The 57,671-nt window shown below is 39.6% G+C and carries 58 protein-coding genes and 5 pseudogenes (2 of these 63 running past the window's edge); 28 read left to right on the forward strand and 35 right to left on the reverse strand.

Annotated features, from left to right (window positions below; all coding sequences use genetic code 11):
* The 6 genes from OO773_RS06940 to uvrA form a co-directional block, all read right to left on the reverse strand.
* Positions 1-480, reverse strand: the 5' portion of a protein-coding gene (locus OO773_RS06940) for an outer membrane family protein (protein WP_264828501.1). Its footprint begins 879 nt before the window's first position; 480 of the gene's 1,359 nt are visible here — the first part of the coding sequence; it begins with the start codon at positions 478-480; the stop codon falls past the left edge of the window.
* 14 nt (positions 481-494) lie between these two features.
* Positions 495-2,009, reverse strand: coding sequence for an outer membrane family protein (locus OO773_RS06945; RefSeq protein ID WP_034376975.1), 1,515 nt, complete (start codon positions 2,007-2,009; stop codon positions 495-497).
* Positions 2,010-2,853: 844 nt separating this feature from the next.
* Positions 2,854-3,081: a hypothetical protein gene (locus OO773_RS06950; RefSeq protein ID WP_050780141.1), complete on the reverse strand. Its 228-nt coding sequence runs from the start codon at positions 3,079-3,081 to the stop codon at positions 2,854-2,856.
* A complete protein-coding gene (locus OO773_RS09860; protein ID WP_269472114.1) occupies positions 3,035-3,835 on the reverse strand; it encodes a methyl-accepting chemotaxis protein in 801 nt (266 codons plus the stop codon). The genes OO773_RS06950 and OO773_RS09860 overlap by 47 nt, the downstream gene beginning before the upstream one ends.
* A 223-nt stretch (positions 3,836-4,058) precedes the next feature.
* The gene (locus tag OO773_RS06960) at positions 4,059-5,012 is read right to left on the reverse strand and encodes a PDC sensor domain-containing protein (RefSeq protein WP_073115391.1); all 954 of its coding nucleotides are present in this window, start codon (positions 5,010-5,012) and stop codon (positions 4,059-4,061) included.
* A gap of 143 nt (positions 5,013-5,155) precedes the next feature.
* On the reverse strand, positions 5,156-7,957 hold the full coding sequence (uvrA, locus tag OO773_RS06965; protein WP_006563811.1) for an excinuclease ABC subunit UvrA: 2,802 nt from the start codon (positions 7,955-7,957) through the stop codon (positions 5,156-5,158).
* A 157-nt stretch (positions 7,958-8,114) separates the two neighbouring features.
* Here uvrA and OO773_RS06970 point away from each other — a divergent pair, with 157 nt between their 5' ends.
* Positions 8,115-8,867, forward strand: a complete 753-nt coding sequence (locus OO773_RS06970; RefSeq protein ID WP_034376551.1) for an outer membrane protein — start codon at positions 8,115-8,117, stop codon at positions 8,865-8,867.
* Between the two features lie 16 nt (positions 8,868-8,883).
* Here OO773_RS06970 and OO773_RS06975 read toward each other — a convergent pair whose 3' ends face one another.
* Together OO773_RS06975 and OO773_RS06980 are read right to left on the reverse strand one after the other, a co-directional pair.
* On the reverse strand, positions 8,884-10,035 hold the full coding sequence (locus OO773_RS06975) for a cation:proton antiporter (protein ID WP_176485140.1): 1,152 nt from the start codon (positions 10,033-10,035) through the stop codon (positions 8,884-8,886).
* Complete coding sequence (locus OO773_RS06980) at positions 10,032-10,628, reverse strand: formyltransferase family protein (protein WP_034376555.1); 597 nt, start codon at positions 10,626-10,628, stop codon at positions 10,032-10,034. The genes OO773_RS06975 and OO773_RS06980 overlap by 4 nt, the downstream gene beginning before the upstream one ends.
* A gap of 85 nt (positions 10,629-10,713) precedes the next feature.
* Between OO773_RS06980 and htpG the strand changes: the two genes are divergently transcribed.
* Genes htpG through thiE form a run of 4 tightly spaced genes read left to right on the forward strand, consistent with a single transcriptional unit; the run spans position 10,714 to position 15,333 of the window.
* Positions 10,714-12,576 (forward strand): molecular chaperone HtpG, encoded by a 1,863-nt coding sequence (gene htpG, locus OO773_RS06985; protein ID WP_006563814.1) that lies wholly within the window; start codon positions 10,714-10,716, stop codon positions 12,574-12,576.
* Positions 12,577-12,587: 11 nt separating this feature from the next.
* Positions 12,588-13,181 carry a hypothetical protein gene (locus OO773_RS06990; RefSeq protein ID WP_232048841.1) on the forward strand — a complete coding sequence of 198 codons (594 nt, stop codon included), beginning with the start codon at positions 12,588-12,590 and terminating at the stop codon, positions 13,179-13,181.
* Entirely contained in the window at positions 13,181-14,719 is a 1,539-nt protein-coding gene (guaA, locus tag OO773_RS06995; RefSeq protein WP_006563815.1) for a glutamine-hydrolyzing GMP synthase, read from the forward strand. The genes OO773_RS06990 and guaA overlap by 1 nt, the downstream gene beginning before the upstream one ends.
* Positions 14,710-15,333: a thiamine phosphate synthase gene (gene thiE / locus OO773_RS07000; protein WP_006563816.1), complete on the forward strand. Its 624-nt coding sequence runs from the start codon at positions 14,710-14,712 to the stop codon at positions 15,331-15,333. Before guaA ends, thiE begins: the two co-directional genes overlap by 10 nt.
* Positions 15,334-15,770: 437 nt before the next feature.
* Here the strand turns inward: thiE and tmk are convergent, their stop codons facing one another.
* From tmk to OO773_RS07085, 16 genes and pseudogenes are all read right to left on the reverse strand, one after another.
* Complete coding sequence (tmk, locus tag OO773_RS07005) at positions 15,771-16,370, reverse strand: dTMP kinase (protein WP_034377067.1); 600 nt, start codon at positions 16,368-16,370, stop codon at positions 15,771-15,773.
* Entirely contained in the window at positions 16,370-16,849 is a 480-nt protein-coding gene (gene coaD, locus OO773_RS07010; RefSeq protein WP_034377068.1) for a pantetheine-phosphate adenylyltransferase, read from the reverse strand. Before coaD ends, tmk begins: the two co-directional genes overlap by 1 nt.
* A 263-nt stretch (positions 16,850-17,112) precedes the next feature.
* The gene (locus OO773_RS07015) at positions 17,113-17,679 is read right to left on the reverse strand and encodes a UbiX family flavin prenyltransferase (RefSeq protein ID WP_006563819.1); all 567 of its coding nucleotides are present in this window, start codon (positions 17,677-17,679) and stop codon (positions 17,113-17,115) included.
* The gene (locus OO773_RS07025; RefSeq protein ID WP_406600076.1) at positions 17,676-18,341 is read right to left on the reverse strand and encodes a UvrD-helicase domain-containing protein; all 666 of its coding nucleotides are present in this window, start codon (positions 18,339-18,341) and stop codon (positions 17,676-17,678) included. The genes OO773_RS07015 and OO773_RS07025 overlap by 4 nt, the downstream gene beginning before the upstream one ends.
* Positions 18,341-19,669 carry an ATP-dependent helicase gene (locus OO773_RS07030; protein ID WP_406600085.1) on the reverse strand — a complete coding sequence of 443 codons (1,329 nt, stop codon included), beginning with the start codon at positions 19,667-19,669 and terminating at the stop codon, positions 18,341-18,343. Before OO773_RS07030 ends, OO773_RS07025 begins: the two co-directional genes overlap by 1 nt.
* Positions 19,652-20,395: pseudogene (locus OO773_RS07035) on the reverse strand (UvrD-helicase domain-containing protein); the annotation flags it as partial. The gene OO773_RS07030 and the pseudogene OO773_RS07035, both read right to left, overlap by 18 nt.
* The gene (locus OO773_RS07040; RefSeq protein ID WP_264828504.1) at positions 20,392-20,847 is read right to left on the reverse strand and encodes a tetratricopeptide repeat protein; all 456 of its coding nucleotides are present in this window, start codon (positions 20,845-20,847) and stop codon (positions 20,392-20,394) included. The gene OO773_RS07040 and the pseudogene OO773_RS07035, both read right to left, overlap by 4 nt.
* Before the next feature lie 3 nt (positions 20,848-20,850).
* On the reverse strand, positions 20,851-21,132 hold the full coding sequence (locus OO773_RS07045) for a hypothetical protein (RefSeq protein WP_264828505.1): 282 nt from the start codon (positions 21,130-21,132) through the stop codon (positions 20,851-20,853).
* 13 nt (positions 21,133-21,145) lie between these two features.
* Positions 21,146-21,328 (reverse strand): annotated as a pseudogene (locus tag OO773_RS07050) (serine--tRNA ligase); the annotation flags it as partial.
* Complete coding sequence (locus tag OO773_RS09865; RefSeq protein ID WP_319952017.1) at positions 21,250-22,935, reverse strand: tetratricopeptide repeat protein; 1,686 nt, start codon at positions 22,933-22,935, stop codon at positions 21,250-21,252. The gene OO773_RS09865 and the pseudogene OO773_RS07050, both read right to left, overlap by 79 nt.
* Before the next feature lie 9 nt (positions 22,936-22,944).
* Positions 22,945-24,204, reverse strand: a complete 1,260-nt coding sequence (gene serS / locus OO773_RS07060; protein ID WP_034375792.1) for a serine--tRNA ligase — start codon at positions 24,202-24,204, stop codon at positions 22,945-22,947.
* Positions 24,201-24,989 (reverse strand): carbon-nitrogen hydrolase family protein, encoded by a 789-nt coding sequence (locus tag OO773_RS07065; RefSeq protein ID WP_006563824.1) that lies wholly within the window; start codon positions 24,987-24,989, stop codon positions 24,201-24,203. Before OO773_RS07065 ends, serS begins: the two co-directional genes overlap by 4 nt.
* Positions 24,989-25,747, reverse strand: a complete 759-nt coding sequence (ubiE, locus tag OO773_RS07070; protein WP_232048839.1) for a bifunctional demethylmenaquinone methyltransferase/2-methoxy-6-polyprenyl-1,4-benzoquinol methylase UbiE — start codon at positions 25,745-25,747, stop codon at positions 24,989-24,991. Before ubiE ends, OO773_RS07065 begins: the two co-directional genes overlap by 1 nt.
* The gene (gene hemJ, locus OO773_RS07075; RefSeq protein WP_034375791.1) at positions 25,747-26,184 is read right to left on the reverse strand and encodes a protoporphyrinogen oxidase HemJ; all 438 of its coding nucleotides are present in this window, start codon (positions 26,182-26,184) and stop codon (positions 25,747-25,749) included. Before hemJ ends, ubiE begins: the two co-directional genes overlap by 1 nt.
* A 1-nt stretch (position 26,185) precedes the next feature.
* On the reverse strand, positions 26,186-26,731 hold the full coding sequence (locus OO773_RS07080; RefSeq protein ID WP_006563827.1) for a YigZ family protein: 546 nt from the start codon (positions 26,729-26,731) through the stop codon (positions 26,186-26,188).
* The gene (locus OO773_RS07085) at positions 26,731-27,411 is read right to left on the reverse strand and encodes an META domain-containing protein (RefSeq protein ID WP_232048837.1); all 681 of its coding nucleotides are present in this window, start codon (positions 27,409-27,411) and stop codon (positions 26,731-26,733) included. Before OO773_RS07085 ends, OO773_RS07080 begins: the two co-directional genes overlap by 1 nt.
* A gap of 147 nt (positions 27,412-27,558) precedes the next feature.
* Here OO773_RS07085 and mraY point away from each other — a divergent pair, with 147 nt between their 5' ends.
* The 11 genes from mraY to OO773_RS07140 all read left to right on the forward strand — a co-directional run bounded on the left by mraY (position 27,559) and on the right by OO773_RS07140 (position 38,133).
* The gene (gene mraY, locus OO773_RS07090; protein ID WP_006563829.1) at positions 27,559-28,620 is read left to right on the forward strand and encodes a phospho-N-acetylmuramoyl-pentapeptide-transferase; all 1,062 of its coding nucleotides are present in this window, start codon (positions 27,559-27,561) and stop codon (positions 28,618-28,620) included.
* 68 nt (positions 28,621-28,688) lie between these two features.
* Positions 28,689-29,960: a UDP-N-acetylmuramoyl-L-alanine--D-glutamate ligase gene (murD, locus tag OO773_RS07095; RefSeq protein ID WP_006563830.1), complete on the forward strand. Its 1,272-nt coding sequence runs from the start codon at positions 28,689-28,691 to the stop codon at positions 29,958-29,960.
* On the forward strand, positions 29,957-31,834 hold the full coding sequence (locus OO773_RS07100) for a mechanosensitive ion channel family protein (RefSeq protein ID WP_232048835.1): 1,878 nt from the start codon (positions 29,957-29,959) through the stop codon (positions 31,832-31,834). Before murD ends, OO773_RS07100 begins: the two co-directional genes overlap by 4 nt.
* 20 nt (positions 31,835-31,854) lie before the next feature.
* Positions 31,855-32,082: a hypothetical protein gene (locus tag OO773_RS07105; RefSeq protein ID WP_050780123.1), complete on the forward strand. Its 228-nt coding sequence runs from the start codon at positions 31,855-31,857 to the stop codon at positions 32,080-32,082.
* A 75-nt stretch (positions 32,083-32,157) separates the two neighbouring features.
* Positions 32,158-33,777 (forward strand): methyl-accepting chemotaxis protein, encoded by a 1,620-nt coding sequence (locus OO773_RS09870; protein ID WP_073115386.1) that lies wholly within the window; start codon positions 32,158-32,160, stop codon positions 33,775-33,777.
* Positions 33,778-34,003: 226 nt separating this feature from the next.
* Positions 34,004-34,192, forward strand: a complete 189-nt coding sequence (locus OO773_RS07115; RefSeq protein WP_064429910.1) for a hypothetical protein — start codon at positions 34,004-34,006, stop codon at positions 34,190-34,192.
* A gap of 3 nt (positions 34,193-34,195) precedes the next feature.
* Positions 34,196-34,699, forward strand: a complete 504-nt coding sequence (locus OO773_RS07120; RefSeq protein ID WP_006564283.1) for a hypothetical protein — start codon at positions 34,196-34,198, stop codon at positions 34,697-34,699.
* Between the two features lie 172 nt (positions 34,700-34,871).
* Positions 34,872-35,297 carry a 50S ribosomal protein L13 gene (gene rplM / locus OO773_RS07125; protein ID WP_034376980.1) on the forward strand — a complete coding sequence of 142 codons (426 nt, stop codon included), beginning with the start codon at positions 34,872-34,874 and terminating at the stop codon, positions 35,295-35,297.
* On the forward strand, positions 35,298-35,687 hold the full coding sequence (gene rpsI, locus OO773_RS07130) for a 30S ribosomal protein S9 (RefSeq protein WP_006564281.1): 390 nt from the start codon (positions 35,298-35,300) through the stop codon (positions 35,685-35,687).
* Between the two features lie 237 nt (positions 35,688-35,924).
* On the forward strand, positions 35,925-37,307 hold the full coding sequence (locus OO773_RS07135) for an MATE family efflux transporter (protein ID WP_006564280.1): 1,383 nt from the start codon (positions 35,925-35,927) through the stop codon (positions 37,305-37,307).
* A complete protein-coding gene (locus OO773_RS07140; protein ID WP_232087271.1) occupies positions 37,297-38,133 on the forward strand; it encodes a J domain-containing protein in 837 nt (278 codons plus the stop codon). Before OO773_RS07135 ends, OO773_RS07140 begins: the two co-directional genes overlap by 11 nt.
* Here OO773_RS07140 and OO773_RS07145 read toward each other — a convergent pair.
* A complete protein-coding gene (locus tag OO773_RS07145) occupies positions 38,130-38,357 on the reverse strand; it encodes a YdcH family protein (protein WP_034376981.1) in 228 nt (75 codons plus the stop codon). The two genes, OO773_RS07140 and OO773_RS07145, sit on opposite strands and share 4 nt — an antisense overlap.
* A 71-nt stretch (positions 38,358-38,428) precedes the next feature.
* On the opposite strand from OO773_RS07145, the gene OO773_RS07150 reads away from it, so the two are divergent.
* The 6 genes and pseudogenes from OO773_RS07150 to OO773_RS07180 all read left to right on the forward strand — a co-directional run.
* Complete coding sequence (locus tag OO773_RS07150) at positions 38,429-39,691, forward strand: hypothetical protein (protein WP_050780178.1); 1,263 nt, start codon at positions 38,429-38,431, stop codon at positions 39,689-39,691.
* A 56-nt stretch (positions 39,692-39,747) separates the two neighbouring features.
* Positions 39,748-40,116, forward strand: a complete 369-nt coding sequence (locus OO773_RS07155) for a hypothetical protein (protein WP_006564276.1) — start codon at positions 39,748-39,750, stop codon at positions 40,114-40,116.
* A gap of 87 nt (positions 40,117-40,203) precedes the next feature.
* On the forward strand, positions 40,204-41,550 hold the full coding sequence (locus OO773_RS07160) for an FAD-dependent oxidoreductase (protein WP_034375107.1): 1,347 nt from the start codon (positions 40,204-40,206) through the stop codon (positions 41,548-41,550).
* Between the two features lie 34 nt (positions 41,551-41,584).
* A complete protein-coding gene (locus tag OO773_RS07165; protein WP_231102818.1) occupies positions 41,585-41,923 on the forward strand; it encodes a recombinase family protein in 339 nt (112 codons plus the stop codon).
* On the forward strand, positions 41,910-42,290 hold the full coding sequence (locus OO773_RS07170; protein ID WP_040499250.1) for a transposase: 381 nt from the start codon (positions 41,910-41,912) through the stop codon (positions 42,288-42,290). Before OO773_RS07165 ends, OO773_RS07170 begins: the two co-directional genes overlap by 14 nt.
* Before the next feature lie 261 nt (positions 42,291-42,551).
* A pseudogene (locus OO773_RS07180) lies at positions 42,552-42,707 on the forward strand (transposase); the annotation flags it as partial.
* Positions 42,708-42,850: 143 nt separating this feature from the next.
* On the opposite strand, the gene OO773_RS07185 reads toward OO773_RS07180, so the two are convergent.
* Positions 42,851-44,116 (reverse strand): RNA-guided endonuclease InsQ/TnpB family protein, encoded by a 1,266-nt coding sequence (locus OO773_RS07185; protein ID WP_264828506.1) that lies wholly within the window; start codon positions 44,114-44,116, stop codon positions 42,851-42,853.
* Positions 44,117-44,180: 64 nt separating this feature from the next.
* Here OO773_RS07185 and tnpA point away from each other — a divergent pair, with 64 nt between their 5' ends.
* The 4 genes and pseudogenes from tnpA (at position 44,181) to OO773_RS07205 (ending at position 46,675) form a co-directional block, all read left to right on the forward strand.
* On the forward strand, positions 44,181-44,609 hold the full coding sequence (tnpA, locus tag OO773_RS07190; RefSeq protein ID WP_034376438.1) for an IS200/IS605 family transposase: 429 nt from the start codon (positions 44,181-44,183) through the stop codon (positions 44,607-44,609).
* Between the two features lie 98 nt (positions 44,610-44,707).
* Positions 44,708-44,914, forward strand: a pseudogene (locus OO773_RS07195) (glycosyltransferase); the annotation flags it as partial.
* Positions 44,915-44,996: 82 nt separating this feature from the next.
* Positions 44,997-45,923 carry a glycosyltransferase family 4 protein gene (locus OO773_RS07200; protein WP_264828508.1) on the forward strand — a complete coding sequence of 309 codons (927 nt, stop codon included), beginning with the start codon at positions 44,997-44,999 and terminating at the stop codon, positions 45,921-45,923.
* The gene (locus OO773_RS07205; protein WP_006564097.1) at positions 45,920-46,675 is read left to right on the forward strand and encodes a glycosyltransferase family 2 protein; all 756 of its coding nucleotides are present in this window, start codon (positions 45,920-45,922) and stop codon (positions 46,673-46,675) included. Before OO773_RS07200 ends, OO773_RS07205 begins: the two co-directional genes overlap by 4 nt.
* Here OO773_RS07205 and OO773_RS07210 read toward each other — a convergent pair.
* From OO773_RS07210 to OO773_RS07250, 9 genes and pseudogenes are all read right to left on the reverse strand, one after another.
* The gene (locus OO773_RS07210) at positions 46,659-47,567 is read right to left on the reverse strand and encodes a PDC sensor domain-containing protein (RefSeq protein ID WP_006564096.1); all 909 of its coding nucleotides are present in this window, start codon (positions 47,565-47,567) and stop codon (positions 46,659-46,661) included. The two genes, OO773_RS07205 and OO773_RS07210, sit on opposite strands and share 17 nt — an antisense overlap.
* 12 nt (positions 47,568-47,579) lie before the next feature.
* A complete protein-coding gene (locus OO773_RS07215) occupies positions 47,580-48,233 on the reverse strand; it encodes a hypothetical protein (RefSeq protein WP_006564095.1) in 654 nt (217 codons plus the stop codon).
* Positions 48,234-48,254: 21 nt separating this feature from the next.
* Positions 48,255-49,910, reverse strand: a complete 1,656-nt coding sequence (locus OO773_RS07220; RefSeq protein WP_006564094.1) for an ABC transporter ATP-binding protein — start codon at positions 49,908-49,910, stop codon at positions 48,255-48,257.
* 2 nt (positions 49,911-49,912) lie between these two features.
* On the reverse strand, positions 49,913-50,116 hold the full coding sequence (gene copP / locus OO773_RS07225; protein ID WP_034375952.1) for a copper-binding metallochaperone CopP: 204 nt from the start codon (positions 50,114-50,116) through the stop codon (positions 49,913-49,915).
* On the reverse strand, positions 50,103-52,307 hold the full coding sequence (locus OO773_RS07230; protein ID WP_040499121.1) for a heavy metal translocating P-type ATPase: 2,205 nt from the start codon (positions 52,305-52,307) through the stop codon (positions 50,103-50,105). The genes copP and OO773_RS07230 overlap by 14 nt, the downstream gene beginning before the upstream one ends.
* A pseudogene (gene pssA, locus OO773_RS07235) lies at positions 52,304-53,013 on the reverse strand (CDP-diacylglycerol--serine O-phosphatidyltransferase). The gene OO773_RS07230 and the pseudogene pssA overlap by 4 nt, the downstream one beginning before the upstream one ends.
* A gap of 4 nt (positions 53,014-53,017) precedes the next feature.
* Positions 53,018-54,928, reverse strand: a complete 1,911-nt coding sequence (ftsH, locus tag OO773_RS07240; protein WP_034375414.1) for an ATP-dependent zinc metalloprotease FtsH — start codon at positions 54,926-54,928, stop codon at positions 53,018-53,020.
* 20 nt (positions 54,929-54,948) lie between these two features.
* Positions 54,949-55,842, reverse strand: a complete 894-nt coding sequence (gene prmA / locus OO773_RS07245) for a 50S ribosomal protein L11 methyltransferase (RefSeq protein ID WP_006564087.1) — start codon at positions 55,840-55,842, stop codon at positions 54,949-54,951.
* Positions 55,843-55,862: 20 nt separating this feature from the next.
* Complete coding sequence (locus OO773_RS07250; RefSeq protein ID WP_034375411.1) at positions 55,863-56,237, reverse strand: chemotaxis response regulator CheY; 375 nt, start codon at positions 56,235-56,237, stop codon at positions 55,863-55,865.
* A gap of 134 nt (positions 56,238-56,371) precedes the next feature.
* Between OO773_RS07250 and OO773_RS07255 the strand changes: the two genes are divergently transcribed.
* A complete protein-coding gene (locus OO773_RS07255) occupies positions 56,372-56,839 on the forward strand; it encodes an acyltransferase (protein ID WP_034375409.1) in 468 nt (155 codons plus the stop codon).
* Positions 56,824-57,671, forward strand: the 5' portion of a protein-coding gene (locus OO773_RS07260; protein ID WP_034375407.1) for a Gfo/Idh/MocA family protein. Its footprint extends 73 nt past the window's final position; only the first 848 of its 921 coding nucleotides appear in the window; the start codon lies at positions 56,824-56,826; the stop codon falls past the right edge of the window. The genes OO773_RS07255 and OO773_RS07260 overlap by 16 nt, the downstream gene beginning before the upstream one ends.

Genomic DNA, 57,671 nt, shown 5'->3' on the forward strand with positions numbered 1-57,671 from the left:
TCTCCCGGCAATAATGCTTAAAACATCTTTATAGTCGTAGCGCAAAAAGGCGTTATAAAGCACATAAGGGCGGGCATGGTGGGTGGTTTCTATATTGGATTTTTTCCAAGGAGCATTATTCAAAAAACCAATCCAGCGCCCCATATAAAAATAGGCAAGTTTAGAGCCATAAACCTGACCTGTGCTTTGATCAACAAGTGTGGTGGTGTCATCATAAGCTAAAGCGCCCATTGCTCCCCCAAGTCCCCCGCTAACTTTATGATTGCCCTTATCAAAAAAGGTGGTGTCTACTTGGGCTCTTACTGTTAAGGTTACAAAACTCTCAGTGGGGAAAATGCCTTTTTTAGAATTAATAGGCGAATGGTTAAATCCCACCTTAGACACTGATTCAGCCACGCCGCTAAATTTATAATCAAACGCCCCCACAGAGCTCACACAGCACACATAAAAAAGCGCGTTCCCATAACTAACCTTACGCATCTACCCTCTTGATTTTAAAGACTTACTCTAATCTCTGTAAAGATATGGCTTCTATCCTGATCGGTACCGGGTTGATCGGGTAAGAAGGGTCCATTCCAACCAATTTTATAACCTCTGTGCATGAGTTGGTTATAAAACTCTACTTTAATATCTGCATAAAAGTGTTTAGAAAACTGATAACCAAGGTTAACCGCAAAACTTTGCTCATTAGCTCTAGGCCCATAAGTCAAACGGCCAATAAAACCATAGAGTAACTTTTTATACACCCCCCCACCAAAGAGAAAAGCCGTAAAGGCGTTAGAGTCCATCATAAAAGAGAGGGAGTTAAGCGTATTGGCATAAACGGTATTAGTCCAAAAGTCAAAGCCTAAGCGGTTACCATGGTAGCCAATCATCCAGTTAGCATTGCCAAAGTTTTGGTAAATCCCGCCGCCAAAGTTATAGTTGTTGTAGTCAAAGCGCTGTTTGATCATCAAACTATGGGCGTTTTCTCTGGAGATCATACCAAATTGGTAGGTGTTCCAAAAGCGTTTAGCATAAAAGGGGTTTAAAACCGTAATATCGGTTTGAGAACGCCAGCCCACACCCTTAAAGTTTGGTTTACTGTCATACAAAAGAGTAAAACAAGGGCTATATTCATTATCAGGTGAGAAATACACAAAGGGCACGATGCTAAAACCTTTATAATTCCATGTGATGTAGAAAGCATGCACCCCGGGGTTGATTGTTTTACCATTAGCTAAAACATAGGTTTTAGGTGAGTAAAAGTTATAAAGCCATTCGTTATAGGCAAAACCCCGCCCAAAGGAGCTAAACCACCAAAACTTAAAATGCCCTAAATTTAAGGTCATGTCTATCCCTTGCGTATAACCACTCATATAGTCCGCTGGGGATTCATAACGGCCGCCTCTAAATCTAAAAATATTTTTGTAGGAGTAGTCAATATAGGCATTATAAATCACATAATCGCGGGTGTGATCTGCATAGCCTTGCACACAATCAGCCGCATTAACCCCACCAATGACTGTAGCATCAGACATCGCCTGTAATTGCGCCGCACTTAAGCCAGCATACTCAGATTCATTACCCCCACCAGCGCCATACCAACACTGCCCCCAAGGCTTTTGCCCGACTAACCCTGCCCAGTAACCAAAGTAGTTCCAGCCCATAGCCCCATAAGGCTTGCCTGTAGCTTCATTGATAAGATGCTTAGTTCCATCATAAACAAGCCCCCCAGCAAAACCCCCTAAAGAGCCTGACATGTGGTGTCCATTAGCCGTTGCGCTTTCAGGCAAAAGTTCAGGAAAATCTAATTGGAGATAACCCACCACCGTTACAAAGGTTTCAGTGGGGTACAAACCTTTATTTGTATTAATCGGTTTGTTATTAAACCCCACTTTAGAAAACATTTCTGTACCTGCCTTAAATTTGGCAAAGGACTCTAAATTGCGTAAATCAAAAGCCGTCGATTCAGACAACAAACTCAAAAGGGTAACCAAACTCTTGGAAAGCAATATCGCTTTTCTCATCACAATTCTCCATAATATGTAACAACCCTACACAGGGGAGGACTCTACAAGCCCAACTTGAAACTCTCTAACACCTCCAAATGCTTTTGATTTTAGCTACCGCACATCAGACAACCCCTTAAACACATATGCAAGAGATGCCTTTTAAAAATCTCTTGTTGTGCGTGCAAGGTGGTAATTGCATAGCTCTCTTTAATACGAATAATAAAGGAGAAGGTCAACTTTAAATAAATTTTTAGCCAAACTACTGGATTTTCCATAAAGACCTCCTCAAATGGCAAATTTCATTATTATTTACCTTCGCGCAATAGTAACAAAGAATAGCTTAATTATTCCCAGCGAATGGCTAAGATGAGACAGCTAGAGGTTGATAGATTTAGGAAGAAGCATAGCTTAGATTATTTAAAATCCCGCTAAAGGCTTAAAGTTAATTTTTAAGCGCACTTTTTAAGTTAGTTTAGCACCAGCGCCATAAGTGGTATGCTAAAAGTTTGTGCTATAACCACCAAAGTAAGGACTCTCTCTTGGAGTAGAGATTGTGTGATCACGGAATTACCAGAGACACCAGAAATAGAAAAAAGATTAATGCACGGGAGGAAGTATTAGGTTTTGTTCAAGTTGTTACACAAAGCCAAACAACGCTAGAAAACTATAACGCGAACCTATCTAAATGGAAAAGAATGGCAGAAAATAGAATAACTTCTACCAAAAACAATCCACGAATTTTAAGCCTAAAGTTTTGATAGCCAGAAATCCAATTCATTTTTAGCGGGTGGAATAAATACCACTAGCCTATCTTACAGCTTTTCTCTTTTAGAGTTAGGTTTTTATAGTGCCAAGAAAATCAAACTTTAAATTTATTGAGTTCATGGTTAAAAACATCGGCTGTTTTGTTTAAAGAAACACTAGCTTCTGAAACCGCTTGGATATTTTTTTGGTTAGTTGTGCTTAATTCACTGATTTTTTGAATTTCTGTGATGATTCCTTGTGTGAGGGTGGCAACCTCTTTGAAAGCCTTTGCATCTTCAACAGTGGCGCCAATGATAGTTTGGATACCTCTTAACATTGCCATCTACGACTGCTTGCAAATTAAGAGCATCTTGGCTTACTTTTACAATCTCTTGGGCATTGCTATTTAAATCTTGGCTAATATCATTCACACTTTGTACCACACCATTAATGCTACTGTGGATTTCTCCTAAAGATTTTTGGGTTTTTTCGGCTAACTTTCTGACTTCATCAGCCACCACTGCAAACCCTCTGCCGTGTTCACCTGCGCGTGCGGCTTCAATGGCGGCATTAAGGGCTAATAAATTAGTTTGGTTGGCAATTTCTTCAATGATGGTTAATACCCCCTTAATCTCTTGTGTGTCTAAAGAGGTACGCTCTAATCTATTGGAATGTTCTACACTGGCTTTAGCATTATTGGCCAAATGGGTACTAAAGCTTTCTATTTTAGCGCGTACTTCTTCTAGGGCATCTCCGGTTGAAACTAAATTTGAATTATTATGCTGGGCGCTACTTGCTCCTGTGTGGATATGCCCCATGATTTCATTGCCATTTTTAAGCACTAAGGCGATTCGTTCAGTTTCTTTTTCCGCGCAATCTTTTGCATCTTCAGAACTTTTTTGTAAAGTTGTAGCAATATGAGAATTTTCAGAGCTAACCTCTTTAATTTGAGAAACGACCCCCTGTGTTTTTTCTAAAAACGCATTGATATTATAAGAGATATTGGCAATTTCATCTTTGCCCTTAACGCTCAGTCTCTTAGTGAGATCACCCTCTTGAAAGACAAGTTCTTTAATCAAATCTCGTGAAGTGCCCAAATGCTAAAGACATTTGGGCTTCCTAGGCTGATGTTGCCCGTAGGGAGAGTTTGGTTCTCACTCTGTGTCCCTATAGTAGGGATTTTACAGAGTTTGAGCTCCAACGCATTCCCTACAGGTCTCACACATCATATCTCCAAAGGCGTAACTTCCGACACTTCCTGCCGTAGATACGAATGTATGGGGACATTATACCACAAATTAGTGGCATTCATCCCACCCGCTAAAGACGAGTGGGATTTCTGCCAAAGAGTTTTAAATTAATCAGAGGTTTAAAGAAAATATGAATCACCCCAAAAAGTATCACTAAGATCAATAAAATCGCACCAATGGCAATACTGAGTAAAAGAGCTTGTAAATCTCTTAGGTTTTTAAACGCATCTTCTTTATTAATCACCCCTAAAATCTTCCACTCCAAACCCGGTACTGTCGTGTAGACAAAAAACTTTTTAATCCCTTGAGCGTCATGTTCTATAAAACCACTTTTGTTAGTAAAAATGGTATCTGTTAGTTCTTTGCCTCCCGGGTAAGAGTGGCTATTATAGTAATTAGAACCGGCTTTAAATTTGGAGGAGCGGATAATAAAGGCTTTTTTATCTAAAACATGGACGCGTACGCCATTAAAATCAAATCTGCGCTTATTTTTAGCCATGGATTCTAAACTAATATCTGCAGCCAGTACCCCTCCTAAAGCCCCATTTTTAAAAATAGGAATGCTATAGGTTAGGGTTATTTTTTGAGTAAACATGTTTTTATAAACATCGCTAATGGCTAATCCTTGTTTAGCTATAGCCTCTTGATACCAAGGGCGTTTTCTAGGATCATAACCCTTTGGAACTTGCCCCATTGTGCCAATTGTACGCCCATCTACAAGGCCTACATAAACATTTTCAGCATTTAACCCATCGCGAATAAGGCGAAAAACCCCAACCACACTAGGGATATTGGTAAATTCTATCTGATTCAAATCCTTACAAGCGCGCGTTAGTGCGCTTTCTATGGAGTTATTCCACTCCGTTAAAGAAGAAGAAATTAAATTGACAGCTGCACCTGAGGAGTTGCGGACTGCCTTAGCAATATGAGAACTGACAACAATATTCACAACAAACATAATGATGCTAAAGGCAACGAATAACAAAGTTGCTAAAATTAATAAAATTTTAGTTTTAAAACCCATGCAAAAGCCTTAAATAATACATAAAATAACACCTAATCCTAGCACAAGTTTTCCAGTTTTCCCCACCTAGCAATCTTAAACTTAAGCTACTCTAGTACACCAAAAGCTTTTTAAAGTAAGTTTCAGCAGGATTTATGGGTACATTATGTGTCTATTTCTAACCCTAATTCCTGTGCTAAAAATTTTCCGGTATAACTCCCTGTTTTAGAATGGTTTTTAGCTAAAGTACTTGGCGAACCTGTGGCGATAATTTTTCCGCCTAAATCCCCCCCCTCAGGGCCCATATCAATAATATAATCCGCGTTTTTCACAATATCTAAATTATGTTCAATCACCACCATAGAATTACCCAGCTCTACGAGTGAATGCAAGACATTTAAAAGAAGTTGGATATCTTCAAAGTGTAGCCCTGTTGTGGGCTCATCTAAAATATAAAGGGTTTTACCGGTGTCTTTACGGCTGAGTTCCTTAGCTAGTTTAATGCGCTGGGCTTCGCCTCCACTTAGTGTAGTCGCGCTCTGCCCTAAGGTGATATAACCTAAACCCACATCAATTAGTGTTTGTAATTTGCTCGCAATTTTAGGGATTTTACTAAAAAATTCTAGCGCCTCCTCCACACTCATAGCCAGCACATCAGCAATAGATTTATTGCGGATTTTAATAGCTAGGGTCTGGGGGTTGTATTTATGCCCCTTACAGCTATCACACTGCACTAAAATATCGGGTAAAAAATGCATCTCAATTTTAATTTCCCCTTCGCCATGGCATTTCTCACAACGCCCCCCCTTGATATTAAAACTAAAACGGCTTGCGCTATAGCCTAAAATCTTAGCCTCCTTGCTTTGGGCAAAATACTCACGAATATCATCCATTACGCCCGTATAAGTAGCCGGGTTACTTCTTGGGGTTCTGCCTATGGGGGCTTGATCTAAATAAATCACCTTGTCTAAATGCTCCAAACCCTCACATAGCCCACTCACAACCCCCTTTTTAGCATGATTAAGCCGTTCTTGTGCAAGGGGCAAGAGAGTTTGTAAAATTAAAGAGCTTTTCCCACTCCCACTCACCCCCGTTACACAGACAAATTGGCTTAGCGGAATCTTTACCTGTAAATTTTTAATGTTGTGCAGGTTAACTTCTCTAAGCTCTAAAAAATGCACGGGTTTTTTTAGAGTATGAGACGGGCGGGTGATGTTTTTAAGCCCTTGTAAATAAAGAGCGGTGGGGTGGCTACTTTTTAAAAGCGCCTCTATCTTGCCACTAAAAATCACCTCCCCGCCGTGTTTACCCGCTTTTGGTCCAATATCTACCACAAAATCTGCTTGTTTGATCGTCTCTTTATCGTGTTCTACAATAATAAGTGTATTGCCTTTTTGCTGGAGATTTTTAAGGGTTTTAATCAGCTTAAGGGTGTCTTTTTCATGCAAACCAATACTAGGCTCATCTAGCACATAAAGTACCCCGGTTAAACCGCTTCCAATCTGGCTAGCAATACGGATACGCTGACTCTCTCCGCCGCTTAAAGTGCGCGCATCACGGCCTAAAGTCAAATAGCCTAGCCCTACATCTACTAAGAAAAACACCCGCTCCATAATTTCTTTTAAAATGGGTGTAGCGATATGCCTCTCTTGCGGGTTTAAATAATTAAAATGCCCCTCTTCTTTCAAAAAAGCATGCACGGCACTAATGGGCATGTCTAAAAAATGAGAGATATTAAGCCCGGCCACTTGTACACTTAAAGAAGAGGGTTTAAGCCGATGCCCCTGACAACTTGGGCAAATTTTTTCGCCCATATACTGCCCCAAATCATGGCTATCTTTAAAGATGTCATAGGCAATCTGGACAATGCCAAGCCAAGGCCTTTCTAAACTCTTTTGTTTCCAAGAAAAAGAGATTTCTTTACCATTGCCATACAAAAAAGCTTCTTGTTGTGTGGGGCTAAGCTGGTTAAAAGGTTTTAAGGGGTCTAAATGGTTAGCTACACAAAAACCTTCAAAAAGCGCCTTATAATAATTGTTATGGCTTAGAATTTGGGTGGCCTCTTGCAGGGGACTATTTGGATCAAGAATTTTATGAATATCTAGCCCTAATTTAGTACCAAGCCCTAGACACTCCTCGCATGCGCCTTTGGGCGAATTAAACGAAAAGCGCAGGGGCTCTAAAGGCTCAAAACTAATTTTACAATTAAAACAGGCCAAATGTTCGCTGTAATGGCGGCTTTTATGGCTCTCTAAATCTAACACTTCTACCCGCCCAAACCCCTCAGCTAATGCCTTTTCTATAGCATGTGCCATGCGTGCCTGATTTTCAGTGCGTACTTCTAGGCGATCGGTGAGTACTTTAAGGGTGTGTTTTTTGCTTTTGGCTAGTTTAAGCGGCTCATCAAGGCGCACTAAAACCCCATCAATTTGGGCGCGTACAAAACCCTTTTGGCGCAAGGTCTCTAAAGTATCTATAAAACTACCCTTTTTATCTTCAATAAGGGGGGCAAGAATGAGGATTTTTGCTTGCTTAAAATCTTGTTGAATCTGATCTAAAATATCGCTAACACGCATAGAACTAATGGGCGCGCCACAGTTATGGCAGTGTTGTGATCCAATGCGCGCAAAAAGCAGGCGCAAATAATCATAAACTTCAGTGATCGTGCCCACAGTCGATCGGGGGTTTTTACTAGTGCTTTTTTGATCAATGGCTACTGCCGGGATCAATCCTTCAATTTTATCCACAGCGGGTTTTCCCATTTTGTCTAAAAACTGGCGCGCATAACTGCTAAGCGATTCTAAATAGCGCCGTTGCCCTTCTGCATAAAGCGTATCAAAAGCTAGAGTACTCTTACCCGATCCACTTAGACCCGTAAAGACGATAAATTTATTTTTGGGGATTTCTAGATCAATATTTTTTAGATTATTTTCCCGAGCGCCGTAGATTTTAATGTGATCTAGCAAAAAAACTCTTTATGGTGGAGTAGCCCCGTATTATACTCTGATTTTCTAAGAGGTGAGTTTTTAGAATAAAAAAATACAAAAATTCTTGTTTTATGAGTTTAAACATGTTATGATCGCGGTCTAACTTAATTTTTGATTATGGTGTTAAAGGATAGTGATGAGAAAGTTTCTACTCGGTGTCCCTCTAGCCTTTGGGGTGATGGGGGTTCTGGTGGCAGAAGAGAGTGGTGTATTTGCTGGGGTTGGTTATCAGATTGGGCAAGGTAGGATGAATACCAATCTTTATAACTTACCCGGAGATTACCCTCCAGGAACGGGTTCTGATTATAAGAACTGGCAGGGCACAAATGTAAGCTGGCATGCTAAGTATGGCAATGGGGCTATGAATGGCTTTGGGGTAATGATTGGTCAGAAGTTTTTCTTCAAGGTTCCCAATGCTAAGACCAAGTGGGCAGGTATCCGTTATTATGGCTTCTTTGATTATGGACTTGCTGATTTGGGTCCCCAGTACAGTTTAGTAAACTATAATCAAAATGTCGTCTTAAACATGACTGCTTATGGTATAGGGGTTGATGCTTTAGGTAACTTCATCGATCGTAAAAATGCGAGTGTGGGTGTGTTTGCAGGTTTTGCCATTGGGGGTAATACTTGGCAGTCTAGCGCTCTTAATGCGTGGAAAGCTGCTATCCGTGCCCATGACCCCCATGCTTCTTTAGCAGGCTTGCCTAGCCATGGGAATTTTAATGTGTGGTTAAATTTTGGTTTTCGCACCAATATTTATAAACACAATGGTGTAGAGCTAGGAATTAAACTTCCTATGTTGGTTAATAAGTTTATCCGAACCGCAGGGCTATACTATAGCTTGAAACGCGATTACTCCTTGTATCTAAGATATATCTACACTTTCTAAAATCTTTCTAATAGCATTAGCGGAGGGGTTGTTTTTGTAGCATTTTGATAATGGTGGTGAATAAAATCCCCTCAAAGATAGCAGCTAGCAAGAAAGCATAGTAAGTATCTTGGTTGATAGCCCCTACCCGCAAACCTACGCTAGCAGTGGTAACCAAAAAGGTTAAGGGCATGGAGGCGCTTAGCGCGAATAACACTGTGTTTTTACCACTGTTAAAGTATGTCCTAAAGAGTAAAAAGCTGGTGCTAAGGTGTAAATAAAGCATGGCAACCATGACTAAACAAGCATGGGTGATGATGGTGTAGTTACCTAGTACAAAATGCAAGTTTAGGGTTGAGCCTACATGGATAAAAAAGAGGGGGACAAAAAAGCCAAACCCTATATCGTTGAGTTTGTCAAATAATTCGTGTTTGTGGGGGAAAAAGGTAGAGACTAGTGTACCGGCTAAAAAGGCCCCTAGCACCATTTCTAACTTAAGCCACGCTACAATCCCTACTAAAATAAAGAAAAGGGTGAGTGTAAAACGGATGTCTTGATTGGCCTCATTACTAGGCATGATCCAAGCTTTTAACCCCGGAAACCACCAAAATAAAATACCAAATATTTTAATCAGACTAGCAATAGCAAGTAAGAAAACAAGTAAAACGCTTAGGGCTCTGTATAAATTCATGCTAAGGCCATGCAAATAAATCCCATCCACCACCACAAGTAAAACAATGCTAGTGAGTTCACCTAATACCCCAACTTTAAGCACTAAATCTAGCCATGGCGGTTCTTTGCCATAGTCGCGTACTAAAGTCATGATCATACCTAGACTCACAATGGGCAAAGCGATAATATAAAGAGCAGGCAGATGCAAGCCTAAAACAATGAGAGTAGAAGTGATATACAAAATAGCAAAATAGCCAAAAATTCTTTTTAAAACAGCCTTTTTAATCTGCTTAAACATGTATAAGTCTACTTCCATGCCACAAAGAAACATTAAAAATAAAAACCCCACCTCAGCCATCATACTAAAACTATGGTTAGGCTTAATCAATCCAAAATAAACCCCCAAAGCTCCTAGCAAAATTTCTAAAACAGCCACCGGCATTTTAAACAGACGACCCATATAAGGCGCTAGTACAATTAAGGGCGCAATGGTGGCTAAAGTGAAAAGATCACTCATGTTAAAAAACGCAATTCTAGGGCTTTTAAAAGGGCTTGAGGATAGAGTTGGTATTCAAGTGTATGTACTCTTTTTTCAAAATCCTCTAAACTCTCTTCTTTTTTAACTTCTAAAGCCTCTTGTAAAATAATAGGCCCGCTATCTACCTTCTCCTCTACAAAGTGCACACTCACCCCCGTGCCTTTTTGGCTAAGAAAACTGCGTTTGATCGCGTCTTTGCCCTTGTGTTCTGGTAAAAAAGAAGGGTGGATATTAATTGTGAGGAAGCGCTCTAAAAACTTAGGACTTAGAATCTGATTAAAACCTGCTAGACAAACTAAGTGGCAAGGATATAAAATTTCAAACAGCTCTTCTTCATTAGAACACACCACACAGGGCATATTTAGTTGTTTACAGCGCTTGATACCCATAGCCTTAGGGTTATTAGTTGCGCAGATCTCTACTTTCAAGATGAGAGGTTGGTTGTTTTGTAAACGCATAAGGGGTTTAAGGTGCAGGGTTTCTATAAGATTTTGCATATTAGAACCCTGCCCACTAAAAAGAATACCAATTTTGAGCAAAGAGGAGGGTAGAGAATCTAGCAAAGCTTGCATCCATATCCTTTAAGTTTTGGGGTATGTTAGCACATTTTAAGCACTTGTGCTATAATGGCCGTTTATTTTAATTTTTGGAGTCTGCATGTCCTCAAAACATTCGTTTCAAACCGAAATTAACCAGCTTTTAGATTTGATGATTCATTCGCTTTACTCCCATAAAGAAATCTTTTTAAGAGAGCTTATCTCTAATGCCTCTGATGCGCTAGATAAACTCAATTATCTAACCCTGAGCGATGAGAAATATAAATCTCTGGAATTTGTACCCCGCATTGATCTAAGCTTTGATGAAAAGGCTAAAACTTTAACCATTGTAGATAATGGCATTGGCATGGATGAGGCTGATTTGATCTCTAATCTAGGCACGATTGCTAAATCTGGCACTAAAAGCTTTTTATCTAATTTAAGCGGGGATCAAAAGAAAGATAGCGCGTTGATTGGCCAATTTGGGGTGGGATTTTATTCTAGTTTTATGGTGGCTCATAAAGTTGTGGTGCAAAGTAAAAAGGCTTTAGATAGCCAAGCTTATGCGTGGGTGAGTGATGGCAAGGGCAGTTATGAGATTAGTCCTTGCGTTAAAGAAAATCAAGGTACACAAATAACGCTTTATTTAAAAGAGGAGGAGGCCAAGTTTGCGAGCCGCTATGAAATTGAAAATATCGTTAAAAAATACTCTGAGCATATCCCCTTTCCTATTTTTCTAACCTACACTGAGAGCAAATTTGAAGGCGAGGGGGAAAATAAAAAAGAGATCACAGAGGAGAAATGCACCCAAATTAATAGCGCTAAAGCCCTTTGGCGCATGAATAAAAGCGAGCTTACAGAGGAGGACTACAAAGAATTTTATAAAAGCTTTGCCCATGATAATAGCGCGCCTATGGCGTGGATACACAATAAAGTAGAGGGGCATTTAGAATACAATACCCTTTTTTATATCCCTAGCACAGCGCCCTTTGATCTGTTCCGTGTGGATTATCAATCTGGGGTAAAACTTTATGTTAAGCGGGTTTTTATTACTGATAATGATAAAGAACTCTTGCCCCAGTATTTGCGCTTTATCCGCGGGATCATTGATAGCGAGGATTTGCCTTTAAATGTGAGTCGCGAGATTTTACAGCAAAATAAAATCCTAGCCAATATCAAAAGCGCCTCCACTAAAAAAATCCTAGCCGAATTTGAACGCTTAAGTGAGAATGAGGAAAACTATAAAAAGTTTTATACCCAGTTTGGGCGGGTGCTTAAAGAGGGCTTGCATAGCGATTTTGAAAACAAAGATAAACTTTTAGATTTATTGCGCTTTACTAGCTCCAGTGGGGCGGAGTTTCTCTCTTTTAAATCTTATAAAGAAAACATGCCAGCCGATCAAAAGAGCATTTATTACATGTTAGGCGATAATTTAGATTTGCTCAAAGCCTCCCCGCTTTTAGAGAAATACGCCAAAAAGGGTTTTGATGTCTTGCTCATGGGCGATGAGGTGGATAGCTTTGTGATCCCTAGTATAGGCGAGTATGAAAAAGTACCTCTCAAAGATGCCAGCGCCACAGAAACCCTTAAAGAGTTAGAACTAGCAGAAGTCAGCGAGGAGGAGAAAAAAGAATTTAGCCCCGTACTGCAAGCTTTTAAAGAAGCGCTAAAAGAGGAAATCAAAGATGTTACTTTGGCTAAAGATTTGAGTTCTGCGGTGATGTTAGTGGGTGAGGAACAAAGCGCGATGATGGCTAATTTAATGCGCCAAATGGGTCAAGATGTCCCCAGCCAACCCAAAACCCTAGAACTTAACATTAGCCATGCCATTATCCAAAAACTCAAAGAAATTGAGGATAAAGCCATTCTTTCTGATGTAGCCCATCTGCTCTTTGATAGCGCCAAGCTCTTAGAAAAGGGTGCGCTAAAAAATGCTAAAGCCTTTAGCGAGCGACTCAATAAAACCATTTTACGCGCCTTTTAATGCGCCTTTTAATGCTAGCTCTGCTGGCTTTTCCTTTGTGTGCTAAGCCTCTTGTGATTGCAAGCGATTTAAGCAACCAAGAGGGGTTTTTAGATTTACTCCAAGAAGTTTTTCAACAGGATAACTCCCAAAAAATTAACTGGATCAAACCCCCCAAACGCATTTGCATGGCACAGGGTTATATTCTCTCTAAAAGCGCTTTACAGGGTATGGGTAAAATTAAAGCAGAAAAAGCGCTTTTTCAAGAGGAATTATTGCTCTTAGGTTCTAAGCAATGGCAAGGCTATTTTCAGGGTAAAAAACCGGCTAAGGTGCTTGATATTTTAAAAAATACGCCTCATCTTAAAATGATGCTACACACCTTTAAGCCCTATCAGTCTAGTGATTTGATTTTAATTAGTTACCGCCTGTATTTACAAAAGAAAAATACCCTCCCGCCTCTGCTTTATAAACCCCTGCATATGCGCTATTTTTGGGCTAATCCATGCCATTCACAAGAAGGCAAGATTTTTTTAAAGTGGCTAGAAAGCCCCAGAGCTCAAGAGAGCATACAAGGTTTTCGCATAGATTACCACACTATCTTTACTCCGCTAAAAGGTTTGTAATGGGCGATGTTATTTTTGTTTTAGACTTTGGAAGCCAGTACACCCAGCTTATTGCTAGACGATTACGCGAAATGGGGGTGTATGCAGAAATTTATCCTTATCATTGTCCCCTAGAAACTCTTTTAGCTAAAAACCCCAAAGGTTTTATTTTAAGCGGGGGTCCGGCTAGTGTCTATGATAAAGAGGCTTATTTTTGCGATCTTAAAATTTTTCAAAGTGGCTTACCTATTTTAGGGATTTGTTATGGCTTACAATTAATCGTTAAAGTCTTTGGTGGAGAGGTTAGACTAGCTAAAGAGCAAGAATTTGGCAAGGCCAATTTAGAGCTTTTAGACACGCATGCCTTATTAGAGGGAGTTAGCGGGGGTGTGGTGTGGATGAGTCATGCAGATTATATAGAGGTTTTGCCAGTAGAATTTAAAGTATTAGCACAGAGTGAAAACGCCCCCTTTTGTGTGATTGCGCATAAAAAAAAGGCTATCTTTGGCCTGCAATTCCACCCGGAAGTGGTACACAGCACACAGGGTACACAGATTTTAAAAAACTTTGCGCTTAAGATTTGTCAATGCATGCCTAGTTGGAACATGCATTTTTTTGCAGAGCAAGAAATCTTAAAAATTAAAAAACAAGTGGGCAAAGAGCGGGTTTTATGCGCGGTGAGTGGGGGGGTGGATTCAAGTGTGGTGGCGTGTTTGTGCTCTCAAGCTTTGCCCGGGCAGCTAGAGGTGGTTTTTGTAGATCACGGACTCTTACGGCTAGGGGAAAAAGATCAGGTTATTAAAATGTTTCAAGGGCTTTCTATCCCTTTGCATGTCATTGAGGCTAGTTCTTTATTTTTAGAGCGTTTAAGTGGAGTGGTTGATCCTGAAAGCAAACGCAAAATCATAGGGCATACTTTTATAGAAGTCTTTGAAAAAAAGGCGCAAGAATTGAGAGCTAGCGGTAAAATCAAGTTTTTAGCACAAGGCACTTTATACCCAGATGTGATCGAATCGGTGCGCATTAAAGGACCTTCTGAGGTGATTAAGTCCCATCACAATGTAGGCGGGTTGCCTGAAAAAATGGATTTTAAACTCCTAGAACCCTTAAAAGAACTATTTAAAGATGAAGTACGCGCTTTGGGATTAGAATTAGGTTTGCCAGAGTTTATGCTTAAGCGCCACCCCTTTCCCGGACCCGGGCTAGCGATTCGTATTTTAGGGGCTATAGATTCTAAAAATTTAGAGATTTTAAGAGAAGCCGATGCCATTTTTATAAAGACCTTGCAACAAGCTAATCTTTATGATCAAATCTGGCAGGCCTTTTGTGTGTTATTAAATGTGCGCTCAGTGGGGGTAATGGGCGATAGGCGTACTTATGAAAACACTTTAGCGCTTAGAGCCGTGCAGGCTAGTGATGGAATGAGTGCGCAGTGTGTGCCTTTGCCCTTTACTTTTTTAGAGGAAGTGGCTAGCCAGATTATCAACAAGGTTAAGGGGATTAACCGCGTGGTTTATGACATCACCTCTAAACCCCCGGGAACTATTGAATGGGAATAGAATTAAAAGGGTTGTATGCCATTAGTGATGAAAAGCTCACACCCTATCATGATTTGCCAAAATTGCTTGAACAGGCCATTTTAGGCGGGGTTAAACTTTTCCAGCTTAGAGATAAAAGCCACTCAGATCAAAATTTACGCGGACTAGTTAACGAACTCTCTTTTTTATGCACAGAAAAAAATGTGGGTTTTATTCTGAATGATAGATTAGAGCTAGCGCTAGAGTGTGGGGTTTGGGGATTGCATTTAGGCGCTAAGGATACTCCTTTGCAAGAGGCGCGATCGCTTTTTAGGGGAGTGATTGGTGTCTCTTGTTATGGAGATTTACAAAGAGCTTTAAAGGTACAACAAATGGGGGCAGATTATGTTGCCTTTGGCGCCTGCTTTGTCTCACAAACTAAACCAAATGCCCCCTGTATTGATTTAAAAATTTTGCAAGAAGCCAGAGCCTGTTTAAAAATCCCAATTTGTGCTATTGGAGGAATCACGCCCTTTAATGTAGATCAATTAGGGAGTGTAGACTTAGTGGCGGTGGTGGCGTCTTTGTGGGTAGGAGATGTGTTAAAAAATGCGCAAAGTTTAAGCTTAAACAGCAGAAATTCCAAATCTTTTTAGAATGTGGCTTGGAGCATAATCTAGCGCTAAGCTTGCAAAGCTAAGTAGGATCAAAGAGTCTAGCTAAAGGTTTTGTGCGATAAAGCTAGAGTAAGGGGCTAAAAACAGCCACATTATATAAAATTCTAAAAACTCTACCATATTTTTATATCTTTATTTTATGCAAGCCATGTTGATACATAAGTTTCTAGTAGGCAAAGCTCTTGGCTAAATTAGCCTAGCAAATGGCGGCTCTATTGCTTGATTTAAAAATGAAAGTTAGTTAAAACTGGTATGTTTGCAACTCAGAATACAACAAAAATCCCGTACTCTTAAATGGGGTATAGGATTTTGTAGGTTTGTAGGAGCGGCTATACTTTGGAGGAAAAGCTGTTAACCTTATGGCTAGCCTTGAGGATTAATTCTCTAGCTTTAAGTGGGGGGTGTGTTAAAACTTCTTAAGCAAGTTTATTGTGTTTAAAAGACCCAAGTAGGCTTTCTAACTTCTCTAAAATACTTTGATGGATACTACTAGGGCTTTTAGAGGCATCTAAGATATAGGTTTTAAGCTTTAATATTTGGCATGCCTCTAGTAGGCGTTTTTGTGTGTGCTCTAAAAATGCCACTCCCTGAGCCTCAATACAATCCATAGAAGTTTTTTTATCTAGCCTTTTTTTTAACTCTGTATGATCTAGTTTTAAAACAAAAACAAGATCTGGTATCACTTCTAATAACCCATGTATTTTATGTAAATCAATGGCCTCTTGTAACAAACAAGGTGCATAAGCAAGCCCTGAGATTAAAGAACGATCGCTAAAAATTAATCGGTGAGAATTAGGCTTGATCACCTCCTCTATGTGCAAACTTCTATCTGCTAAAAAGAGTAAAAATTGGGCATGGCTAGATAGTTTATGATCTAAAATCTTTTCGCGCAAAGCCTGACCCAGAGGTGTACCCCCGGGTTCTTTGGTGAATAAGGCATTAGGGAAGGTTTGTTTTAAAAGATTGATCTGGGTACTTTTACCGCTGGTATCAATTCCTTCTATGGCAATAAACATTAGGTGTTCTTTAAGATAAATTCTAAAACTGCGGGAGGAACTAGGTGTTTTATTTGCCCCTTATGGCTTAAAATACTGCGCACAACAGAGGAGCTAATAAAAGTATTTTGTAAAGAGGGCATGAAATATAATGTTTCTAAATCTGGATTTAAAGATTTGTTAGCATAGCACATTTGTAACTCAAATTCAAAATCACTCACCGCCCTAAGCCCGCGGATAATACACCGGCAGTTATGATCTTTAGCTAAATCAACTAATAACCCTTCAAAGGCTAAACATTTGACATTATGTAAATGCGCTGTGGCAAGTTGTAACATTTTTAACCGGTTAGCAAGAGAAAACATGGGGCATTTAGCGCTAGATTTAGCCACCGCCACTATTAAATTATCAAATAATTCACTGCCTCTTTGGATAATGTCTAAATGCCCATTAGTGATTGGATCAAAGGAACCCGGATAAATGGCTAATTTTTTAAGCATTTTCTGTAGAAACACCTATCTTTAGCGGGTGGAATGAGCCAACCATTTCCACTATTTTGTGGTACAACGCCCGCATACATTCTCTCTCATGGCAGGGAGTGCTGAAAGTTACGCCTTTGGATATAGATGAGTGAGACCTATAAGGAAGCTTTTTGGAGCTCAAACCCTGTAAAATCCCTGCCATAGGGACTCGTAGTGAGAACCAAACTCTGCTTACGGGCAACACAGATAGCAAGCCAAAATGTCTTTGGCATTTGGGCACTTCACGCATTGGCTTTCCATCTAGGGTATAAACAGTGGGTAATGCCTAGCGCATCTAACCACTTACCCACTAAAAATAATTCCATGTCTTTTAAATTTTTAGGCTGTGTGTAGTAGGTGAGTAGGGGAGGGGCGATAATGGCCTGTGCTTTAGCTAGAATGAGTAAATTTTCTAGGGCAATGCTGTGCAAAGGCAATTCTCTAGGGGCTAATAGTAGTTTTTTTTGCTCCTTAAGCACCACAGCAGCCACGCGGCTTAAAAGATCATCACAGATTCCATGCGCGATTTTACTAAGAGTATTTAGACTAGCTGGAATAATAGCCATCGCATCTATGCCAAAACTTCCGGAGGCTATAGGGGCATCAATTTGTTTATGGTTAAAGAGTTGCAAAGGTCTATGCCAATTTTTAAGCATCTGTTTTAAATCTATATTCATTTCAGAGCGCGCCACTTGTTGGGCATGCGGGCTAAGAACGATAAATAAATCAATCTCTGTAGGCACACACTCCAAAAAGCGCCAAGCTAGCTGTATCCCACTAGCCCCGCTAATGCCCACTACTAATTTCACAGCACCTCCCCTTTTAATAATCCGGTGATTCTAACCTGTACCACTTTTTTACTGCGCACATTTAGCGCCTGAATCACTTGGTTTAACACACCATTTTCTAGGGCTTGTAAAGAAGTTTCTAAAAAAAGAGGGCCTTCTTTGAGTGTGGCGCTAAACCCATAAATGCTTTGATCATCATCGCCCACCGCACAAAGATTCTCATGGGCACAACAAAGGGGAGCTATGAGTTTGCGCGCGAGAGGGTTTGTGTCTTGGTATTCATCTATAGAAATGTATTGGTAACGCTCACTTATGCGCTTAGCCAATTCTAAATCGTAGTTTAAAATCATATAAGGCAAGGCAATTAAATCATCAAAATCCACCCTACCAATGGAGGCATTTAGGCTATATTTAATCCAGATTTTTTGATCTAAGCTTAACACGCCCTCTTTATTGAGAAATTGTTGCGTGCGCCATTGTAAATCTTGAGGGCTAGCTACCTTTAAAATCTGATCTAGCATTGATAAATTACCGCTAGCTAACTCTACTTTAATGGCTTGGATTTTAAAAGGGTATTTGGCATAAAACCGGGTGTAGGCTTTAGAAATAGCTTGTTCTAAAAGAAAAAGGGAAGGCTTAGCAAAAAGCCCGGTTAGACAGATAAAAAACAGCAAAAAGCGCATTAAGTCTTCTTAATCATAGAAGCCATAAGCCAATAAGTATTAGACTCAAAGCGCACTTGGATACGATCATTATTTAAGGCCTCAATCACACCCTTACCAAAGACTGAATGCATCACACAATCCCCGATATTTAAAATTTGGCATGGCAATTTGGCTTCTTTTAAAAAATGGGAGGGTTCTAAACCTGCTTGGAGTGTTCCAAAATAATTTCTTTCTTGTGCGCTACATAAATAAAGCTCCTCTTTAGCGCGCGTGATAGCCACATAGCCCAAACGGCGCTCCTCCTCTTGATCCTCTGCATTTTTGTAAGGGAAAAACTCCTCCTCAAAGCCTATAACAAAAACCACGCTAAACTCTAAACCCTTAGCTTTATGCACACTCATGCATTTAACGCCCTTAGAATCTACAATAGGGGTTTCTAAAATGATTTGTTCTAAAAAGTCTTGTATACTAGCCACACCCTTTAATTCTAAACTATCCTCCATGCAGCTCATAAAAGTCTCTTCTAAGCGTGAAAGATAATTTAACTCCTCTTTAACCTCTTCATCAGAATTAGCTAGCTCTTGCTTTTCTAGCTCTTCTTTACATATTCTAAAATAACTTGTAAAAAGAATATGTGCTTGTTCTGTATTTTTGATAGAGCGGGCGTCTTTTGCTAGATCAAAAAGAAGGGTAAAAAAATCCTGTAAAGACACATAGGAACTTGGAGATAATAGGGGTTTTAATAAGCCGGCCTGATAGGTTTTAGCAATGCTACTTGATTCTCTAGCGCATAGATTTTTAATTTTATCTAAACTGCCTTTACCGATGTGTTTGAGTTTAGGTAATAAGCGCAAAATACAATCATCTGCATGAGAATTCATAAGAGCATGTAAATAGGCTAGGCGATCTTTGATGATAGCGCGTTCATAAAAACTAATATCGCCTATGATCGTGTAGGGGATTTTAGCCTGTAATAAACCTTTTTCTACTTCTTTAGAGAGACAATTAAAGCGATACAAAATAGCCATATCCTCATAAACAACCCCCCGATTAGCCGCTTCTAAAATCTTTTTAGTGATAAAGTTATTTTCCTCTGTGGTGTTTGTAAAATGCGGGGCTTCTAGTTTTTGCACAGAACTTTGATCTTTTTGGCTAATTAAAGTTTTTTGGTAGCGCTTCTTATTGTGGACAATCAGTTCATTAGCACAGGTTAAAATTTCTTTTGTGGAGCGGTAGTTTTGTTCTAATTTGATAATTTTAGTTTGAGGAAAATATTCAGGGAAATTTAAAATATTTTCTATATCTGCCCCTCTAAACCCATAAATGCTTTGATCATCATCGCCCACCGCACAAAGATTCTCATGGGCACAACAAAAGGTTTTAATGAGTTTAAGTTGGAGAGGGTTTGTGTCTTGGTATTCATCTATAGAAATGTATTGGTAACGCTCACTTATGCGCTTAGCCAATTCTAAATCGTAGTTTAAAATCATATAAGGCAAGGCAATTAAATCATCAAAATCCACCCAGTTTTCTTTTTCTAAAGTTTCTGTGTGCGTAGATTATTAGCGCAAAAGCTTCTACGAATTGTCTGTATAGATGAGGTGGTTTTTAATCTGTGAAAAGCGCTTCGGTAGGTGTCGCTTAAAAATTTGATCGTTTTCTATACGCGTATCTTTTTTATAGGCAAGTAAAGCAGGTTTTAAGGCCTTTAAAAGTTCATTAGGGCGTTTAAGCTCAAAATCTAACCCCCGCCCTAAACGCTCCATGTGATGTTTTAAAAAGTTAAGTCCAAAGCTATGGAAAGTACAAAGTGTGGGTTTATAAGTACGCCTACCTATTAATTTCATCGCGCGCTGGTGCATTTCACTTGCTGCTTTATTCGTAAAAGTGAGGGTTAAAGTATTCTCAGGGGGGATTCCTACATAACCAATTAAATAGGCTAAACGGGTGGTTAGGGTTTTAGTTTTGCCACTGCCTGCCCCGGCTAAAACAAGCAAGGGACCTTGTACATGCTCTACCGCTCTTTTTTGTGCCGGGTTAAGATTTTGCATAAGAATTTCTATTTTATTCATGGCAAATCCTGTGCATTTTTAGGGGCTTTGATCTGGAACTGGTAATAAATAGAGTGGAAGTTATAGCTTTTAATGAGATTAAAATTGGTTAAAGCCGATTCTAAATCCCCTAGTCTTTGATAAAGTAAGCCTAATCCAAAGCGCACATCATAATTTTGTGGATCGATATTTTTAGCCAACTCTAAGACCAAGGCCGCGCTATCAAATCGTTTTAAAGCGATATAAGATAAGCTAGCAAGTTCATACACCTCCATTTCATGATCGCCTGCTTTATCTAGTAAAAAGTTATAAATAGAAACCGCCTTTTCATACTTCTTTTGAAACAAACTCATCAAACCTAGCATGCGCAATAAATCCATTCTATCCTCATCATTTGAAGCAGCACTCAAACGGGCATTGAGTGTCTCCTCTTGGCTATTGGATAAACCGGTGATAAAGATTATGCGCCACAATACTCAACGCGCCAAAGCCGAGCCATGGATAAGTTTGTCTAAATCCACTTTTTTACTGGTTAAAAAAGCATAAGCCCCTAGCATTTGGTGGATATCCCCTTTGTATTTAAGCAAAATTTCACAAAGCACATTGGTAAATGTTTTCTTGGCTAGCATTTTTTTAAGTGCGCTAGAATATTTAACTTTTAGGGGGGTATCGCGGATTTTGTGGGGCTTGTGGATTTTGCTGGGTTTGCTGGGTCTGTGGATTTTGCGGGGTTTGCGGTGTTTCTGGGGTTTGATCAACCATGTTTAACCTTTAGATATAGCGGGTTAAATAGGGCTCTAATACTTTAGGAATCTCAATAAGCCCCTCTTTTGTCTGGTAATTCTCCATGATAGCCACTAGTGTACGCCCTACAGCTAAAGAAGAGCCATTAAGGGTATGTATAAAGGCATTTTTCTTATTTTCTTTATAGCGAATCTTAGCCCGCCGCGCTTGAGAAAAGAGGCGTTGTGGAAATCATCTAATTGGGCATAGATTAAACCGGTATTATAGTGGGCAGTGGAGCTATAAGGATTGGCCTCTAAAGAGAGTTTAAATTCTTTAAGCGCTAGGCGCAAATGAGAAGTGCCAAGATGTTTAAACGCAGCGATCATGTGTAAATCCGCGCTACTAGTATTCTTGCCTTTTTCTAAAGAATTAATGGCGTCTATAAAATCCTGATTATTCTTCGCATTTATAGAAAACATCCCCTCATGGATAGCATTTAAAGAACTCTTTAAATCCATGAGTTTAAAAGGCGCGTAGTAAAAGAGGATTCGAACAATAAGCATCCCCATTCCTTCGCGTAGATTATTACTCCAAAAGCTTCTACGAATTGTCTGTACATCAAAATAATTCCGGTTTAATCTAGGTTCAATCGGGTAGGTGTCGCTTAAAATCTTTTCTTTGTGTTTGTCTTTTTTGAGTGTGTGTAATAAAGAGGCTAAAACATCTTGCGCACCTATAAAATTTCCCATACGCAAGGCAATAAGTTCTAAGGCCATTAAGGCTTCTTGATCATCTGGGTAGGCATCGTTATAGCGCCGCAAGGATTGAATAGCCCGGTCATAATCCCCAAGTCTGGCATATAAAAGCCCTAGAGTTTTATCATCTTTAGGGGTGGCGGCATTTTTAAGGTATTTGATCGCATTGGCTTCATCTCCAAACATCATGAAAATCTTAGCGGCTAAACGATTTCTTGGAGCGCTAAATAACTCCGTATCCGGATTAATCAAAGCCGAAAGGGTTTCAAAATAATGCCCGCCATAATATAAACTAAGCGCATAGGTGTAGGGATAAATGGGTTGTTTATCTAGTTGGACTAGGTAATTGGTGGTGAGTTTTAAATAACGGGTATAAAGATCCATATTATTAAGATAAAAGGCAGAGATCATCGCATCAATGGCATTAATGCTAATATTTTCCTTCGTTAAAAGGGCATTATCAAAGAATTTTAAAGCCCCGCTATAATCTTTTTGGTGCATTTTAAGCACCCCTAAATTGTGGTTAGCAAGATTAGAGGAAGTGTGTGAGATTTTGTCAAAAATGCGCAAAGCCTCATCGGTTTGCCCTTGTCTGTAGAGAATATCTGCCTTTTCAATCATGGTATTAATATGTTCTTCATTCAGATTTACATGGGGAGTTTCTTTTAAAACAGGGAGATTATTTAAAACAGAATCTTGACTTTGTTCTATTTTGCTTAGTTTTCTAGATTGTTGGGCGGCGGCCTGTTTTTGCGCGCTACTTTCCCCAAAACGCCGATTATGCGCCACAAAACTCATGATCAGTGAAACAATCACAATTAAAGCAACAAGCCCTGTTCCTCCCAAAACGGATAAATACAAGCGAGGTCTACTTTTAAGGGCGGTAAATCTCTCTTGAAAAGTCTTGGCCTGCAAGATTTGTAATAGCGGGTTTTCTTGGCTAAAGAATAATTGTAAAGTTTGGATTAAATTTCTTTTAGGGGGGTTTTGCGGATTTTGTGGGGCTTGTGGATTTTGCTGGGTTTGCTGGGTCTGTGGATTTTGCGGGGTTTGCGGTGTTTCTGGGGTTTGATCAACCATGTTTAACCTTTAGATATAGCGGGTTAAATAGGGCTCTAATACTTTAGGAATCTCAATAAGCCCCTCTTTTGTCTGGTAATTCTCCATGATAGCCACTAGTGTACGCCCTACAGCTAAAGAAGAGCCATTAAGGGTATGTACAAAGGCATTTTTCTTATTTTCTTTATAGCGAATCTTAGCCCGCCGCGCTTGAAAATCACGGGTATTGCTCACCGAGCTAATTTCGCGGTAACAATCTTGCCCGGGTAACCACACCTCAATATCTACCGTATTACTCGCGCTAAAACCCAAATCCCCGCTACAGAGTTGAACAAAGCGATGGGGCAATTCTAAAGCTTTTAAAATACCGCTAGCAATTTCTAACATTTTAGCCTGCATAGAATCGCTTTTTGTAGGGTGGGTGATAGCCACTAATTCTACTTTATCAAATTGGTGTTGGCGGATAATGCCATGTGTGTCTTTGCTTGCACTTCCGGCCTCTTTTCTAAAACATGGCGTATAAGCCGTCATTAAAATAGGCAAATCCTCAGAAAGAATGATTTCATCAGCATAAAGATTAGTCAAACTCACCTCTGAGGTGGGGATTAAATATAAATCCTCTGCTTCAACTTTAAAAAGATCTTCTTTAAATTTAGGGAGTTGGCCTGTGCCAAAAAGAGTTGTGGCATTGACTAAAATAGGGGGATTGATAATTTCAAAGCCATGTGAGGCGTTATAATCTAGCATGAAATTAATGAGTGCACGGCTAATTAATGCCCCTTCTTTGCGCAACACACTAAAACGGCTTTTGGCGATCTTAACGCCTCTATCAAATTCAATCCAGCCATTTTCTTGGGCTAGTTCGTGGTGTTCTTTAGGTTTAAAATCAAAATTTTTAGGGGTTAAAATGCGCGTAATTTCTACATTCTCACTCTCATCTTTACCAAAGGGAGTAATGGGGTCTAATAAATTAGGAATGCTGTGTAATAAAACTTCTAGTTCTTCCTCTAAAGTATTGACCCGGTGGGTTAAATGCCCTATTTTTTCTTTATTCTCCTCTAAAGCACTCTTAAGACTCATGGCTTCTTGATCGTGGTTTTTTTGTTTTTCAAAAAAGAGTTTGGAGGTTCTGTTTTTAAATTCTTGGGCTTGTTCTAGGGCTAATTTTTGTGCTTTATATTCTAATAAAAGCGTTTGTAGATTTTTAAGAATCTGCGGGTCTAAGAATCGTTTGGCTAAATTAGCCTGAATCGCTTCAAAATCATGGAGTAGCAATTTTTTATCAATCATGTTAATTCTCCTCTTGTAGTCCTAAACCCCCATTCTTTCACCCAAGCCTCTAAATACTCTTTATGCACCTCTAGGTGTAAAATCCCTTGATCGCCTTCTAAACTGCTAGCAATATTACTATTAGGTAGAGCAATAAAACTATCCCCATAAAAACGCCATGGCAAATTGCTTTGTTTAGAACGCACCATACCGATACGATTAGCCCGTGCCACTAGCATAGAATTACAAAACGCCCTAGCTTTACACACAGCGCGCCAGCGCTCAAAAGACTCAAAGGTACTAGCCGTGCTTAAAAGCACCACCTCAACCCCCTCCTCTTGCATGCACAGCCAAATTAAATCAAAATGCAATTCATACCCAAAAAGAGGGGCGATTTTAATTCCCTCTAGCATAAAGGTTAAAGGCGTACTTAATTTATCAGGCTGGGGGTTATTAAAAAAGCGCGCTTCATTCCAGTGATCATAGGGCATGAGTTTTTGCTGGGTATAAAATTGTGTGTCTTGAGGCGTGATTAAAGCAATTTGTTTCACTAATCCCTTTTGTTCTTGCAAAATAAGAGGCGCACTCATATAAAGCTGGTGTTTGTGTGCGAGTTGCTCGAGTTGTTCTAAACGCGCTAAGCTGTAGCTATTAATTTTTTCTACCTCACTCTCTAATATCTCTAAAAAAAAGGGGGTGAGTACATATTCAGGGAAAATAAGCAGCGCATTAGGTGGCATTTGTTTCACACTTTTTTGTACAAATTCCCAATCAAAATGCGCCATTTGCATGAGAAATAGATGCATTAAAGCTTTACCGCCAAAATATTAGACACGCTTTTATACATGTAATGTGCCCTCTCTACCACATCTAACCCCACAGCGCTTAATTCATCTTCTAATTCATCGCTATTGACAAACCGTTCAATAGAGGAGGGCAAATAGGTATAGGCTTTATAATTACGGCTAATAATCGTGCCTAAAATGGGCAAGATTTTAGAAGTGTAAAAATGCGTTAATGAGCCTAAAATCCCGCGTCGATCTTGACGCATAAACTCTAAAACAAGTAACACCCCTCCTTTTTTAAGAACACGGCTAAATTCTTCTAAAGCTTTTTTGCGCTCTACTACATTGCGCAAACCATAGGCGATACTGAGTAAATCAATGCTATTATCTTGCAATGTGTGCAAATTTTTAGCCTCTAAGCAAACTAGAGTAACGCACTCGGGGCGTTCTAAATTGGCTTGTGTGATTTTTTCTTGTGCTAGACGCAACATTTCAGAGGAGGGGTCAATGCCATGTATGCTAGCAATGCTACCCTTGAAATTCTTTAAGGTTTCTAGGATACAAAGCAACATATCAGCCGTCCCACAAGCCACATCAGCAACATACAGATCGTTTAAATGCCCCCTAAAAGCATAAACATGGCGCAAAGCTTCTTGAATGCTTTTACGCCGCCATTTTTGATCTTGTCTAAAACTCACAACCCGATTTGCTATATCATAGGTTTTAGCAATGGCATCAAACATGCCGATGATTTTTTCTTGTTTTTGAGAATTACGCATTAAAAGAATTTCCCCACTACTGCAAAGACAATCACGATCATACAAATCGTTGGTACTTCATTTACAAACCTAAAGAAACGAGAGCTCTTATAAGTCCCCTCTTTTTTAAGCTCTCTCATCCACTTTCTACACATAAAATGAAAGTGCAATAAAACCAGCACAAAGAGCAATTTAAGATGTAACCAGCCATGAGAAAAAAGCGCCATTGGGTTTAAAACATAAATTAAACCTAACCCGCTAAGCACGCTGATAATCATGGCTGGGGTGGCAATGGCATTAAAGAGTTTGGATTCTTGAACTTGTACAATAGCCACAAATTCCGGTTTATCGTAATTTTCGCGGTGATAGACTAATAATCTTGGCAAATAAAGCAAAGCTGCCATCCAAGAGATGATAGCCACAATATGGAGCATTTTAAGCCATAAATACACCTGCATGTTAATTCCCTAACATTTTTTTAATAGATTCTGAGGTACCGGTAAGCACCACCCATGTACCTGTTTTTTCTAATTCCTGCTTGGTGATCTCCACCCCATACTTACGCGCCTTTGCGCTTAGAATTGGTAAAGCCGGATAAGACACCCATTGGCTGATACAAATGGGGCGGATAAAGGGGACTAATTCGCTTTTTTGTAAACATAATTGGAGTGCCAAGCCATAGGCTTTCATCAACCCCCCCACCCCTAAAAGTACACCCCCAAAGTAGCGCACTACAATAACAGCCGTATTAATCAAATCCTGCCGCCTTAAAATCTCCAAAAGAGGTTTAGCGCTATTTTTAGGTTCTCTATCCTCATGTAAAACTTCCTCTAGCCTATCGCCATTCAAATAGCGGTAAGCATAGACAATATGGCGGGCTTTACAATGCTCTTTTTTAAGTTGCTCTAGGGTGTTTTTAAAATCAGCAAAGGGGAGTAAAAAGCCTAAAAAGCTAGAACCTTTAATTTGGTGTTTAGAAGAAGTAAGCGTATTGACTTGATTCATCAGTGTTGTAAATAAATTTTCATATTAGGATTTTCTAAAAGCAAAGTGTTTTTACCACGCGTGATATTAAAAGTGCCTTTCAAGTGATTATAAAAGGCTAATTCAAATGCCATAAGTTTTTCATTGCTACACACTTTACGCGAAATGCCCTTATCCTCAATATTGAGGTGATCGTCATCTCTAAAGCTATAACTAATAAAGTATTTGTTGCAATAAATCACCCCATAAGCATGGAGTTCTTTTTGATCAAACTCCACATGCCCCATAGGCGTGCTTTTAATCTTGCTTTGTTTGGCCGTCTGTTGGTTTTTCTCTATATCTGCTTGCAAACGGCTAATATTGGTTCGAATCATAGAAGCATCGGGGGGCAGATCTTTAATATCTAGGTTTTTAATATTGCGCTTTAATTCCTCTTGGAGTAACTCTAATTTATCCTTAGCCTGCGCATTTGTAGGGGGCATATTGCGATCTTCAGAATCTAAATGAGGCCTCTGGGCCTCTAAAATCAAATCTCTAAAATTAAAGGTTTGTCCGTCTAGGTCAACCCGCACAATGTGGTATTGGTTATGGCTAAAATTCTTATTTAATAAGCGCACCAACACACACCCTCCCAAAAACACCCCACAAAACACTAAAGGCAACAAAAAATAAATAAATTTTAAACTCCTTATCCTATACATTTTGATTATTAAAACTCCTTTGATCAAACCTGTATTATATCCTGATCTGCCTTAACATCACAGCGCGCGCCTATAAATCAGCGCGATTTAAGTGGGGGTGCATTAAAATTATTCGTATCCCCAATTTTAATTTTTTCAGAGTTTAGCATGCTTTATTACCTGTATTCGTGGTTTAATATTAATATTTTCCAATACCTCACTTTCCGTTCAGGCTTGGCTTTTTTTCTCAGTTTTTTTAGCTGTATGTATGCCATGCCAAAGTTTATTATCTGGGCTAAGCGCAAAAAGGCCAACCAGCCTATTTCAACCTATATCCCGCATCAAAACAAGAAAGACACGCCTACTATGGGCGGGGTGGTTTTTATGGCCACAACTTGCATCGCTTCTATTTTAACCGCCCGCTTAGATAATCTGTTTGTATTACTAGGGCTTTTCACCCTTATAGCCTTTGGGGCTCTTGGTATGCAAGATGATTACACCAAAATTAGCCGAAAAAGTAATGCCGGAATCACTTCTTATTACAAATTTGGCATTCTTACTTTGATTTCTCTAATCATTACCACCGCTCTTTATCATCTCATGAGTGAAAAAGACCTTTATTTTCCCTTCCTCAAACACCCCATTTTTTCCTTTGAAGGCCACCCTTTTTTATTAGTGGGGTTTTGGATATTAGTGTTTTTGTCTACTTCTAATGCGGTAAATCTCACCGACGGATTAGACGGCCTAGCCACCGTGCCTAGTATTTGTGTGCTGTTAAGCTTGAGCGTGTTTATTTATGTGGTGGGCAATGCTGAGTTGAGTAGATATTTGCTTTATCCTAAAGTGAGTCATAGCGGGGAGGTGATGGTGATCTCTGCGGCCTTGATTGGATCGCTTTTAGGGTTTTTGTGGTTTAACGCATTTCCAGCCGAAGTATTTATGGGAGATAGTGGGAGCTTATCTATTGGGGGTTTTATTGCCTACATGGCCATTATTACCAACAATGAAATTTTACTTATTTTAATGGGGCTTGTGTTTGTACTAGAAACTGGATCGGTGATCTTACAAGTTACTAGCTATAAAACTTGTAAGAAAAAGATTTTCCGTATGGCGCCCTTGCATCATCATTTTGAATCTAAGGGCTGGCCGGAAAATAAGATCATCTTGCGTTTTTGGATCATCGCAATTTTGAGTAATATCGTGGCGTTGTTGAGTTTAAAAGTACGCTAAAATTTTCTTTATTTTAACTTAGCTATGTTATCCTAGCGCTTTTTTAAGGTTTAAAATGGTGGAGTTTTATGATCTCATTACTTGGATACGGGCAGACTAACCGGGCTTTTGCGGCTTATTTGCATAAGAAAAATATTCCTTATTGTATCTATGATGATCAGGTTTTAACCCCCTCGCTAGACCCTTATAACCAAAAATGGCTTCCCTCTAAGATGTTTAACCCCTACGCCTCACAACTAGAAATTGTGAGCCCGGGCATTCCTTTTAACCACCCGCTAGTAGTGGCTAGTAAACATTTATGTAGCGAATATGATTACATTAAAGGGCTTTGGCAGACTAACCGCAAACATCTTCCCTTTCCAACCATTATTTTTATTAGCGGTACAAATGGCAAAACCACTACCGCTAGAATGTTAGGCTTACTCTTAAAATCTAGTAACGCCCAAGTGGGGGGCAATATTGGAATCCCCCTTATTGATCTTTACACCCAAATTAAAGCAGAGCAGCGCAAACCCCCCTATGTGTGGATTTTAGAAACCAGTTCTTTTACTTTGCACTACACTAATCATCTAGTGCCCCAAATTTATATCCTTTTGCCCCTCTCTCAAGATCATTTAAGCTGGCATGAAAACCATGAGAATTATGTGGAGGCAAAACTCAAACCCTTATCTTTTATGCAACAAGAAGGGCATGTATTTTTACACGCTTCTTTAAAAGATCACCCCACAGTTAAAGCCCTTATCAATCCCCCTAATCTAATTTTTTATCAAGATTCTAAACACCTTGCGAAACAAATGGGGTTACAAATTTCTAAAGTGCGCTTTGAAGAGCCTTTTTTATTAGATGCCTTGCTAGCTTTGAGTGTGGCTAAACTTTATTCTGGAGTAGCAGATTATGATTTACTCAACACCTATATGATCCAGCCTCATCGCATTGAGATATTTTTAGATCAAGATCAAAATACATGGGTAGATGATAGCAAAGCGACTAATATTGATGCCACACTCAAAGCCCTAGATCGTTTCAAAGGCTGTTATATCCATTTAATTTTAGGGGGCGATACAAAGGGCATGGATTTAAAGCCATTATTTGAGGTTTTAGCCCACATGCAAGTAGAAATATATGCCATTGGAGTGAGTGCGCCAATGGTTATGCAAATGGCACAAGATTATCATATCCGCGCGCATTTATGCCATGATTTAAGAATAGCGGTAGAACATATCAAACAAAACTTACGCCCCGGACAAATTGGTATGCTTTCACCCAGTGCGGCTAGTTTAGATCAATTTGCTTCTTATAAACACCGGGGCATCACCTTTAAAGAGTGCGTGTTAAAATGAGAATCAAGTTTTTTCTTTTCTTATTTTTAGCATGTTTACTAGGGGTAAGAGCAGATAGTACGCATGATAGCGATGCGATAGATTTATACCTCCTACTTAATCAAATCAACCAAATTAATGGGGTGATTTCGCGCTACCAAAAAGATCCAACTAAACGATCTGAAATTTCTTTATACAACGATCAAAAAAACGATTTAATGCATTCTTTTGCCCTCAAACTTTTAGACACGCAAGAACAAATCGGGATTAATATTGATGATAATCTCAAGCAACAAAAAACCCTCAAAAAGGCCTTACTTAAAAGTAGCGATCAGGATTTTTACACCTACATACTAGACACAATCCGCCTAAAAAATTTAGAGGTAGATGCAAACATGTATGACTTTTTAGAGGAATTGCGCACCTCGCTAGATTTTTTTAGCCAAGAAAAAGATGTCAGAAACATCACTACCCGCTATTTACTCACACTAGAAGAATACGCCTCTAAAACCTATGTTCTCCCCTCTAATACAGATAATTTTAAACAGCACAATTTCCAAGAACTCTTAGACAACCATAAAACCAAACTCAAAACCTATATTGAAGTACTTAGCTATATCCAAAAAAACCCTAGCCAAGTGCTTTCTAAAAATATCGTGCTAAGCATTGATTTAAAATGGATTTTAGAACGCGTAGCCGGTGTAATCGCACATGTCTTTCCTAGCTCTAATGGTTTACAAAGCGCTAAGATCGTTCTTTCTTTGGTTTTACTTGTATTTTTACTCGCCCTTAGAAGACTCATCACCGCCCTTTTTATCCGAGTCCTAGATTATTTTGTGCGCTTCACCCGCAAAAATACAGAGGTACAACAAAAAATCCGCAAAAGCATCATCACCCCCATTTCTACCTTTTTATTCATCTATAGCTTTGATATTTCTATTGACATTCTTTACTACCCTCACCCCACCCCAACTAAGTTTTCTATGTATTTGGGGGTGGTTTATATTTTGCTATTTGCTTGGCTTTTTATGGCCTTGTTTAAGGCTTATGGGGCAGCTCTTATTGCCACTTTAGCCTCTAAGAGCAATGGATTAAGAAGAGAAGTGATTAATTTGATCTTAAAAATTGCCTACTTCTTTATCTTTGTCATCACCACTTTATGGGTACTCAAACAACTAGGCTTTGATATTTCTACGATCGTGGCGTCTTTGGGTATTGGCGGGTTGGCTGTGGCTTTGGCGGTTAAAGATGTTTTGGCTAACTTTTTTGCCTCTGTGATTTTATTACTAGATAATTCCTTTTCTCAGGGCGATTGGATTGTATGCGGCGAAGTGGAGGGCACGGTCGTAGAAATGGGATTAAGACGCACCACAGTTAGGGGATTTGATAACGCCTTATTTTTTGTGCCTAACTCTGAGCTAGCCGGTAAATCTATTCGCAACTGGAATCGGCGCAAAGTCGGGCGGCGCATTAAAATGAATATCGGGCTTACTTATAGCTCCTCTAGTGAGGCGTTACAAAAATGCGTACTAGGCATTCGCACCATGCTTGAGCAACACCCCAATATTGCCAAAGATAACGATCTAGACCTTGCCTCCAAACAACAACTTAGTGGCGATCAGCACGCGATGATGATGGGTTATCAAAACATCGTTTCTTTAGATGATTTAGCCGGTTATAAATCTAATTTGTTTGTGTATTTAGATAATTTTGGCGACAGCTCCATTAATATTTTTGTGTATTGTTTTTCTAAAACCATCGTTTGGGGAGAATGGTTAGCCGTTAAAGAGGATGTGATGCTTAAAATCATGAAAATAGTAGAGGATAATGGCTTGAGTTTTGCTTTCCCCTCTCAGAGTGTTTATATTGAAAGCATGCCTAAAACACCGGTTTAATCCAAACTTAGGAGAGTTCCATGCCTTTTTTCAAAAATCTTAAGTTAGGCACTAAAGTAGCCTTCGTGATTTCTGTAATCTTGGTTTTATCCTTTCTCTTTTTAGGGACTTATTATACTACAAAAATCACTTCTGTACTAGTTAATAGTGCCAATGAGAGGGTTAAAATCTTGGCTAGTAGCCAAGCAACTAAAATTACACTCGAGCTTAAAAATGCAAGCCAAACTTTGATTGACTATGTGAACTAGTTTTCAGGCGGTGGTTATGTCTTATTAAAAAATGCCAGTCATGCCGAGTTTCAAGACAACATCAGCAAACTTTGCATGAGTAGCGAATTTTTCAAAGGAAGTTTTTTACTTTTTTTACAAGATAACAAACCCACCGCTAGCTACGAGGCAACTCAATTACCAGATGGCCGGATCGTGCTTTCTAATAATACAAAATCTATTTGGACATCAGATGTTGTTGCTCGAGTGATTAAAATCCGTGGATTTAGCCGTACCCATACAGAGTTTATGAAATTTGCAGACAAAACAACTTATTTTGGTTTTATCATCGCCGCCCCTATTTTAGATCAAGCACGCAATTTAAAAGCCATTGTGGGGGTTTTTGTAAGTTTTGATTACATTCAAGATCACTACTTCCCCACGCATTCAAAAGAAAATGGCTTTGTGATAGGCTCTAGGGATCGTATTTTTGCAATCAATAGAGACCACACTTTGCAAGGCAAGGTTTTTACAGATGTCATGCAAGCAGCTGAGGCTAAATCGGTACTTGATTTTAGAAAAAACGCCCAACCGGGGGATAGCATGACCACTAGCTTTTATTCTGATGTCTTGCATGGCGATATCATTTTAGCCCTTTATGATGTAAACCCTTATAGCAACTTAACAGAACCTGTCAATTGGGTCATTGGATCAGCTGTCTTAAGAAAAGATGTGTACCACGTCGTGCATAAGGCGCAGTTAGCAGCTATTTTAATTTGTCTAGTGGCTCTTTTAATCGCCGTTACTATCATGGTTTTTTACATTAAAAACCAAATTGTTTGGCGGATTTCAAGAGTTGTGGCAACTTTGGATAGTTTCTTTAGGCTTTTAAACCACGAGGAAAATGTCAAGCTTGAGATTTATCACTCCACCCAAAAAGATGAAATTGGTTGGATGTTAGACTCCATTAATTCTAATGTGGCCAATATCCAGCAAACTTTCCATGATGATAATGACGCGGTGGTAGAAGCCACCCGCTTGGCCTCTGATGTACAAAAAGGAATCATTGTCTTTAATGAAAGCCATGCCAATGCTAAAACCCCTAAACTCTCTGAGCTTATCCGTGTTACCCATTCTATGGTGAGTGATTTAGAGAAAAAAATCGGCTCGGATTTAAATAAAATCTTAGCTGTGGTGCATGCCTATCAAGACTTAGATTTTACCGCAAGAGTAGAAAATGCTAAAGGAGAGATTGAAGTTTCTGTTAACCAGTTAGGTACAGAGGTTAGTGAAATGCTTAGCACTTCTTTATCTTTTGCAAATACACTTAACGCAAAAGCCATTGATTTAAAGGCTAGCATGGAAAAACTCTCTTCAAGCTCTACTAAACAATCTGAGGGGATCAAAATAACCACACAAAACATTGAAGGCATCACCCAGCATATCAACGATGTGAGCACTAAGAGCGATGAGATGATCGCCCAAAGCCAAGATATTAAAGGCATTGTAGAGATCATTAGAGATATTGCCGATCAAACCAATTTATTAGCCCTTAATGCGGCTATTGAAGCAGCGCGCGCGGGTGAACATGGACGCGGGTTTGCGGTGGTGGCTGATGAGGTGAGAAAACTAGCTGAGCGCACGCAAAAGTCTTTAAGTGAAATTGAATCTAGCATTAATGTTTTATTACAAAGCATTGCGGATAACTCAGCAGCTAGTGAAGTGCCCAAATGCTAAAGACATTTGGGCTTCCTAGGCTGATGTTGCCCGTAGGGAGAGTTTGGTTCTCACTCTGTGTCCCTATAGTAGGGATTTTACAGAGTTTGAGCTCCAACGCATTCCCTACAGGTCTCACACATCATATCTCCAAAGGCGTAACTTCCGACACTTCCTGCCGTAGATACGAATGTATGGGGACATTATACCACAAATTAGTGGCATTCATCCCACCCGCTAAAGACGAGTGGGATTTCTGCCGGAGAGTTTTAAAAGCCAAGCTTCAGCTGTATTAGATATTAATAAGGCTATGGGAGAATTTGATGCGAATTTAGCCCATAATTTAGACATTTCTCAAGGGTGTTTGGGCATTAGCCAAGATATTGAGCGCATCGCTACAAATATCTTAGAGGATATGAATAAAAAGAAATTTTAAAGGATTAAAATGGAGAAAGTGTTAGAAAGTACGAGCCAATTTTATCCCACACAGATGTCTAAGATCAAAAAATGGATCATCAAATGGCAAACAAGGTCTTTAGGCAAACGGTTAAATGTGGATATTTTGATCTTATCGGTGTTGCTTTTTTCCGATCGCTTTAATTTGCAAGCACAGTTAGAAAGGGCTAAGCACTATTTAGAAAAAACCATCAATCCGTGTTTAGTTTGCCGTGTTTTTGATCGGATTTGTATTAATTTAATGGAATATGCTTCCGATGAACATCTTTATTTGAAAGATAGAGGACGGGTATTTGAACTCTTAGTACAAAATATCCAGCTCTACCATGTGGTTTTAGACATGTGGGAGGAGGAGGACTATCAAGATCAAAGAGATATTTTAAAAGTTGCGGTACAAAATGCCTATGATAAGCGCTATAGTTTAGATGCAGAGAGTCAGCGTTTTTTAACCTACCAAACACGCATTTTTGCTAATAAACATTTATAACACACTCCCCACACTCAAAACCAATTAGGTGAAGTTAAACAGGTGGGGGCTAAGGATTGGGGGTTTTAAAACTCCCATACATTATCTTATTAGAATTATTAAAAATATCTTAAATTCAGCATAACTTCAGTTTTAAAGATTAGAATAACGCTTCTTGACTGAAAGGAAAGAGATGACAAAGTCTGTTAAACCAACTGAGATCAAGCGCGCATGGGTTGTGCTTGATGCTAAAAATCAAATTTTTGGACGCCTGATTACACAGGTTGCAACCCTTTTAAGAGGCAAGCATCGCCCCTTTTATACCCCCCATGTAGATTGTGGGGATTTTGTGGTGGTGATTAATGCCTCCCATGTGAAATTCTCCGGGCTTAATAAACTACGCGATAAGCAATATTTCACCCATTCGGGTTATTTTGGGAGCACCAAGAGCAAAACGCTAGAGGAAATGTTAGAAAAAGCACCGGAAAAACTCTTTTTCCTAGCCGTGCGTGGCATGTTGCCTAAAACTAAGCTAGGGCGCGCGATGCTTAAAAAATTAAAGGTTTATAAAGATGAAAAACACCCCCACACTGCCCAAGTTGGCCAAAAGGATAACTAGATGACAAAATTTTATGCCACAGGGAAAAGAAAAAGCGCCATTGCTAAAGTTTGGCTCTGGCATGGCAAAGGCGAGCTTGATATTAATGGCATGGATTTAGACACTTGGCTAGGCGGGCATGAATCTATCAAAATGAAAGTGATGCAACCTTTAGTTCTGACCCAACAAAAAGACCTTGTTAACATTAAGGCAGTGGTTTTTGGGGGCGGGTATAGTGCACAGGCAGAAGCACTTAGGCATGGCATTTCTAAAGCACTAGATAGCTATGATAGCGCTTTTAGGGCGATTTTAAAACCTAAGGGTTTATTAACAAGGGATTCTCGTGTGGTTGAGCGGAAAAAATATGGGAAACGCAAGGCAAGACGCAGCCCACAATTCTCCAAACGATAGAGATTTTAGGGGGGTGTACTCCCATTGTGGTTTTCTTGATTCAGACTATAACACTAGTTTAAATCTAGTTAAACACTTCATCAGGGCTCTTAGCCAAATTGGCCTAGACATGGCGGCTTTATTAACTGATTTAAAAACAAGTCAGTTAATAACTAACTAGAAACTAAGAAACCAACAAAAATCCCATGCTTTTAGCCTATAGATTTATAGAATTTTATAGGTTTGTAGGAGCAGGACATGGCCATTGATCTAAAAACCACCCCCATTCCTAGACTCTTTTTTTATTATTTTATCCCCCTTGCCTTTTCTATGATCTCGCTTTCTACCTATTCTATGATTGATGGCATGTTTGTGGGCAATAAATTAGGCAAGCAAGCTTTAGCAGCTATTGGGGTGTGCTGGCCTATTTTCCCTACTTTTATTGCCTTTGAATTGCTCTTTGGATTAGGGGCTGCCTCTATTGCTTCTTACTTTTTAGGCAAAGATCACGCCAAGCGCGCGCGGCTTGTTTTTAGCTCTGTTTTTTATTTTGTAGCCATTAGCATTACTTGTATTAGCTTAGCTTTAGTACCCTTCAGTGAAGCTATCGTTAAAATGCTAGGTAGTAGCGATGTGATCTTGCCTATGGCTTCTAGTTATGCCAAAGTGGTTTTCATGGGCGCTTTCTTTTTAGTTTTACACCCCCTAGCTGATGTTTTTGTAGTCAATGATAAACGCCCTATTTTAGCAATGGTGGCTATGCTCATTGGCTCTTTGACGAATGTAATCTTTAATTATTTATTACTCTATGTCTTTGAAATAGGGATTGAAGGTAGCGCCATTGCCACAGTAGTAGGGCATGCGGTGGGTTTTGCGGTGTTGCTTTCTCACTTTCTGCTTAAAAAAGGCCAACTTTATTTTGTGGCTCGTTTTAATTTGGCTAGCGTGATCTCCTCAGCCAAAAGCGGTCTACCCCAAAGCATTTCTGAACTTAGCGCGGCTGTTGTCATGCTCATGTTTAACCAAACTATCATGCACACAGTAGGCGAGCGCGGGGTTTCTATTTATGCCATTATCATGTATAACGGGATTGTCTTTTGGACAACTTTACTTTCTATCGGGCAGGGTATCCAGCCTATTGCTAGTTTTAGTTATGGCGCTAGGCGCTTAGATCGCGTCCGTATGGCCTTTATTTTTGGCTTGAAAGTGGCTTTTTGCGTGGGCGTGGGGTTGTATATTTTGTTTTACTTCTTTGATCCGTATTTACTTAAACTCTATGTGGATAAAAAACAACTTACAGACCTTAGCTTTCTCAAAGACACCAAGCATGCGATGGATATTTACTATTTTGGGCATATTTTTTTAGGCATCAACTTATTTTGTGCGGTCTTTTTCCAATCTATCCAGCGCACCAAAAGCTCTTTTTTAATTACTCTGTGTGAAACCATCGTGTTTATCGCGATCTTACTCCCCATTTTAAGCCATTTTTATGGCCTGCAAGGCATTTGGATCGCCTACCCACTCTCGCAGTTTTTAGCGCTTATGGTGGCGGTATGGGTGATTTATTATGAGATTAAAAGAGGTACATTTAGCTTTATAGAACCTTATAAAAAAGGTGCTATAGTAAAGCATGCAGATTAAAACCAAAGCACCTCCGTTTTGTTTGGCTGATTCTTCTAAAAAATCTCACTCTGGGCAATTTATTGAGGTGTGTTTAGACCCTTGCTTGTATGCCAAAACCAGCCTTTATATTGAAAAACATTTCCCCGAGCATGTGCGTTTTAAGCGTACTTTAATTTTGCTTGAACAAGAGAGCATTAAAAAAACCTATTTATTAAACCGCCTTTTTTATGCTAAATACGCCCTGCACCCCTTTAACCACCCGGACATGTTTAAAATCTTATTGCAAAAAATCCTAGATCACGCCCATTTACCCATTGTGTTTAAAGAAAACCATGAGTTAGAAAAAATCTACAATCCCCACCTAGCATTGGTACATAAAGTAGAAATCCATGTGGTGTATATGCATTCTAGATTGGTTTTTTACTACACAAATTATCTAGCTAGAGAATTTTTACACGCCACCTTTCCGGCTCATATTTTGCTGGAAACACCTTTTTCAGACAAGAGAAATAGAAAGGACTTTTTACACGAAACCCATGCCCATTTAGACGCCTTACAAATCCTGATGAATCTTAAAAACCCCCATTTTAAACACGCCTATATCCAGTTTATTTACCCCACCCAAACTTTACATTTAACCAAACAAGAAGAATTGATTTTAAAAGCTTTGCGTACGCTAGGGTTAGGGGTGATGCATTCTAAAGAGGAAATCAAACACCGCTATTTAGAACTGGCTAAACTTTACCACCCAGATACCGCCCCCAACACCTCCAAGCGCAAAAGCATTTACAAACAGCGGTTTTTAGAGGTTATGGAAGCTTATAAAATCCTTAAACACCTTTAGTGGTTGGGTGCGTGCGCATCTTTATGTTCTTGAATCATGCGATAAATCTCATCTTTAAGATAGAGTTTTTTCTTCTTTAGAGTTGCGATTTTTAGATCATCTGTACCGCTAGCCTCTAAAGTCGCGATTTCATCATCTAAAGCGTTATGTTCCTCAAAAATCTTATGAAAGTGAGGGTTTTTATTGCTCAACTCTTTAATCTCGTCTCTGTATTCATGGAACATGCAAATCCTTTCTGATAAAATCTACCTATTATAGTATAATTAGGCTTTCTTGTCGGCTTAAAGGATAACCCATGTTGTTTGCTCTTTTAAAATCGCCTACAAATAAAATTTGCCTTTTTTTGATCTGTATTTTGCTCTCTATCCCTAAACTCTATGGCATGCATTTTAGCGAGCATATGCGCTATAATTTAGGGTTTAACCTATTCATCATGGACCATGAAGGTTCTACAACTTATTGGCCTAACACTAACACCACCCTTAACACCCGTTTAACCCCTGAAATTGGGTTTGCGTTTAATACCAAAAATGTAGAACAAAAAATAATGGTGGGGGCGTTTTTTTTCCAAAATATCCACAATTACAAACTAAATTTCCCCTCCAAATGGGGCCCCACGCTTTATTACCAAGCTAAAGGACGCGCCTTTAATTTTTTTGGGGGGATTTTTCCCAGAAAATACCTTAATGGCCATTATCCACTCAATGTGTTTGCGCCCTACTACTGGTTTATTGATCCGAATGCTAGAGGATTTTTAGTCCAATACAAACCCATTAAAGACCCTTATAAATCCACCTCCTTAGAAGGAGAGTTTATGCTAGATTGGTTTGGGGGGAATTGTTATATCTGTAAGTTTGGGCATAACAATTTGGGTAATGGCATGGATCGCTTTAGTTTCATGGGCTATACCGAGCTCTCTACTCTCAAAGGGTTTTTAATATTTGGGGGCAATGCGGAGTATTTCCATGTAGAAGATCAATATTTGCTTAATTGGCCTAATACCTCCGGTAGTATCTCTACTGGATCGGTTTATTTATTAGATCGCCTCTATTACCAAGCCTATGCCAAAACTAATTTAATCAACGCCGCACCCTTCATGGAAAAATTAGATTTTTCTATAGGGGTGTTGGGGAATTTAGAGAGATTGCGCAGAATTGGCCTTAGTGTGCCCTTTAAGGTGGGTACGGGTTTGTTTATGGATACGCATATGCAATATAAGGGCTTTGGGATTTATGACATGTTTTTTGCCAGTAGGCAGGGCGAGGATTTTCACTATAAAGAATACAATGATATTTACATTGATAAGATTTGTTCTAGCTCTAGCAATTACTGCCCCACACCGATTTATCGCGGCGTGCCTTTCTTCCAAGCTCCGCTTTACAATCGTCTGGATATTTACTACGAATTTAGAAGTTCCTTTGCCACTATCCGTACCCAATTTGTCTATAACACTATGAGTAATTACCACACCACACAATCCTCCTACCAAGTCTATTTCACGGTGGCTTTAGATAGTTATGACTTACTCAATTATGTTTTACGCAAAATCCACCGCTAAGTAAGCCGATATACTTTATTAGGCTTTAAGCCTAAATTTTATTAAAGGAGTACTCTATGGCAGTCTCCATGGTAGGTAATGTAACTTATGTCAATCAAAATACCCCCTATAGTTCTATTGTGAATCAAAATGCCCTCCCTAAACTTTCTGAAGTCAATCACCAAGAATTTTTAGAGCGCTTACAAGTAGTCCAAGCAACCCGCGCTTTAGAGGAAAATAAAGCCGTGCATGAAGATAAAGAGGAGCAACGCTACCCACAGAATCAAAATCAAGAATCTTCAGATTCAAAACCGGATACGCGTGAGGATAAAACGCACAACTATCACGGCCATTATTACAGTGATGATGCACTTAAACGCGCGGTGGAAAATACAGAGGAACTAGAACAACTGGTGGATTCACATGTCCTTGATGTTACAATTTAAACATCTTTAATAATACAGCACAGGTGGCTAGCGTTAAACTAGGAGTTTTTAAAAAGTGCTAGCATTGTGAAAAACAAAGAGGTAGTTATGGCGTTTGATTATGATTTAGTTGTGATAGGGTTTGGAAAGGGGGGCAAAACTTTAGCAATTGCTGCCTCTAAACTGGGTAAACGGGTTGCTCTCATAGAAGAGTCTAAAGAGATGTATGGGGGGACTTGTATTAACACTGGCTGTATCCCTTCTAAAGCCTTATTGCACATGGCCACACATAAAAAAGGGGCTAATGGTTATAAAGAAAGCATTGAGGCTAAAAATAAAATGGTGGCTATTTTGCGCCAAAGAAATTATGAAGCCTTGATAGAAGCACGAGTTCATCTTATAGATGGGCATGCAGGGTTTAAAGACAACCATACTCTCATGGTCTATTATGATGATAGTTGTCAAGAAATTAGCGCGGCCTATATTGTCATTGATACCGGCTCTATCCCTCTTAACCCCCCTATTTCTATTAAATCTAATAATGTCTATGACAGCACTTCTTTAATGCAATTAAGCACTTTACCCGCTCATTTAGTGGTGGTAGGTGGGGGTTATATCGGTTTAGAATTTGCTAGCATGTTTAGCTCATTTGGACACCATGCCCATAAAACAGCTACGCGGGTGAGTGTATTAGCGCGAGGAGATGTCTTTTTACCCAAAGAAGATCAGGTATTTCAAGAAAGTATTTATAAAACTCTCACACAACAAGGAATAGAGATTATTTTAGGCGCAGATGTTAAAGAGATTAAAGGCCACCGCGTCTGTTATAGTGACTCAAATAAACAAGAGCGTAACCTAGAAGCCGATGCGATTTTACTAGCCACAGGCCGCAAACCAAATACCATTGATTTACACCTAGAAAAGGCTGGTATCAAGTTAGGCGCGCACCAAGAAATCTTAACAAATAGCTTTTTAGTGGCCAATGCAGATAGTGAGGGCAATATTTATGCAATCGGTGATGTCAAAGGCGGGGAAATGTTTACCACTTATGTAAGCTTAGATGATTATCGTATCGTCTTTGATCATCTCTATGGAGAGAAAAAACGCACCACTTTAAACCGCAATGTCTTACCCGAAGTCCTTTATATAGAAACTCCTTATAGCCATGTGGGTTTGCGCGCGCGTGATGTGCAAGATAAACCGGTGCTGGTTAAAACCCTCCAAACAGCTAGTATCCCCGGGGCTAGAATCTTAGAAGACACATCAGGGCTTTTACAAGTACTAGTTGAGGACAGCCCTAGGGGGCGGGTTTTAGGGGCTAGTTTGCACTGCCCGCTTTCTTATGAGTATATTAACCTTTTTAGTCTAGCCATTAATCAAAATCTAAGTTTTTCTATTCTTAAGGATATGATCTACACCCACCCATCCATGCTAGAAAGCGCTAATATGTTTTAGGCAATATAAAATCTACTCTGATATTAAAAGTGGCATGACCTTAGATCGACCCGGTTTTATGCAACTTCTTTCTGATGTGATGGATTATAAAATCAAGGCGGTTTATGTTTCTTATAAAGACAGACTAGCTAGACTAAGCTATGAATTGGTAGAAAAGCTATTCACGAGTTATGGAACTCAGATTATCATCATTAATCAATGCAAGTCTAAAAGCTTAGAACAAGAACTCTTTGAGGACATCATGCAAACAATCCATTCTTTTTCTATGAAAATGTATTCTAAACGAAGGATTGCTAAGAAACTCTTGATAGAGAGTAAGGCTAATCCTGATCTCATTAATGCACTTAATGGTGAAACAGATGATTTTAACTGAACGCCACATTATCAAGCCCAAGCACCCTTGCTTTGCTAGTATTAAGAATTTCTGTCATCTGTCTAAAAATCTCTACAACTATGCTAATTTTATTCTAAGAGAGCATTACTTAGCAGGATTTAAGCTCCCTACCCCTTATGATCTTATTAATCGCTTTGTTAAAGAAAACCAGAGAGATTATAGAGCAATGCCAGCCCAGAGTGCCCAGCAGGTTATTATGCTTTTATCTAAGAACTGGAAATCTTACTTAAAAGCGATCAAAGCCTACAAGGCTAAACCTTCTAAATTCTTTTCTAAACCTAAAATCCCTAAGTTTAAGCCTAAAAAGGGCGTTTCTATCGGTGTTTTTATAAACCAACAAATCTAGTCTACCAAAAGGTTTATATCCCCACTAAGTGCAATATCATTAAGCCAGAGAGGCCGCCTAAGAGTTTGCACTTTATAGACTATCTAAAAGAGTTGTTGATCTATACTGAAAGGCTAGAGAAAGATTTAGAGTTTTGCACCAAAGAGTCCACACCCACAAGAGCGCCACAAGTGCCACAATAGCTAGTGTTATAAAATCTAGAGCTCTTGCATATTAAACTCGCTACTAAAAATTAACGCCACCGTAAGTGGATAAGTAAAAAAGTCTGTGCTTGAAGAGATAGAGGAAAGTTCAGATTTTATCATCATAGCAATGGAGACAGATAAAGATCATCTACACCTGATGATTCAGTATATCCCTAGGGTGTCTATCAGTTCCATTATCTTGCGGATCAAGCAGATGACTACTTATAGAGTTCTTTGATGAAAATTTGATCTCTAGTATGGATTATGAACACCTCCTGCGCTCCTATCACACCTTCCCCCTTTTTGGCAAAAGAAAATATTATGGCGCAGTGGTGCTACAGGCTAGGTAGCCACAAAGAGTTAGAAATTTGTGAATCACCCACCCGCTAAAGACGGGTGGGCTTCTTGCTTCAACGATCCATAACTAGCAGTATCCAGTATGTAGCCATACTTGGTTACAGCCCCGTTAGCGGAATCTCCACAAGCGTAACTTCGGGTAATCCCTACCCTAGTTTTATCTACCTTGATAGCGTGTCGCTCATCTAGCATTCCCAAAGCATAGTTTCTGATATTGATGCTAGCGTTTAGGTCTCTGTGGTGGTATGTTTGACAACAAGGGCAGATAAAATTTCTAATAGGCAGTGGCTTTTTACCTGTGTTGCTCCCACAGGTCGAGCAGATTTGAGAGCTAGGGAAGTATTGGTCAATTTTGATAAGGGTTTTACCCTTCCAACCAGCCTTATATTCTAATAGACTAATGAGCCTAGACCAGCTGGCATTGGTAATGCTCTTAGCTAGTTTGTGGTTTTTGACCAAATTCCTAACTTTCAAGGTTTCTACTGCTATCAAATCGTATTGATTGGTTATCTCATTACTGATTTTATGTAGGTAGTCCTCTCTGCTATTCCTGATAGAAGCGTGGATTTGTGCCACTTTCTTAGCTTGTTTTTTTCTATTATTAGAACCTTTTAGTTTCTTAGACAATCTCATTTGCGCTTTAGTGAGTTTGGTTTGTAGATTCTGGAAAAACTTTTTATATGGGTAGAACACGCCATTGCTGGCGATGACTAAAGACTCTAAACCCATATCTAAACCCACAGCTTTTCTGATAGTTGTGGGTTTAGGTTCAGGCTCATTATCCTCATAGCTTATAGAGAGATAGTATTTATCTGCTACACAAGAGATAAACCCCTGTTTGACGATAGAGTTTGTAGGCAAATGCCTATGAAACTTGGCTTTAATAGCTTCTTTGAATTTGGGTAGCTTGACTTGGTTGTTGCCTAAATCCATCTCTAAGTGTTGCGGGACACAGAAAGACTGCTTAGAATGCTTTTTAGATTTGAATCTAGGATAATCTGCCAGCTTAGAGAAAAACCTATCAAAGGCTGTTGTCAGCTGTCTTAGTGCCATTTGCAAGCTTTGAGAGTTGCATTCACTTAGGTAAGCGTAAGCCTCTTGTTTTTTGAGAGTAGTGAGCGCCTTTTGCATGCTAAAGTAATTTTCTCTAATGCCTTGTGCGTATTGCTTTTGGCGGTATGCTAAAAAGTAGTTATAGACCACCCTAGCACAGCCAAAGTGCTTGTGTATCAAGGTTTTTTGCTCTATGGTGGGATAAATTCTAAACTTTATTGCTTTAAGCAATTTCTTACGCCTTAACTTTACATCATTATAACATAATTTTATAAAATATTTTTGAGGTAGAGCTATGAAAGAAAACCATTACAAACTCAAAGGCTATTTGTCCACAAACAGGAGCAAACATAATCTAAAAGCCCATTTGATTTTAGTGTGTAAATACAGAAAAAAGTTGCTCGTAGGAGATGTGGCTATTTTTATAAAGTCTGTGCTTGAAGAGATAGAGGAAAGTTCAGATTTTATCATCATAGCAATGGAGACAGATAAAGATCATCTACACCTGATGATTCAGTATATCCCTAGGGTGTCTATCAGTTCCATTATCTTGCGGATCAAGCAGATGACTACTTATAGAGTTTGGAGAGAACCAAGATTTATCCCGTTCTTACGCAAGCATTTTTGGAAAGAACAAAAATTTTGGACAGATGGATTTTTTGCCTGTTCCATAGGAGAAGCTAACCCAGAAACCATCAAAAGATACATAGAAAATCAAGGGTAGGGGGCATTCATCCCACCCGCTAAAGACGAGTGGGATTTCTGCCGGAGAGTCTTAAAGAGTATGCGCTAATCAAAAAACGGCATAAAATAGCCCCGGTTAGCTGGGCTTATCTGCCTGAGGTGCTTATTAAAATGGGGGTAGGAGGGGTGAGTACGCAAGGGCTTAAAAGTTTATGGCTAGCCAACAAGGAAAATTTGCGCGCCTGTAGAGAGAATGGGATCAAGGCTAACTTACTCACTATGCTTTTAAGATACCCCTATAAGATTAAGGGTTTGTTGCGGGCAAAACTCAGCGTCTGGAATTAGAATCCTTAGCTGCGCTATAAGAAAATCTGACATAAATAGCTAGGCTAATGAGCAAAGCTGCTTAAAAATTTTTGTGGTGTTTTTGGCTAAGGATACTCAAGAGGTACGCGCGCGGGATTTTTCAGGACTGGAGGGGCTTGAGTTTGGCTATAGTATGCTCTTTGAGGGTTGTTTGCAACAAAGACCTTTGTGGCGTAATGCTACCAAATTGATACAACTCTTAAGAAAAAAATCTTATCGTTGTCTTTTGCTTGGGGGTTGGGATTGTTTGGAATTTTGGATAGCAGCGTTTTTTAGTCCACAAAAAGCTAATGCGGTGGTGGTGGAGTCAAGTATTTTAGAGAGTAAAACAAATGGTGTTAAAGCTTGCATCAAACGGCTTTTTTTAAGCCGTATCTCTAAAGGCTTTGTTTGCTCAAAATTACATGCTAATCTTTTAAAAGCCTTGCACTTTAAAGCAGAGATCAAAATCACACATGGGGTAGGAATAATCCATCCTGCAAAAAAGCGCCGGGAAAAACGCCCCTATGCCCAAAAATTTATCTGCATAGCGCGTTTGAGTGCTGTTAAAAATTTAGAATTTCTTCTCTTAGTTTTTGCACATTTGCCGGAGTTGTCTTTAAGCGTGGTGGGAACAGGGGAGTTAGAGGAAAAACTTAAAAACATGGCAAGCTCTAATGTTACATTTTTAGGGGCTATAGAGAATGCACATTTAAATACAATTCTTTGTGCGCACGATGTGTTAATTTTGCCAAGCCTTAAAGAAACTTGGGGTTTGGTGGTGGAGGAGGCGCTATCTTCGGGTTTACCAGTTTTGGTGAGTACAGCTGTGGGGGCGCGCTCTTTAGTTCAAGAGGGGGTCAATGGATTTTTATTTTGTCCAAAAGATAGCGTGAGGTTACAAGAGCTTTTAAAGAATTTGGGCGTGTATTATTCTACTTTGCTAGAAGGGGCGCGGTTGTGGAGTTTAGAGGATAAAAATAAAGCACAAATAGAGGCGTATTTATGAAAATCAGCTTAATTACACCAGTTTTAAATAGGGTGAAAACTTTGAAACACACGATTCAATCTGTTTTAGAGCAAAGCCAAACACCCTATGAGCATTTAATTATAGACGGGGGGAGTGTAGATGGAACGCTAGAGCTTTTAAAGGCCTATCCACATCTTCTAGTACATAGCAAGCCCGATCTAGGGCTTTATGATGCGATGAATAAGGGCATTGCTTTAGCTAAAGGAGAAATCATTGGAATACTTAATAGCGATGATGTATACGCTCACTCTAAAGTTTTAGAAAAAATAGCGCAAGTCTTTAAAGATAACCCACAAGCACAAATGGTTTATGGGGATTTGGTGTATGTAAGGGATGCTAAGATCGTGCGCTATTATCAAAGTGGAAATTTTGATCCTAAACTCTTTTTTTATGGGCGCGTGCCTGCACACCCTACACTTTTTGTACGAAAAGAGGTATATGCGCGTTTTGGAGGATATAAGATAGATTATAAAATAGCCGCTGATTATGAGTTTTTAGTGCGTACCTTGCTTAAGGGAGGGGTTAGCTGGGCTTATCTGCCTGAGGTGCTTATTAAAATGGGGGTAGGAGGGGTGAGTACGCAAGGGCTTAAAAGTTTATGGCTAGCCAACAAGGAAAATTTGCGCGCCTGTAGAGAGAATGGGATCAAGGCTAACTTACTCACTATGCTTTTAAGATACCCCTATAAGATTAAGGGTTTGTTGCGGGCAAAACTCAGCGTCTGGAATTAGAATCCTTAGCTGCGCTATAAGAAAATCTGACATAAATAGCTAGGCTAATGAGCAAAGCTGCTACCCCTCCAGTAAGATACACAGCATAGACGATTTTATCCGGCGAGCTGATACTAAATTTAAAGACTAACATTAAAGCCTCAATGGCTAAGGCGATGATAATTGATCCAAGAAAGCGAATCATGGTACGGTGGATTGCATGGTGGTTATCCCCGCTGTTTTTGCCTAATACTTCTTCCTCAAAAATGGCCTTGACCAAGTCTACTGTAGCTAAGGCTAGAGTGAGAAGTACAATCGGGTGGAAAACTTCCTTGATGTCAAAGTGGCTAAAGTGGATAAAGGCCATGTATAAACTAGAAAGACTTTTGATAAAAAGCAACAGCGCAACAAGGGCTAGGGTGATAGAAATACCAAAATACATCACCACACTACCTTCAGCAAAGACGCCATAGTGTCTAGAAGAAGAGCTTAGCGCAATGGCTATTTTAATTGGAATATGCATACACACAACATAAAAGAGCTCTTCTTGATCGTTATAAATAGGATAGGCCGCTGTAACGACTAATCCGCGGTTACTACGGGTGGGATAGGGATTAGTCAGAATACAGCGACGCTCAGTAACTGCCTCGTAAAAATACCCTCTTTCTAAAGAATTTTGCGCAAAACTGCTTTTGATATTGCCCTCTCTATCAATCAAATTCCCATTTTTATCTAAAATAAAAATATCCTCCTTAATGCGCACTTCTTGCTTGATGCGTTCCATAGAAAGCTGGATATATGTTAAGGTGGGTTCTTTGAGGTAGTTTTTGATATTTTGGGTGAATAGATAAGAAACATAGGCATATAACTCGCTTCTGACTTTTGCATACTCGGTAACATCTTTAGACAACATAGTTTCCTCGTATCATTGGATCATAAAAGTCTTGGGACCTTTAAAGGTACTTTCCATTGTCTGCATGGTTTTGGCATATAATTTATTAAGAGCTTGCGTTAGGGCATTGTTGTAATTTTGATTAGAATCGCCCCTCTCATTAGGATCGCTATCTATCGCATTAAATTGTAAAACGGGTTCTTGGATTTTAGTATAAATTTGGATCACACATGAAGGAGTTGTGCTATTACAAATTTGTAGTTTTAGATCACTTGTAGCCATTAACATGTGTAAAACTTGTGTGGGGTCTAAATAATCATTATGTGTTTCTTTAAGTACGGCCTGAATTGCTTTAAGATTTCTGGGCACATTATTAAAGCCTAAGGATATAGTACCACTCAGTTTAGCACCTGTGGCTGTATTGGCTAGGCTCACCTGATAACCCTTAGCCTCCAATAAAGCACCCACACCTTTTTGTAAGGCAAGGATATATTTCTTTTGATCGTATTTGGGTACAAAGTGATGCTTAAATACCACTGCTGGATAACCTAAGACAAGCGGACCTAAGTTAGCTTTTGTAGGGATTTGTGAAACAGCGTAGTGGAGTTTTAAAGAGGGCAGGGTAAAGACAACATCTTTACAGCCCAGCAAAAAAAGCCCCACAATAATAACCCGCCACATCGCCATGCACTCTCCTAGAGGAGCGTATTATAACATGGTTTTAGCTTGGAGTTGTCCTTCCTCTAAAGTATAAATATGGGTGGCAATTTCTAAACTAGCAGGATTATGCGAGATGATGATGATTAAACGATCTTTTCTTAAACTATAAATGGTTTCTTTAATCCCCTCTTGTGTGTGCACATCTAGCGCTGAGGTGGCCTCATCAAAGATAAGCACGCTAGCGTTGCGATACAACGCGCGGGCGATGGCAATTCTTTGGCGCTGTCCCCCGCTTAAATTCGCCCCAAATTCCTCTAAATTAGCCCCTATTCCGCCCAAACTTTGTAGAAAATCCAAAGCCTGCGCCTGCTTAAGACATTCTAGCACCCTTTCCTCATTAATGCTTAGCCCATAAGCCACATTTTCAGCCACACTACCACTAATGATAAATACCCTTTGGTTGACAATACCGATCTGATCGCGCAAACTCTTTTGTTGCAAAGAACTAATGGACATGTCATTAATTGTAATTTCCCCCCTAGTGGGTTCATAGAGGCGTAAAATCAAATTGACTAGCGAACTTTTTCCACTCCCGCTTTTACCAACAATAGCGATGATTTGATCTTGTTTAAAATCTAAATTAATATCTTGTAAAGCAAATTGATGGTTATTTTGATAGGCCAAATACACTTCTTTAAAGGCGATGTGTCTAATGGGTTCTTGTAAAACCAACGATCCATCTACAATCCCGGGCTCTCTTTCTAAAATTTCATAAATCCGTTCACCGGCAACTAAAGCTTCTTGAAAATTAGAAGCAATTCTAACCAGCCGCTTTATAGGAGTATAGAGCATAAAAAGAGCGGTGATAAAAGAAAAGAAAGCCCCCACGCTAATATGCCCTTTGATCACCTCTAGCCCACCTAAATAAATCACTAAAGCAATGGCAATAGAACCTAAAAATTCCATTAGAGGGCTAGAAATTTCTGCGTATTTAATGCCCTTTAAACTCAGATCAAAAAAGGTTTGGTTTTCTTTTTGAAAAGCCTGCAATTCTAAGGCCTCTCCATTAGAAGTTTTCACCACTTCCACACTATGAAAGATTTCTGATAATCTAGCCGTCATGCGCGCATTGGTTTCTTGATTGGCTTTACTGAGCTTTTTAACTTTTTTGATAATTCTACTGAGTGGGAAAGCCGCTAGGGGCATGATAATAAGACCAATGAGGGCAAGTTTAGGGCTTTGATAAATCACTACAGCTACCAAACCTACAACGGTGAGCATTTCGCGCATGCTTTCAGATAAATAATTAGAGAGACTGGCACGTACTAAAGCGATGTCATTAGTGATACGGGTAATTAGCTCGCCCTTTTTAGTGCGCTCAAAAAAACATATTTCCATTCTTAAAAGGGTATAAAGCATGTGATCGCGCAATTTTTTTACGATGTCTAACCCGATGTAATTAGTGAAATAAGTTTGGACATAAATCCCCCCGCTCTTGCCTAGATATGCCAAAATCACTAAAAAGGGCAAGATAGAAAGCATGTGGGTGTCTTTTTTAATAAAAATTTCATCTAAAGTTGGCTTGACTAGATAGGTCCCCCAAGCTGTACTAAGAGCGACAATAATAGAGGCAATCACTACAAGTACAAAAGCCCGCATATGCCCCTTAAGATAAGGATAAAAACGCCTGAAAAAAACTTGCAAGTCTAGCCTAACTCATAACCCGCATCTAAAATAGCTTCTTTAATAGCCTCTAAATTTGCAGGATTCTCAAAAGCAACCACCACTTGTTGTTTTTCTAAACTCACATCAATTTTATTAACCCCCTCTAATTCTCCTACAAATTTTTCTATTTTATCTACGCAATGTTGGCATGTCATGCCTGTAACTTTCAGACTAATCTCTTGCATGTAATCCTCTAATTTTAAAATGAATACCCCTAAGCCTTTGAGCGTTAAGTACCACGCTGACACTACTTAAACTCATGGCTAAACTTGCTAGCATGGGATTAAACATAATGCCTAACTTATAACCCACCCCACAGGCTAAGGGAATAGCCACGCTATTATAGCAAAAGGCCCAAAAGAGATTTTGTTGGATATTAGTGATTGTGTGCATACTCAGTTTAATCGCACCTACTATTGACTGAATATCATTATTAAAACTCACAACATCGGCCACTTCTAAACTTGCATCGCTACCCTTAGCCATCACAACCCCCACATCGCTACGGGCCAAACTAGGCGCATCATTCATGCCATCGCCTACCATCATCACAATTTGCCCCTGTGCTTTCAATGCATCTATGGCTTTTAATTTATCCTCTGGCTTAGCCTGTGCTTTGTAGTTTTCTATGCCTAGTTCTGTAGCAAGGGCTTTGACATTTAACAAGGCATCTCCGCTTAAAAGCATGGGGGTGATATTTAAATCTTTGAGTTGTAAAATGGCCTCTTTTACCTCCGGTTTTAGACGATCAGCTAATATAAACACGCCTAGAATCTCTGAATCTGTACCAATAAAAACCGGTATCCCTGCTAGGTTTTCAAAGGGATTTTCTACATTGAAATATTCTAAATTACCCGCCTTATAAACTTGCCCCTCTATTTTGCCACAAATCCCAAAACCCGGTTTAGCCTGCGCATCCTGTACCTCTTTTAAGATCACGCCCTGCTCTTTAGCATAACTTACAATCCCTTGAGCTAATACATGTTCGCTATGAGACTCTAAACTCGCGCATAAACTCAATACTTTTTGTAAATCTACACCTTCTTTAACCCGTACCTCTTGAACGATAGGTTTGCCTAAAGTAAGTGTACCCGTCTTATCAAAAACCACATAATTAACCAAACGCGCCTTTTCTAAAGCCTGTGCGTTTTTAAAAAATAACCCTAGTAAGCTCGCTTCTTTTTGGGCGACTAAAATAGACATAGGCGTGGCTAAGCCTAAAGCACATGGACAAGAGATCACCAAAACGGCTACAAATACTTCTAAAGCCTGTTTAAAATCCCCTAAAATAAGCCACACTAAAAAGGCTAAACTCGCAATAGCAATAACAATTGGTACAAACACCCCAGCTACTTTGTCTGCTAAGCGCGCAATTTGGGCTTTAGAACCTTGAGCGTTATTAATGAGTTCTAAAATCTTATGTAGGGTGCTATTTTCTTGGGTGTGCGTGGCGCGCATGAAAAATGTCGTGGTGGTATTAAGCGTGCCTGCAAAGACTTCCATGCCCTCTGTTTTATATACAGGCATGCTCTCACCGCTTAACATGGATTCATCAATTTCAGCCTCTCCCTTAGAAAGCACCCCATCTACTGGGATATAACTCCCGGGTAAAATCTGGAGTACATCTCCTTTTTGCAAACTTTCTATAGAAACTTCTACAATTTGTTCTCCATCTAGTTTAAGCGCGCTCTTGCTTTGGTGGCTAATTAAAGTTTGCATAGCTTTTAAAGCCTTATTTTTAGAGCGCTCCTCTATTTGCTTGCCTAGCATGACAAAAAATAAAATCACACACACGCCCTCAAAATAAAAACCCTCTATGGGTATGTGTAAATAGGCCTTAAAGAGTAAAAATAGGCTATAAAGCCATGCACTAGCAGTACCAAGAGCCACTAGGCTATCCATATTAGGTTGGCGTGCAAAAAGGGCTTTAAAACCCTGTAAATAAAAATCCCGTCCCATGTGCATGGCAATTAAAGTAAAGCACAACTGAATCAAGCCATTATTAAAAGGGTTTTGTAAGGCTGGGGGTAAGTGCAGAAGTTTAGCAAACATAGAAAGACTAAGTACCCCTAAACTGGCTAACAAGGTTAAAATGAGTCTGTAATTAGGTGTGAGAAAAGCAGGATTTAAAAAGGAGGTTTTAGCGCTGGCTTTGTTAATGAGAGCCTCATTTTGCGGGTGATAACCTAGTTTTTCAATTTGTTTAAAAATATCCTCTAGGCTAGCTTGACTCTCATCATAATTGACTACCGCCTTTTTACTAATTAAATCCACCGCAATACTTTGAATATACTTTTTGCGCCCTAAAGAGCGTTCAATTCCACTTGAGCACGAGCTACAAGTCATGCCCTCAATATAAAAATGTTTGGTAGTCATTTTTGTGTATACCTGAATATGATTTTAGCCATTAAAAAATCCAACGCACAATCCCATAAAGCAAGTAACAAAGCATAGAAGCACTCAGCATCTCTAGCGGACGCACAAAAAGAACTAATAAGAAAAACACCAGCAAAACAAAGAGTTTTAAATTCCACTTGACTTTTTTAAAGTTAGGGTAGCGGATATTACTCACCATCATCACGCCTAAAAACACGATATAAACAAGCATTAAATACCCGTATTGGGTTTTAAACAGGTTATATTTAAAATCAAGCAAAATAGCTAATACCACTAATACCGCTGCTGAAGGGATAGGAATACCGATGAAAGAATAGGGATCGGTGGTTTGGGTGGTTACATTAAAGCGGGCTAGGCGAATAGCCCCAAAGATCACAAACAAAGCACAAGCAGCCATACCCATGCGCCCATAAGTATAGCCCGTATAAAAATAAGAGATAACACTAGGGGCTGCTCCAAAAGCCACCACATCTGCTAAAGAATCAAATTCTAAGCCAAATTTACTCGTGGTGTTAGTTAATCTTGCCACGCGTCCATCTAGTCCGTCTAGCACCAAACACACCACCACTAACCAACATGCGGTTACAAAACTCCCCTTAGAGGCATAAAACACTCCCATCATGCCTAAAAAAATACTACCCGCCGTAAAAAGATTGGGGAAGAGATATAAAGGCTTGATGGGCATTTGCCTAACTTGCGTGCTCTTCTAAGGGCACTAGACGACTCTCAAGACTATTAGCCACCTCATACTCGCTAATAATTTCGCGCACCCGCTCACCGGTAATAACCTCTTTTTCAAACAATTCGCCCACCATCACCTCAATGGCATCTTTATAATCATTCAAGGTTTGTTTGACATGGGCATAGCGTTCTTCTAAGAGATTTTTAATGAAGTTATCCATCTCTTCGGCCATCTTTTCGCTAAACTCGCGCCCATTGCCAAAGCCCCCGCCTAAAAAGGAATTGCGCTGTTTTTCTAGCACCATCAACCCGCTCACATCGCTCATGCCATAATAACTCACCATGCCCTTGATGATGTCTGTGGCGCGCTCTAGATCATTGCTAGCCCCAGTAGAGATCTCTTGTAAAAAAACATCTTCAGCCGCCCGCCCGCCTAAGAGTACATCAATTTCAGCGATGAGCTCGTGCTTTTGCATCAAATACTTGTTCTCCTCAGGCGTGTTAAGCGTATAACCAAGAGCTGCCATGCCCCTTGGGATAATAGAGACTTTATTCACCCGCGCAGAGCCCTTAGTCATCTCTGAAATCACCGCATGCCCGCTCTCATGGTAGGCCACAATTTTCTTTTCCTTAGGTGAGATGCGGCGGCTCTTTTTCTCTAACCCGGCAATGCCCCTTTCTACGGCCTCTTTTAAATGTTGCTGTTTGACCTCTTTTTGGTTATTGCGGCCAGCTAGCAAGGCAGCCTCATTAATAATATTAGCTAGATCCGCTCCGGCTAATCCGGCTGTGAGTTTGGCAATTTCTTGCAAATCCACATCATTGGCTAGCTTAACTGGCTTAATGTGTACTTTTAAAATCTCCACCCGCCCGTTAAAATCTGGTTTATCTACCAAAACTTGGCGATCAAAGCGCCCGGGTCTTAAAAGAGCCGGATCTAAAATTTCGGGGCGATTAGTAGCGGCTAGTACAATCACTGGTGCATTTTCTGATCCAAAACCATCCATCTCGGCTAAAAGTTGGTTTAAGGTCTGTTCGCGCTCATCATTCCCGCTAATCACGCCTCCAGCCGCGCGACTCTTGCCAATGGCATCAATCTCATCAATAAAAATGATGCTAGGCGCTTCTTTTTTAGCAATTTCAAAGAGATCGCGCACGCGACTTGCCCCTAGCCCTACAAACATCTCTATAAAGCTACTCCCCCCCATAGAAAAGAAAGGCACACTAGCCTCACCGGCCACTGCTTTAGCAAGTAGGGTTTTACCCGTTCCCGGAGGTCCTACTAACAAAACTCCTTTAGGGATTTTAGCCCCCAAAGACGCGTAACGATCGGGATATTTTAAAAAGTCTACAATCTCAACCACTTCCTCTTTAGCTTCCTCATTACCGGCCATGTCATTAAAACGCACCTTAGGTTTTTCGGCATTAATGAGTTTTTTAGAACTACCCATGCCAAAAATACCCCCACCCATGTTCTTTTGCATGCGAGATGCCATAAACATCCACAAGCCTAAAATTACTAAAACTGGCAAGAGCCACCCTAAAATATCTGTAAAAAAATTAGATTCGCTAAAACCAGAGTAATTGATTTTTTGGCTATCTAGGAGTGGTACTAAAGAGAGATCAGGCACGCGCTTAGCAATGTAGATGATCTTATTATTACCCTCTTTGCTGGTGGCTTTAATGAGTGTTTGCCCAATACTCACACTATCCACCTCTTTTTTTTCAATCAATTCCTTCATTTCGTGGTAACTGATATTTTTGGTGCTGGTGGATAAAAAGCGATCACCAAAGCTCTCATCTGAATTCATCACGCGTACCGCCACAATAGCGATGACGATAAAAACCACAATTAAAACCAAAGGATTTTGTAAAAGTGGTCTTTTAGGATCGCCTGGCCCCCGGCTATTATTTTCCATGTATTTCCTTAAATCAAGCGCTAAGATTTACATAAATGCAAACACACCCATTCATTTTCTTGGGTGCGCTCTAAAAGTCTAAAAGCAGAAGTATAAACCTCAATTACACGCTCTGCATATTCTTCTAAAATACCCGATAAAAAAAGTTCTGTTTTAGCATGGCTGGCTTTTAATACTTGGGGATAAAGTTCAATAATAACACTAGCCACGATATTAATAACGATATAGTCATAATATTCTGTACTCTCTTGCAAAGAACCTAACCACAGCCTTTCTAAATTAGCACAATTTTTCTCAAAATTTTTCTTTGTTTCTTGCAGAGCAAATAAATCAGTATCACACGCATGCACCCTCGCACCTAACTTAGACAAAGCCAAAGCTAAAATCCCACTCCCACAACCCACATCTAAGGCTAATTTATCCGTTGCATCAAGCCGACTCAAACTTTTTAAAAGCATGCGCGTACTTTCATGATGACCCGTGCCAAAGGCTAAACTTGGATCAAGAATTAAAGTATACAAATCCGGTAAGTTTACTGGCGCGATCCAGCTAGGCGTGATGTAAAATTTAGCGCAAGTGGTGGGTTTAATGCTTTGTTGGTAATTTTTGATCCAATCTTGGTTTTTGTGTATGCTGGTGTGGTGATAAACCCCCACACATACACCCCGATCATTTAAAGAATGGCAAAACTCTTTAAGATTTTTAAGTAGGGCGCTGGGTTCTTGGCTAGAATAAACAATGTAGGCTTGAGTGGGGAGAGAATGGGTTTTATTACCAAAATACTGGTAGGGCAAATCGGATAAATGAGTAGCAGAGCTTTCCTCAATGGCCTCTTGTGTGAAATCTAATAAAAAATCGGCGAATAATTCAGGGTAGCCGGTAGGTAGGACAAGGGTTTTAAAATATGAATCCATTTGCCTTACCTAATAGTGCTTTAGTCATTGGTACCTAAAACAACCTCTAATTTTTCTTTGAGAACTTGAGGGGTAAAGGGCTTGACGATGTAATTATTTACCCCTGCTTTCAAAGCGGTAATAACCTCTGCTTTACCCCCTTCTGTGGTGATCATAATGATAGGCAAGTCCTTAAAACGCCCATCAGAGCGCACCTTTTTAACTAAATCTAACCCATTCATCTCTGGCATGTTCCAATCGGTGATAAGCACCCCAGTAGTATCATTACTATCCAATTTCCCCCAAGCTTCCACCCCATGCTCAGCCTCCAAAATATCCTCATAACCTAAACGCTGGAGGGTATTCCTGATGATTCTTCGCATTGTGGAGCTATCATCTACAATTAATATTTTCAATATCTCTCCTTGATTGGCCCTCATGACTATCAGAAAATCACGCGCCCATTTTAGCATATTTATATGGCCTCTATCTTAAAAGATCACCAAAATTTGATGGGATAATGCTAGCATTAGCACAGCTAAGGAAAAGCATGCGTGTGATAGAAAATTCAATTACTAATGTGTGCGCCCATGAGAGTGTGGTGGTCTATGCCCCTTGTAATTTATATGGGTGCACTTTAGAGGAGGGCGTGTTTGTGGGGCCTTTTTGTGAAATCCAAAGTGGCGTAGTGGTGGGTGCGCATACTCGTATCCAAAGCCATTCTTTTATTTGTTCGCTTGTGCGTATTGGCGCATTTTGTTTTATCGGGCATGGCGTGGTGTTTATTAACGATCTTTTTTCTAATGGGTATCCTAGCGCTGATTCAAGTTTGTGGAAAGAAACCAGTATTGGTAATCATGTTAGCATTGGCTCTAATGCCACGATTTTACCCGTACACATTTGTGCGCATGTGGTGATTGGGGCGGGTAGTGTGGTGAGTAAAGATATTGATAAAAGCGGGATTTATGCGGGCAATCCAGCCCGTTTTTTACGGGATTTGCCATGCAAGTTGGGTTAGTTGGCTATGGCTATTGGGGGCAGAAAGTGGCGCATAACTTGGGGAGGTTTGTGCTTAAAAGCGTGTGTGATTTAATACCCCTGCGCCTAGCACAGGCACGACAAGATTTTTGTAATATTTTAGTGAGCACACAAATAGAGGATTTATTAAATGATACAGAGATTCAGGCTATTTTTATCATCACTCCCCTATCTACCCACTACACCCTTACTAAACAAGCTCTTTTAGCTAATAAACATGTATTTGTAGAAAAACCCATGAGTTCTACTCTGCAAGAGGCTAAAGAACTTTATATGCTAGCCAAAGAGCGCCATAAAATTTTACACTGCGATCTGACCTTTTTATACACGCCAAGCATTCTTTGGATTAAAAATAACCTGCAACAATTAGGGCAGGTTTTAAGCATTGCCTCTAGGTGGCTCTTAGGGATTTGCCGTAAAGATACTTGTGCGCTTTATGATCTGGCTTGGCATGCTTTAAGCATTTTATCCTTTCTCTATCCTCATGCTTTAAGTACAAGTTCGCATCTCTCTTTACTCAAAGCCCCCCATCCAAACCACCCCACTTTAAGTACAGCCAATTTACATTTCAACATAGTAGAGATCATGGCATCCTTAAATATCTCTTGGCTCTCCCCTTTTAAAGTACGCGACATGCTCTTTATTGGCACGCAAAATACTTTGTACTACAATGATAACGCCCTCAAGCCTTTGAGTATCACCCCCACAAGTTTAGAATCTAAACAAGTAAAAACCCACCACCCCACACTCCCAGCCTTTAGTGCGCTTTTTAAATGTATAGAAAGTTTTTATCAAAGTATTTTAAATACCAC

Origin of the sequence: Helicobacter suis HS1 (genome assembly GCF_026000295.1) — a bacterium.
Lineage (GTDB): Bacteria > Campylobacterota > Campylobacteria > Campylobacterales > Helicobacteraceae > Helicobacter > Helicobacter suis.

What these genes read in the sequence shown, in the direction of transcription:
- prmA (WP_006564087.1), bottom strand. Translation starts at nt 55,842, where the DNA reads ATGGATTCATATTTTAAAACCCTTGTCCTACCTACCGGCTACCCTGAA.
- OO773_RS07210 (WP_006564096.1), bottom strand. Translation starts at nt 47,567, where the DNA reads ATGTTGTCTAAAGATGTTACCGAGTATGCAAAAGTCAGAAGCGAGTTA.
- OO773_RS07215 (WP_006564095.1), bottom strand. Translation starts at nt 48,233, where the DNA reads ATGGCGATGTGGCGGGTTATTATTGTGGGGCTTTTTTTGCTGGGCTGT.
- OO773_RS07025 (WP_406600076.1), bottom strand. Translation starts at nt 18,341, where the DNA reads ATGCGCTTTTTGCTGTTTTTTATCTGTCTAACCGGGCTTTTTGCTAAG.
- OO773_RS09870 (WP_073115386.1), top strand. Translation starts at nt 32,158, where the DNA reads ATGAGTAGCGAATTTTTCAAAGGAAGTTTTTTACTTTTTTTACAAGAT.
- OO773_RS07140 (WP_232087271.1), top strand. Translation starts at nt 37,297, where the DNA reads ATGCAGATTAAAACCAAAGCACCTCCGTTTTGTTTGGCTGATTCTTCT.
- OO773_RS06975 (WP_176485140.1), bottom strand. Translation starts at nt 10,035, where the DNA reads ATGAGTGATCTTTTCACTTTAGCCACCATTGCGCCCTTAATTGTACTA.
- hemJ (WP_034375791.1), bottom strand. Translation starts at nt 26,184, where the DNA reads ATGCAGGTGTATTTATGGCTTAAAATGCTCCATATTGTGGCTATCATC.
- OO773_RS06970 (WP_034376551.1), top strand. Translation starts at nt 8,115, where the DNA reads ATGAGAAAGTTTCTACTCGGTGTCCCTCTAGCCTTTGGGGTGATGGGG.
- rplM (WP_034376980.1), top strand. Translation starts at nt 34,872, where the DNA reads ATGACAAAGTCTGTTAAACCAACTGAGATCAAGCGCGCATGGGTTGTG.
- OO773_RS06945 (WP_034376975.1), bottom strand. Translation starts at nt 2,009, where the DNA reads ATGAGAAAAGCGATATTGCTTTCCAAGAGTTTGGTTACCCTTTTGAGT.
- OO773_RS07085 (WP_232048837.1), bottom strand. Translation starts at nt 27,411, where the DNA reads ATGTATAGGATAAGGAGTTTAAAATTTATTTATTTTTTGTTGCCTTTA.
- OO773_RS07080 (WP_006563827.1), bottom strand. Translation starts at nt 26,731, where the DNA reads ATGAATCAAGTCAATACGCTTACTTCTTCTAAACACCAAATTAAAGGT.
- OO773_RS07105 (WP_050780123.1), top strand. Translation starts at nt 31,855, where the DNA reads ATGCCTTTTTTCAAAAATCTTAAGTTAGGCACTAAAGTAGCCTTCGTG.
- OO773_RS07255 (WP_034375409.1), top strand. Translation starts at nt 56,372, where the DNA reads ATGCGTGTGATAGAAAATTCAATTACTAATGTGTGCGCCCATGAGAGT.
- OO773_RS06960 (WP_073115391.1), bottom strand. Translation starts at nt 5,012, where the DNA reads ATGGGTTTTAAAACTAAAATTTTATTAATTTTAGCAACTTTGTTATTC.
- coaD (WP_034377068.1), bottom strand. Translation starts at nt 16,849, where the DNA reads ATGCTTAAAAAATTAGCCATTTATCCGGGTTCCTTTGATCCAATCACT.
- OO773_RS07135 (WP_006564280.1), top strand. Translation starts at nt 35,925, where the DNA reads ATGGCCATTGATCTAAAAACCACCCCCATTCCTAGACTCTTTTTTTAT.
- thiE (WP_006563816.1), top strand. Translation starts at nt 14,710, where the DNA reads ATGGGAATAGAATTAAAAGGGTTGTATGCCATTAGTGATGAAAAGCTC.
- OO773_RS07100 (WP_232048835.1), top strand. Translation starts at nt 29,957, where the DNA reads ATGAGAATCAAGTTTTTTCTTTTCTTATTTTTAGCATGTTTACTAGGG.
- OO773_RS07165 (WP_231102818.1), top strand. Translation starts at nt 41,585, where the DNA reads ATGACCTTAGATCGACCCGGTTTTATGCAACTTCTTTCTGATGTGATG.
- OO773_RS07170 (WP_040499250.1), top strand. Translation starts at nt 41,910, where the DNA reads ATGATTTTAACTGAACGCCACATTATCAAGCCCAAGCACCCTTGCTTT.
- ftsH (WP_034375414.1), bottom strand. Translation starts at nt 54,928, where the DNA reads ATGGAAAATAATAGCCGGGGGCCAGGCGATCCTAAAAGACCACTTTTA.
- OO773_RS06990 (WP_232048841.1), top strand. Translation starts at nt 12,588, where the DNA reads ATGCTAGCTCTGCTGGCTTTTCCTTTGTGTGCTAAGCCTCTTGTGATT.
- OO773_RS09865 (WP_319952017.1), bottom strand. Translation starts at nt 22,935, where the DNA reads ATGGTTGATCAAACCCCAGAAACACCGCAAACCCCGCAAAATCCACAG.
- OO773_RS06980 (WP_034376555.1), bottom strand. Translation starts at nt 10,628, where the DNA reads ATGCAAGCTTTGCTAGATTCTCTACCCTCCTCTTTGCTCAAAATTGGT.
- OO773_RS07230 (WP_040499121.1), bottom strand. Translation starts at nt 52,307, where the DNA reads ATGACTACCAAACATTTTTATATTGAGGGCATGACTTGTAGCTCGTGC.
- ubiE (WP_232048839.1), bottom strand. Translation starts at nt 25,747, where the DNA reads ATGCGTAATTCTCAAAAACAAGAAAAAATCATCGGCATGTTTGATGCC.
- OO773_RS07205 (WP_006564097.1), top strand. Translation starts at nt 45,920, where the DNA reads ATGAAAATCAGCTTAATTACACCAGTTTTAAATAGGGTGAAAACTTTG.
- OO773_RS07145 (WP_034376981.1), bottom strand. Translation starts at nt 38,357, where the DNA reads ATGTTCCATGAATACAGAGACGAGATTAAAGAGTTGAGCAATAAAAAC.
- guaA (WP_006563815.1), top strand. Translation starts at nt 13,181, where the DNA reads ATGGGCGATGTTATTTTTGTTTTAGACTTTGGAAGCCAGTACACCCAG.
- OO773_RS07065 (WP_006563824.1), bottom strand. Translation starts at nt 24,989, where the DNA reads ATGCATCTATTTCTCATGCAAATGGCGCATTTTGATTGGGAATTTGTA.
- htpG (WP_006563814.1), top strand. Translation starts at nt 10,714, where the DNA reads ATGTCCTCAAAACATTCGTTTCAAACCGAAATTAACCAGCTTTTAGAT.
- tmk (WP_034377067.1), bottom strand. Translation starts at nt 16,370, where the DNA reads ATGTTTATTGCCATAGAAGGAATTGATACCAGCGGTAAAAGTACCCAG.
- mraY (WP_006563829.1), top strand. Translation starts at nt 27,559, where the DNA reads ATGCTTTATTACCTGTATTCGTGGTTTAATATTAATATTTTCCAATAC.
- OO773_RS06950 (WP_050780141.1), bottom strand. Translation starts at nt 3,081, where the DNA reads ATGGCAATGTTAAGAGGTATCCAAACTATCATTGGCGCCACTGTTGAA.
- OO773_RS07160 (WP_034375107.1), top strand. Translation starts at nt 40,204, where the DNA reads ATGGCGTTTGATTATGATTTAGTTGTGATAGGGTTTGGAAAGGGGGGC.
- tnpA (WP_034376438.1), top strand. Translation starts at nt 44,181, where the DNA reads ATGAAAGAAAACCATTACAAACTCAAAGGCTATTTGTCCACAAACAGG.
- serS (WP_034375792.1), bottom strand. Translation starts at nt 24,204, where the DNA reads ATGATTGATAAAAAATTGCTACTCCATGATTTTGAAGCGATTCAGGCT.
- murD (WP_006563830.1), top strand. Translation starts at nt 28,689, where the DNA reads ATGATCTCATTACTTGGATACGGGCAGACTAACCGGGCTTTTGCGGCT.
- rpsI (WP_006564281.1), top strand. Translation starts at nt 35,298, where the DNA reads ATGACAAAATTTTATGCCACAGGGAAAAGAAAAAGCGCCATTGCTAAA.
- OO773_RS07155 (WP_006564276.1), top strand. Translation starts at nt 39,748, where the DNA reads ATGGCAGTCTCCATGGTAGGTAATGTAACTTATGTCAATCAAAATACC.
- copP (WP_034375952.1), bottom strand. Translation starts at nt 50,116, where the DNA reads ATGCAAGAGATTAGTCTGAAAGTTACAGGCATGACATGCCAACATTGC.
- OO773_RS07150 (WP_050780178.1), top strand. Translation starts at nt 38,429, where the DNA reads ATGTTGTTTGCTCTTTTAAAATCGCCTACAAATAAAATTTGCCTTTTT.